We start from the raw sequence: 57,671 nt of genomic DNA, 5'->3' as shown, positions 1-57,671 counted from the left end.
TCGGTGCTGGTGCCGCTGAAGGCCGCGCTCGGCTTCCTCCTCACGGTGGGCACGACGTTCGGCATCACCGTCGCCATCTTCCAGCAGGGGCACCTCGCCGACCTGATCGGCGTCGACAGCCCCGGCCCGCTGGTGAGCTTCCTGCCGATCCTCCTGATCGGCATCCTCTTCGGACTCGCCATGGACTACGAGGTCTTCCTCGTCTCCCGGATGCGCGAGGACTTCGTGCACGGCGACACCGCGCAGCAGGCCACCGTCAACGGCCTCGGGCACAACGCGCGGGTGGTCACGGCCGCCGCGCTGATCATGACCGCGGTCTTCGGCGGCTTCGTGTTCATGCCCGACCCGATCATCAAGTCCATCGGGTTCGCACTCGCCGTCGGCGTGCTCGTCGACGCGTTCATCGTGCGCATGACGCTGGTCCCCGCCGTGATGTCGCTGCTCGGCCGGGCCGCCTGGTGGCTGCCCCGCCCCGTCGACAAGGCGCTGCCCGACCTCGACATCGAGGGCGAACGCCTCCGTCGGCTGCCCGAACAGCAGCAGGCACCCGAACGGGAAACCGTCGGCGTCTGATCCGCCGCACGCGAAGGCCCTCCCCGCTCCCGGGGAGGGCCTTCGCCATTTCCGGGGCGGGTCAGCTCTTCTTCGGCACCCGCAGACCCGCGTGGACGACGGCCACGGGCCGCTTCAGGACGCCGACGTCCTTCAGCGGGTCCCCGTCCAGCAGCACCGCGTCACCCGCGAAGCCCGGGGCGAGCCGGCCCGAGGTGCGGGCGCGGCCCAGGAGTTCGGCCGCGCCGGTGGTGACGGTACGGATCGCGTCCAGCGCGGGCAGGCCCGCCTCGCGCATCAACTCGGCCTCGCGGCCCACGGGTTCGACGTCGCCGCCCGAGGAGTCCGTGCCCGCGGCCAGCGGCACCCCGAGCTCGTGCGCCGTGCGCACGGCCTCCTTGAGCACCGGCAGGTAGGTGCGGCCGCGTTCGGCGAGCACCGGGTCGTCCGAGTCGACCATGCCCGCGATCGCGGTGAGCGTCGGGGTGAAGCAGGTGCCGCGGCGGCGCATCTCGCGCAGCGTCCGCTCGCCGACGAACACGCCGTGCTCCAGGCTGCGGATGCCCGCCATGACGGCGTCGTGGCAGCCCTTCTCGCTGTAGCTGTGGCACAGCACCCCGGCCCCGCCGCGCCGCGCCGCGTCCACGATGACGGACAGCTGCTCGCGGTCGTAGACCTGGGTCAGCGGGTCCTGGTCCGGCATGCCCGCGCGCTCGTTCACCCGGGTCTTGACGACGTCGACGCCGCGCCCGAGGTTGACGCGGACGACGCGGCGCAGCGCGTCGGCCTCGCGCACCCCGTCCTTCAGGCGGGCCAGCTCGGTGAGTTCGGGGTCGGCGAGCAGGGTGTCGGCCAGGTCCGGGGTCACGAACACACCGGCGGCGCGCAGCGCGGGCGCCTGCTCCGGGGCCTGCCGGGCGAGTTCGCGGACGGCGACGTCCTGGAAGAAGTCGGTCGAGCCGCTGCGGGCGCTGGTGGCGCCGAAGCGGAGCGCGTCGCCCGCCTCGGCGACGGTGTTGAGGTGGATGTGCGCGTCCGTCAGACCGGGCAGGACCCAGCGGCCGTGCGCGTCCAGCACCTCCGCGCCGGAGGACAGCCGGCCGCGGGCGCCGCGGGTGGCGTCGCGGGTGCCGGCCGCCGTCACGGAACCGCCCGCGATGACGACGACGGCGTCCTCCGTGACGTGCCCGGTGGCCGGGTCGAGCAGCGTGCCGCCCTCGATGACCAGGTCACCGCCGCGTACCCGGCCGCCCCCGGAGCCCGCGGCGCGGGCCGGCGCGGCGGCGGAGGCGGAAGCGGCCGGCGTGAGCGCGGCGGCCGTACCGGCCAGCGCGGCGGCGCCCGCGAGGACCCCGCGGCGGGTGAGGGCGGAGGGCGGCGGCGGGGCGGGGTCGACGCACATGGGCTGCTCCTGACTGGGGGAGTGGGGAGGGGCGTGGGGCGGCCCCGTGGGCGCGGACGCGCACGGGGCCACGGCGCGTTTGTATACCGGAGCAGCCGTACGGGCAAGGGGTCGGCGCCGTTATGCCGGATGTGCGGGGAGATCTTCCCAGGATTGGTATACAGAAAGCGCGGAGCCCGGTCAGCCGTGCGGGAGGCTGCGCAGCGCCGCGCGGCGGCTGTCGCGGACGTGCAGCAGCGTGCAGGCCGCCGCCGTCTCCTCCTCGCCCGAGGTGATGTCCGCGTACATGCGGTGATGCTGGTCGCGCATGTGCTGCGGCTCGGTGTTCAGCCCGAACAGCAGCCGCAGCTGCCACACCAGGGGCTCCATCGTGCGCTCCAGCAGGCGGTTGCCGCTGAGCGTCACGATCCGCTGGTGGAAGCTCACGTTCGCGGTGACCTCCGGCTTTCCGCCGCCGACGGCCGCCGCGTCGTCGGCCCGGCGGAGCGCGGTGCGCAGCGCGTCGAGCCCCGGCGGGTCCTGCGGGGCGTGCTCGGCCACGCGCCGCGCGGCGAGCCTGCTCGCCTGCACCGCGAGCGGCTCCCACACCTCGTACAGCTGCTCCACGTCGGAGCGCTCCAGCCGCCGCACGCGGACACCGCTGTGCGGCAGGAGCTCCAGCAGCCCCTCGGTGACCAGGGAGCGCAGCGCCTCGCGCACCGGCACGCGGGACATGGCCAGTTCCTCGGCGATCTCGCGCTCGACCAGGCGGGAACCCTGCGGGTACCGGCCGTCGATGACGCGTTCCCGTACCGCGTCCCGTGCCTGCTCGCCCAGCGGCGCACGCGCCACCGCCGGTCCTGTGCTGCCCACCGTCTCCCGCACCTTCCGTCGCGGCCGCGTCGCGCCCGGCCCTCTCCCGCCGTCACGGGGACGCCGTCCGCCGGGCCGCTGCCGGCCCGCCGCGGGCGACGCCGGCCCGACGGCCACGATACGTCCGCCGTCCGGTATACCGTCTCGGCGGCCCCCGGGCACCGGTCCGGGCCGCCGGGCCGACGGGGGCGGCACGGAGTCCGCTTCGTATACCACCCCCGTGCGGCGCCGGCCCGGGGAACCGTCAGGCGCGCTCGCAGACGCGCGGGGCCTTGTCCTTCAGGCCGACCAGGTCGAAGTAGCTCTGGCCCAGGGCGATCTGACGGAACGCCTTGTCGTCGAGATACCGGTTGATACGGCTGGTGACCTCCAACTCGTCCTTGTACACCTGGAAGTTCTTGTCCCGCGAGGCGACGAAGTCGGTGCCGGGGAGGACCCGGTCCGCGTACCGGTTCAGGAACGGCACGTAGTGCCTGCGCGCCTCACGCTTCGAGAAGTACTGGTCGTACAGCACCCGCCAGCTGATGTCGACGGCCAGGTTCGGGTGCCGGTCCATCAACTGCCCCAGGATCGCCGTGTGCTGGGCGGGGTCCATCGTGGACAGCTCCTTGGACAGGCCCATGTGCGCCCACACGATCTCGTTGTCCGGATAGCGCTCCAGCACCTCCCGCATCAGCGGCAGGAACTTGGTGCGGTCCCGGTCGTTGCCGAGGTCGGAGTGGATGGTGAGCGGGATGTCCCGGTCGCGCAGCTCCTTCATGAACGGCGCCCAGGCCGCGATGTCGGCCTTGTCCGCCGGTTCGTGCGCGTTCTTCAGCAGCGCCTGCTTGACGAGGTTGACCTCGCCCATCCACCGGAACCTGCCCGGGTACTCCTCCTCCAGCAGCTTCATCCTCTCCAGCACGCCCTCGGGGTTGGCCAGGTCGGGGAAGGTCATGGACAGGGTGAGCTGGATGTCCTCCGGGGTGTGGTCCAGCAGGTCGCGCGCGTTGGCGAAGTCGTTCTTCATGCTGGGCGTGACCTTCGTGCCCGGGCAGCTCAGGTAGTACGTGCAGTCGGACCCGGCCGGCAGCGTCTGCCCGATCCCGTACACGTTCGCGTAGCGCACCCCGGTGTCGCGCAGGTACCCCGTCATCTCCTCGAACGGGATCGCGGGCCCGCCGAAGGGACGGAAGTGCAGGTGGCTGTCGACCACCGAGGTGTACGGGCGCTTCTCGCGGTCGAAGCAGTCCGGGTCGGCCGGTGCCGCGGCCGAGGGGGACGCGGTGAGCGCGGCCAGGGCGATCAGGGTGCCGGACAGAGCTAAGCGGCGGTTCATCAAGTCTCCAGGGGAGCGCGGCGGTTCGGTCGCCCGTCACTCTGGCGCAGCCGGCCCCTCCGGTCGGTGCGCCTCGCCCCGAATCAGCCACCCGGGCGATCACTCGCACCTCCGTGGCACCGCACCCCGCGCCTTCCCGCACCCCACACGCGTGCCCGCCCCTCCCGCACAATGGCCCGATGACGGCGCACGGGAACGACGGCGGGAACGCGTACGGGCCTCGGATCGCCGCCGCCGTGGTGGCCGAGGCCGGGCGGGTGCTGCTGGTGCGGCGGCGCGTCCCCGAACCGGGGCTGCGGTGGCAGTTCCCGGCCGGGGCCGTCGAACCGGGGGAGAGCGCCGAACAGGCCGCCGTGCGCGAGACCTTGGAGGAGACCGGACTGACGCTCGCGCCCGTCGCCCCGCTCGGCCGCCGCATCCACCCGCACACCGGCCGCACCGTCGTCTACACCGCCTGCCGGGTACTGGCCGGCCGCGCGCACGTCGCGGCACCGGCCGAGATCGACGCCGTCGCCTGGCTCACCGCCGCCCGGCTCCCGCACGGCCTCTTCCCGCCGGTACGCGCCCACCTCGACCGGCTGCTCGGCCCCTGAGGCCCCAACTGCCGAACACCGCGACGTCGCCCCCGGATTCGGCCCGCAGCCGTGCCACCTCGTCCGGGCCCCGAAATCCCCGGCAGACCGCGGGCGTTGGATAGGGTGCGTCCCCCATACGGAATTCTCCGGACGAAAGTGGTGGGAGATGGTGGGGGAGTCCCTTGCCTCGCCGGTCGGTTCGCACAACGAATGGGACCCGCTGGAGGAAATCGTCGTCGGCCGCCTCGAAGGGGCGACGATTCCGTCCAGTCACCCGGTCGTCTCCTGCAATGTTCCCCGCTGGGCCACGCACGTCCAGCGGCCGGCCGCAGGGTTCAAGTACCCGCGCGTTCTGGTCGAACGCGCCCAGCGCGAACTCGACGGGTTCATCGCGCTCCTGGAATCCCTCGGCGTCACCGTGCGGCGCCCGGAAGCCGTCGACCACAAAAAGCGCTTCCGCACCCCCGAATGGTCCTCCCGCGGATTCTGCAACACCTGCCCGCGCGACAGCATGCTCGTCATCGGCGACGAGATCATCGAGACCCCGATGGCCTGGCCCTGCCGCTACTTCGAGACGCACTCCTACCGCGAGCTGCTCAAGGACTACTTCCGGCGCGGCGCCCGCTGGACCGCCGCACCCAGGCCGCAGCTCACCGACGAGCTCTTCGTGGACGGCTTCCGCCCGCCCGCCGAGGGGGAGCCCATGCGGTACGTCCTCACCGAGTTCGAGCCGGTTTTCGACGCCGCCGACTTCGTACGCGCCGGCCGCGACCTCTTCGTGACCCGCAGCAACGTCACCAACCGCACCGGCATCGAATGGCTCCGCCGGCACCTCGGCCCCGGATACCGCATTCACGAGATCGAGAGCAGCTGCCGCACCCCCATGCACATCGACACCACATTCCTGCCCCTCGCCCCCGGAAAAGTCCTCGTGAACCCCGAGTACGTCGACGTCGGCCGGCTGCCCGAGGCACTGAATTCCTGGGACGTGCTGATCGCCCCCGAACCCGACCCGATCGACGACCGGCTGCTGAAACTCACCTCGATGTGCGGGAAATGGCTCAGCATGAACGTCCTCGTGCTGGACGGGAAACGCGTCATCGCCGAACGCCACCACACCGGAATGCTGCGTGCCCTGGAGAAGTGGGGATTCGAGCCCGTTCCCTGCGACCTGCTGCACTACGCGCCGTTCGGCGGCTCCTTCCACTGCGCCACGCTCGACATCCGCCGCCGCGGCACCCTCGAGTCGTACTGCCCCTGAAGCGGACCGGGACCCCGCTCCCGCACCCACAGCCGGAGCAGCCGCACCGCGCTCGCCACACACAGCGCGCACGTGCCCGCCGCGGCCGCCGCGTAGCCGAGGGCCTCCGGCTCGGCCGTCACCGGCGAGTGGTCCCAGGCGTGGTCGGCCAGATCGGTCAGCACACAGGTGGCGAGGAACGCCCCGGTCAGCACCGCGCGCAGCACCCGCCGGCGCCGCCGCGTCTCCTCGGCCACGGTCCGGGCGAGGGGGAGTTGTACGTGTCGCATACCGCGATGCTGCGCCCGGCCCGCGCCCGGGGCACACGGCCAATGTCCAGCCGGTGGCACGGCAGCGCGCATTGTCGCCCCGCGTCCCGGATTCCGGGTCAACCGATCGGCCGACCCCGGGGTCCACCGACCCGCCCCGCACCGCCAGCCGGTACGCCGACCCGGCGCGCCCCGCACCGGGGCCAGCATGGAACCCGGAGCGGGCGGCGCCGACGGACGGCGACGCCCCGCCGGATTCCGGAGGTTGACCGTGCGGCACGTCGAGAACACCCCAGCGCCGCGCCCCGGCACCTCCCGCACCCCTCATCCCCCGCGCGACGGAGCCGGCGCCCCCGGCCGCGCGCCCACCCGGCCCCCGGCGGCGCACAAAGCCCCCCGTACCGTGTGCCGCCGGGTCCTCGACCCGGCCCGGATCCGTGCGGGCCTCAGGTCCGGCGTCGGCATCGTGGTGCGCACGAGGACCCGGACCACCCTGAACGCGCTGCGCGCCCTGATCCACCCGAGGAGCCTCCCCGTGTCCCCTGCCGACCGAGCCCTGCTGACCGCCGCCGAGGCGGGCGACGCCGACGCCGTACGCGCGGCGCTCGCCGACGGCGCCGGCACCGAGACCCGCGACGGCCACCGCCGCACCCCGCTGCTGCTCGCCGCCCTCGGCGACCACGTCGAGGCCGCCGCGCTGCTCGTCGCCGCCGGTGCCGACCCGGACGCGCAGGACGACCGCAACGACAGCCCCTGGCTGGTCACCGGCGTCACCGGCAGCGTCCGCATGATGCGCGTCCTGCTGCCCGCCGGGCCCGACCTCACCCTGCGCAACCGCTTCGGCGGCGTCTCCCTCATCCCCGCCGCCGAACGCGGCCACGTCGACTACGTCCGCGCCCTGCTGCGCGAGACCGACATCGACGTCGACCACGTCAACCGGCTCGGCTGGACCGCCCTGTTGGAGGCCGTCATCCTCGGCGACGGCGGCCGTGCCCACCAGGAGATCGTCGAACTGCTCGTCACGGCGGGCGCCACCCCCGGCCTGCCCGACGGCGAGGGCGTCACCGCGCTGGAACACGCCGAGCGCCTCGGCTTCCGCGAGATCGCCGCACTCCTGCGGGCCGTACGGTGACGCGCCGGCACCCCGGGGGCCGTCGCGGCGCCCTGGCCGCCGCCGCGCTCACCACCGCCCTCGCCGCCCTGGCCACGGGCTGCGGCTCCGCCGAGTCCCCCGACGGTCCGGAACGGCCCGCACAGGCAGGAAAGCCCGAGGCGACGGACTCCGGCGCGAAGACGTCCGACCGCGCCCGCACCCCCGAAGGCACCCTGCTCGTCACGGACTTCGGGGCCGACACCGTCACCTTCGTCGACCCGGACGAGGGCCCCGTCGACTCGGTGAAGGTCGGCACCGCGCCCTACGGTCTGGCCGTCGGCGAGGACGGCCGCGCCTGGGTCGCCACCGCCGAGGGCGTCGCCGTCGTCGACACCGAGCGCCGCAGGCTGCTCGACGTCGTCCGCTACGAGACCGGCAACCTCGGCCCCGCGACGTACGGCGAGTACCGGGGCGGCGGCATGGGCATCGCGCTCGCGCCGGACGGCGACCACGTCTACGTCGGCGTCAACGTGCCCGGGGACGACGGCACCGTCGAGGCCGTCGACACCCGCACCCTGAAGGTCACCGGGACCGCGGAGACCGGACGGCGCCCCTTCGACGTGGACGTCTCCCGCGACGGCTCCGAGGTGTACGCCACCGGCCACGACGGCTTCGACGTCACCGTCGTCCGCGCCGCCTCGATGGAGAAGAGCCGGCGCATCGAGGTCGCGCCCTACGGCACCGAGGGCGGACTCGGCTCCTGGCTCAAACCGCACTACGCGGCCGTACGCCCCTCCGACGGACGCCTGTTGCTGCCGTTCGAGGGCGAGCGGCTGGTCGTCGTCGACCCCCGGACCGGAAAGTCGCGGATCGAGCGGATGACCGCCAACACCCACCAGCACGGCGCGACCGTCACCGAGGACGGCACGCTGCTCGCCGTCGGCACCGGACCCATCGACCCGGCCACCGACGAGGGCCCCTCGCTGACCGTCCGCAGCCCGGACGGCAAGGAGAAGGTCATCCCGCTCGACGGCCCGCACGAGACGGCCGAGGTCTCCGAGGACGGCCGCACCGCGTACGTCACCGGCGGCTTCACCCGCGACGGCTACTGGGACGGCATCACCGTCGTCGACCTCGACAGCGGCGACACCCGCCGCCTCCCGGCCGGCCGGCGCCCGCTCGGCATCGCCGTGCTGTGACCCGCGACGGCCGCCGGCCCCCGACCGGGACGGCGGCCGCACTGCCCGCCCGTACCGGCGCCGCCCGGCGCCCGCGCACCCGAGGACGCACCCGTGAACACCGCCGAGCGCGACGAGATCTGCCGTCTGACCGCGACCGAGACCGCGGCCCGCGTCCGGGACCGCGAGCTGTCGCCCGTCGAGGTGACCGACGCCGTCCTGGCCCGGATCGAGGACGTCGACCCGCACCTGAACGCCTTCTGCACCCCGACGCCCGACCTCGCCCGCCACCGGGCCCGCCGGCTCGCCGAGGAGCTGGCCGCCGGACGCCCGGCCGGGCCGCTCACCGGGGTGCCGCTCGGCGTGAAGGACCTCATCAGCACCGCGGGCATCCGCACCACCTCCTGCTCCGTCGCCTACCGCGACTTCGTGCCGGACGAGGACGACATCGTCGTCGAACGGTCCGTCGCCGCGGGCGCCGTCGTCCTCGGCAAGACCAACGCCAGCGAGTTCGGCTACAGCGCCACCGGCCACAACCCGCTCTTCCCGCCCACCCGCAACCCCTGGGACCCGCGCCTCACCCCGGGCGGATCGAGCGCCGGGGCGGCCGCCGCCGTCGCCGCCGGGCTCGGGCCGCTGGCCCTGGGCAGCGACGGCGGCGGCTCGGTGCGGGTGCCCGCCGCACTGTGCGGGATCTTCGGCTTCAAGCCGTCGATGGGCCGCGTCCCGGTCTACCCCAGCTGCCGGGACGCGCGCTTCCCGGGCGTCTCCGGCTGGGAATCGGTGGAGCACATCGGCCCGTTGACCCGTACCGTCGCCGACGCCGCGCTGTTCCTCTCGGTACTGGCCGGGCCCGACCCGCGCGACCGGCACTCCATCCCCTGCGGCGACGTCGACTGGAGAGGGCGCAACCCCCTGCCGCGCCTCCGCGTCGCCTACAGCCCCGACCTCGGCCGCGTCGCCGTCGACCCCGGGGTACGCCGCGTCACCGAACGGGCCGTACGGGTGCTGGAGCGTGAACTCGGCGCCGACGTCGAGGAGTTGACGGGCGAGGAGCTGGGGCTGCCGGACTTCGGCGAGGCCTTCCGCGCGACCGTCGCCGCCGAGAGCGACCTGACCGGCATGCGCGCACTCGCCGACCGCCACGGCGCGGACCTCTCCCCGCACCTCACCGCGATGCTGCGCACCCCGTGGACCGCCGAGCAGTTCACCGACGCCAACATCGCCCGCAAGTCCGTCGTCCACCGCACCGCGCGGCTGATGGCCCGCTACGACCTGCTGGTCACCCCGACGACGGCCTCGGCCGCCTTCCCCGTGGGCGTCCAGGGGCCCGAGCTCCTCGACGGCCGGATGGTCGGCTCCGACCACTGGACGTCCTTCACCCCGCTCGCCAACCTCACCGGCCTGCCCGCCGCCTCCGTCCCGGCCGGACTCACCGACGAGGGCCTCCCCGTCGGCCTGCACCTGATGGGCCGCCACCTCGCGGACGGCGCACTGCTGGACGTGTGCGCCGCCTACGAACAGGCCGCCCCCTGGCCCCGGCTGGAGTTCACCCCGCCGGTGCCGTGAGCCACTGGACGCCGACCCGGGCTCCGTACCGCGTCACAGATGCAGCGCCGTCTGCCCGAGGGCGGCGGCCGCGATGAAGGAAGAGGTGTACGTCATCAGCGCCACCACGACGATCTTCCAGCTCAGCCGGCGCAGCGCCTGCACGTCCCGGCCGAGCGTCAGCCCGACCATCGCCAGCCCCGGCAGGCCGATCAGCATCGCGTCCAGGTTCCCGACCGTCGCGGTCAGCCACGCGCCCGTCGGCGCGAACGGGGCCGAGAGCAGGGTGGCGAGGGCGAGCACGAACACGCTGGCCGGAATGGCGGGCAGCTTCCGGGACAGGGCGAAGCACACCCGGGTGAGCGCGAGCAGGAACGCGGTCCCGACGACGTCGCCGAGGGTGAGCCGCTGGGTGCCGAGGGCGTTGACCAGCAGGCCGCCGAGTCCGACCACCGTGTAGGCGAGCAGCTGCACCCGCGGCGGCGTCGCCAGCTCCGGGTCCCGCACCACCTCGGGCGCCGGGCGCGACTCCTCGGCCTCGGCCTCCGCGCCGCCGGTGCGCGCCGGGGTGCGGACCCGGCGCCCCTCGTCGTCGCGGCCGAACACCCGGCTCCAGAAGGCGTACAGGCGGCGGCAGAGCGGCAGCGCCAGGAAGATCCCCGAGTAGAAGCCCACCAGGTTGGTGACCAGGTTGGACAGCGCCGCGAGCGCGGTGATCTCCGCGGCCCGGTCCGGGTAGATCAGCGACAGCGCGCCCACGCCGCCGAGCATCATCGAGCCGGAACCGAGGCCCAGTCCCAGCGCGAGCGCGAGCGGGTGGAAGAGGCCGATGCTGCCGAGCGTTCCGGCCAGCAGCGAGATGTACAGGGCGCCGAAGACCGAGCCGAGCACCCACACCGAGAACACGCCCCGGTACTCCGGGGAGCGCACGCCGAAGCGTTCGATCGCGAAGGCCAGGTACGACTCGCGGTCGATGGACCAGGTGGCGCCGATCGCCGCCCGTCCGATGCCGAGCCCGACCGCGACCGGCAGCGCCAGGATCACGGTGCCGAAGATGTGCCCGACCTCCTGGAGCACGATCGCCGGGCCGAGGTGGGTGAACTTCGCCAGCGAGGGCCCGATGTCGGTGCCCAGCCGGGCGAGGAAGAGCACGATGCTGATCTCCAGCAGCACCGTCGAGACGGCCCGGGTCGAGCCGGTCACCGGCCGCAGCCGCTGCACGCCGACGATCCCGCCGAGCAGCACCGCCCAGACGATCGGGAACAGCGCGACGGCCGCCGGGCCGATCTCGAAGGTGTGCTCGCCGATGAGCACGGCGACGACGGAGACGAGGGTGGAGAGCACCGTGGCGCTCACCCAGTGGGACCGGGTGATCCCGGCCGGGGGACCGGCTGTGCGTGTGCTGGGGGTCCGATCCATGACTGCCTCCGGTACGGGGAGTTCGCTGACGGCGCGCCCGGGCGGAGCCGCGGGGCCGCCGCGTTTGGTATACCGCCAAAGGTGTAACGGTGCGCCAACTCCCTGTCCATGCCTGGGACATCAGCGATTTCAGGTCGTCGCGGATCTTGCCTTTCGCATTTGGTATACCGCTGGATACGATCGCGGTCCGCCTCGCCGGCCCCGAGCGGACCGGCCCGCACCCACCCTGGAGGCCCCATGCGGACGCGCTGGCGCGCCGGACACGTGCTCGCCCACCAGCACGGCGGACACCGGCTGTTGCGCGACGGCGAGATCGTCTGGGAGGACGACACCCTCGTCCACGTCGGCGGCCACTACCCGGGCCACGTCGACGAGGACCGGGACCTCGGCGCGGACACCCTCGTCCTGCCGGGGCTGATCGACCTCGACGCCCTCACCGACATCGACCACCTCGTCCTCGACTCCTGGGCCGGCCCCGACCTCGCCCCCGGACACCAGTGGTCCCTCGACTACTTCACCCACCGGCGGCGCGACGTCTTCACCCCCGCCGAACGCCGCACCGTCCGCCACTACGCCCTCGTCCAGCTCGCCCTGCACGGCATCACCACCTACATGCCGATCGCCTCCGAGATCCACAGCTCCTGGGCCGAGCCCTACGAGGAACTGACCGCCATGGCCGAGGAGTCCCGCGGCATCGGACTGCGCGGCTACCTCGGCCCCGCCTACCGCTCCGGCGTCAACATCGCGCTGCCGGACGGCGGCCGGGACGTCGCCTTCGACGAGGAACGCGGCCGCGAGGGACTGCGCGACGCCGTCCGCTTCCTCGACCACGCCGCGTCCCTCGGCGACCCGCTCGTCAACGGGGTGCTGCTGCCCTGCCGCATCGAGACGCTCACCGAGGAACTCCTGCGCGAGACCGCGGACGTCGCCCGGCGCCGCGACGCCCTCGTCCGGCTGCACTGCCTGCAGGGGCTGCTGGAACGGGAGTTGACCGAGCGGCGGCACGGCGTGACGCCCCTGCGCCTGCTCGAGCGCACCGGGCTGCTCGGCACCCGCCTGCTCGTCCCGCACGGGCTCGTGACCGACCGGCACCCGCGGGTGCACGGCGAGGACCGCGGCGACCTGGACACCCTCGCCCGCCACGGGGTCTCCGTCGTCCACTGCCCGCAGACCTCCCTGCGCTACGGCGAGGTCCTGCGCTCCTTCGGCAGCTACCGGCGCGCCGGCGTCAACCTCTGCCTCGGCACCGACTCCTTCCCGCCCGACCTCGTGCGCGGCATGGACGCCGGAATCCACCTCGCCAAGATCGTCGACGGCCGGCACGACGCCGCACCCGCCGAGCACTACGTCGAGGCCGCCACTCTCGGCGGCGCCCGCGCCCTCGGCCGCCCCGACCTCGGCCGCCTCGAACCCGGCGCGCAGGCCGACCTCGTGGCCTTCCGCACGGACGACATCCGCGACGGCGTCCAGGACGACCCCGTCCGCACCTTCCTGCTCAACGGCACGGCCCGGCAGGCCACCCACTCCGTCGTCGCCGGACGCCCCGTCCTGGTCGACGGCGGCATCCCCGGCGTCGACCTGGCGGACCTGCGGCAGCGCGCCCAGCACCTGTTCGCGCGGATGCGCGCCGCCTACTCCGCACGCGACACGCTCCGCAGGGACGCCGACACCCTCTTCCCCCCGACGTTCCCGCCCTTCGACCACGACGCCCCGCACTGACGCCCCGCACCCACCCCGGACGAAGGAGCCGCGACATGCTGGTCACCGACGTACGCCCCTGGGGCGGCGCCCCCTCGGACATCGAGACCACCGACGGGGTGATCACCGCCGTCACCCCGCACGACCCCAACCGGGCCCGCGCCACCGGGAGTTCGTCACGGGACGGGGCCGTCGACGGCCGCGGCCGGCTCGCGCTCCCCGCGTTCGCCGACGTGCACTGCCACCTCGACTCCACCCGCCTCGGCCTGCCCTTCCGGCCGCACACCGGCGCCCCCGGCATCTGGCCGATGGTGATGAACGACCGCGCGCACTGGCGCGACGCCGAACGGAGCGTCGCCGAAGGGGCCACCCACACCCTCGGCCGCATGATCTCGTGCGGCACCACCCGGGTCCGCAGCTACGCGCAGATCGACGCCGACTGCGGACTCGAACGCTTCGAGGGCGTCCTCGCCGCCAAGGAGGCGCACGCCGACCGCGCCGACGTCGAGATCATCGCCTTCCCGCAGGCCGGACTGCTCCGCGAGAAGGGCGTGCCCCAACTCCTCGACGCGGCACTGTCCTCCGGCGCCGCCGTCGTCGGCGGCATCGACCCGTGCACCCTCGACCGCGACCCCGTGCGCCACCTGGACATCCTCTTCGACCTGGCCGAACGCCACCAGGCACCCGTCGACGTGCACCTCCACGAGCCGGGCACGCTCGGCGTGTTCAGCGCCGACCTGATCCTGGAGCGGGTGCGCGCCCTGGACATGGCGGGCCGGGTCACGCTCTCGCACGCCTACGACCTCGGCGGCGTCGACGAGGCCACCACCCGCCGCCTGACCGAGGAGTTCGCCGCACTCGACATCTCCATGGCCACCGTCGCCCCCGCCCAGCACCACTCCCTGCCCCTGACCGGGCTCACCGCCGCCGGGGTACGCGTCGGCCTCGGCCAGGACGGGCAGCGCGACTACTGGTCCCCGTACGGCAACGGCGACATGCTCGACCGCACCTGGCAACTCGCCTTCACCCAGCGCTTCCGCGCCGACGAACTGGTCGAACACTGCCTGGCCGTCGCCACCCGCGGCGGCGCCGCGATCCTCGACCCGGAGCTGCCCCGCCTCACCTCCGTCACCGACCGCCCCGGCCTCGCCCCGGGAGACCGCGCCGACCTCCTCCTCGTCGACGGCGAGACCCCCACCTCCGCCGTCATGGACCGCGGCACCGACCGCACCGTCCTGCACGACGGGCACGTGGTGGCCGAGGGGCTGACGCTCGCCGACTAGGGGCGTCAACGGGCAGGCGCCGACGGGCAGTTGGCGGCAGTCACCGCGCGATCCGCCACATGGTGGCGGCCGGCCCGCGGCCGCCGTCCACGCCCGCGCGGGCCGGGCCCTCGTCCGGGCCGATGCCGCGGGTGCGCAGGTGCCATGCGGTCTCCGAGTGCCAGGGGGCGTCCTGGCCGGCGGGCCTCGAAGAAGCGGGCCACCTGCCCACTCCTGGCCGGCGCGGTGCGGGAAGGTCTCCGGCGTCTCGCCGGGAGCGGGGGAGGGGCCCTCCCGGTCGTGGGCGAGACGGCCGTAGCAGCCGCCCAGCAGATGCGCGGCCGGATCGCGCACCTGCCACCCCGGTACCGCCTCCCGCGCCCGGTCGCCGGCCCGTGCAACATGGCCGTCAGGGCGGCGTGTTCGGGGGCGGACAGCGGACGCGCGTCGGCCGGCGCGCCCCGGACGCCGGTGACGGCCGGTGAACATCTCAGGAGCGCCACAGCGGGTCGCGCACGACGAGCTCCTCGGTCTTCTCGCAGCCCGTGCCGTTGGAGACCTGGTGCGACGCCAGGTTCCAGCCGACGACGCCGTTGCCCTTGCGGCCGAGTTCGATCAGCCGGTCGGTACGGGTGCCCGCGACGTCGGTGACTTCGCAGCGCACCACCGTCGTCCACGCCCGCCCGTCGACCGCCGCCGCGAACGCCAGCACCGGCAGCACCACCACCGTCAGCGCCAGCGCGGCCCACTGCTCGGCCGCCACCCACCGCCGCACCCACGGCCCGGGCCGCGCCGCCTCGGCGTGCCGGTGGTGGTGGCCGCGGCGGCCCGTCCGGTACTCGACGACGATGCCCTGCCGCAGCGCGACGGCCACCAGGAACGTGCCCAGCCCCCACCACGGCCCGAACAGGCAGGCGATGATCGCGCCGACGGCCAGCGGATTGACCAGGCTCAGCGCCAGCCGCCGCGCGGACGCGGCCGGCCCCGTACCGCCCGGCACCGCACCGCGCGCCGCGCACGCCGCGAACAGCACCCGCGAGAGCACCACCCCGAGCACCGCGCCGAACAGCGCGTTCGTGAGCACCATCCCGACCAGCACGTCCGGCCAGTTGGACAGCTCCATCCCGGAGAACACCTCACGCACCGCACCGCCCTCACCGGCCGTGTACGCGACCTTCACCACCGGCACCGCGAGCACCAGCGCGAGCAGCACCGTGTGCCCCGGGCCGCCCTTCCGGTCCATCGCGGCGACCCCTGAACCACCGCTTCCCCGCGGGCCGTTGACGGTCTCCGGAACACTGGTCATGTCCCGCACTGAAGCAGAAACCCACACCCCCGCAAAACCGGCGCACCGGGCATCACGGGCCCGGGCCGCCCCGCTCAGGCGTCACGTTCCTGGAGCGTCGCGGTGCCGACGCGGCAGCCCGCGCACCAGAAGCAGTACACGTTCCCGCGGAAGGGCATCGCGCCGAACGGGGTGACCCCGCCCGCCAGCGTGGCCAGATACGGCATCGAGGACGCGCACTCCGGGCAGCGCGGATGCGGCTCCGGACCGAGTGTCCAGCCGGGGAGACCGCCCACCTGGTGCTGCGCGAACCCCTGCACCGCCCGGCTCACCTCGTACGGCGCCCGGGCCGGCTCCAGCACCAGCGCGCGCTCCTCCGGCAGCGTGCGCGGCTCCGGTCCGGCGGCGCCGACCGGGCCCCACTCGTGCCCGTACGCGCGGAACCCGCCCTCGGTCCGGGCGGCGGTCAGCTCGTCCGTGTCCCGGCAGCCGCAGGTGAACCAGAGGAACACCGGGTCCTCCGGGCCCACTTCGGGGGCGAGGGCGGCAGAGGCCGGCGTCAGCAGGGGAGCGGCGGGCTCGGCGCAGACGCGGCACCGGGGGAGGACGCCGGGGGCCGGGCCGCCGAGCCGGTGCGGCCCCGCGCCCCGGGGTCCGACGTAGCCCGCGTGCGGGCCGGAACCCGGCCGGGCGCCCGGTGTCGGGCAGCACGCCCGACTGGTGCGCCGGCCGCTCCCACTCGGCCTCGGCATCGAGACAGTCGGCGTCGTCCAGATGCTCCGTCCCCTCCAGGTCCGCGCAGAACTCGCAGCTGTCCACGGCCGTGAACTCGGCGCGCAGCGCCAGCAGTTGACGCCGCGCGTACCCGGTGCGCGCCCGCGCGGCCGTCTCCAGGTGCGCCGCGTCCCCGCCGGCCCGCCGGCGCGCCACCAGCGCGTCGACCACGTCGTCCGGGGCGCCGAGATCGAGCCGGCCCAGGATGAACGGGTCCTCGATCCGGCCGGCGAACGGGCGGACGCGTCCGGGGTCTTCGGCCGCGATCACGAAGACCACCGAGGCCAGCCCGGCCCACGGGTCGCGCAGCCCGAGCGCGGACGGGTCCGGCAGGGCGAGATGGTCCCGCACGAAGGCGTCGAGCAGCTCCGGCCGCATCCACCGCACCAGGCGCTCCGCCGCGCCGCACGTCAGCGGCGAGGTACGGAGCGCCTCGGCGGCGCGGACCTTCGCCGCGCGCTCGCCCGGAAGACGGGACAGGTACTGCGACACGTACCCGGCCGGCCTGCGGTTCTCCGTACGGGAGAGGCACGCGGCGGCCGCCCCGGCACCGTGGTCCGGCTCCCGCCCGAGCAGCTCGAAGATCCGCGCGCGCCGCTCCGGCGGCCCCGGGCCAGGGCCGGACAGCACGGCTTCCAGACGTTCCAGGACGGTCACTCCCGACTCCGGAACGCCGCTCACGGCGCCAGGTCCAGGAACTCCCAGTGGGCGTTCGGCCGGGTGCCGCTGAGCCACTGGCCGCAGTTGGCCAGGACCGCCGGGCCGGAGGTGATGTGCTGGGCGCCGGTGCCGAGGTCGCGGAGGAAGCGGTCGAGGGGGCCGCGGCGGATCGCGGCCGTGCCCGCCCAGCGGTGCACCGTCCGGCCCACGTCCCGCACGGTGGACGTCGTGTGGTTCAGCGCCAGCCGGAGCAGCGTGTCCTGCTCGGTGCTCAGCAACTCGCCCGCGTCCAGGGTGACTTCGACGTCCCGCCAGACCTCCGTCACCCACGCCCGCGCCGCACGCAGCGCGGCCTCGGCCGAGGCGTACTCCGCGTGGAAGTGCCCGCTGCCCGCGGCGGCGTTCGGGCCGCCGGCCCGGGCCGCGACCGTCGTCCGCAGCTCGTCGAGCAGCCGCCGCCCGACGCCGAGCGCCCAGCCGGTGTGCCCGATCGCGGACAGATTGACCAGGCCCATGCGGTACACCGCGCCGCCGTGGGCCGGTTCCGTGGTGGTGGCGGGATAGGTGTGCGTCCGGGGGACGTACACCTCGGCGCAGTGGTAGTCGATGCTGTGCGTCGCCCGCAGGCCCAGCACGTCCCAGTTGTCGACGAGTTCCACCCGCGGCTTCGGCATCGCCAGCACCCGCAGTTCGCCGCTGCCCTCGACCTGGACGGCGCTGTGGATGTGCGTGGCGTGCGCCATGCCGGAGGCGAACTGCCAGCTGCCGCTGACCAGATAGCCGCCGTCCACCGGAACGGCCCGGCCGGGACGGGTGCCGTGCCCGGCCAGCAGCGCGTACGTCCCGCCCGCGACGTCGGAGAACAGGTCGGCCGCCGCGACCGGGCCGAGATAGGCGGCCGTCGAGCCCGTCATCAGCTGGAGCGCCATCACCGTCCAGCCCGCGGAGGCGTCGTACCGGGTGAGCCGCTCGACCGTCTCGATCAGCTGGCGCGGGGAGAACTCGTGGCCGCCGAGGTTCCGCGGCAGCACGGCCCGGACCGTGCCGGCGTCCAGCAGGGCCCGCGCGGTGGCCTCGTCCAGCCGGCCGCGCTCCTCGGCCGCGTCCGCGCCGGCGTCGAGTTCCGGGCCCAGGGCGTCGATCCGCTCCAGCAGCGCGGGGAATTCCGGGCTGACGTGTAATCCGCCGTGTATCGCCATGAACGCTCACTCCTCGCTGTCGGGTCCGGTCCGGCGTCACTGTAGCGAGGGGGTCTGTCAGCGGCCCCGGCGGAAAGACGACGACGCCGGTCCTCCGGGTCCCGGGAGGGGACCGGAGAACCGGCGTCGCGGAAGAAGCCGGGGGCCGGGGTCAGACCGTCTTGCCGGCCTTTGCGTCGGCGTCGGCCGGCTTCATGGTGCCGACGGCCGCCGCCTCGTCGTTGCGGACCCACAGGGTGCGCTGCGGGAAGGGGTGCTCGACACCGGCGGCGTCCAGCGCCTTCTTGGCGCGCAGCCGCAGCTCGCGGGTGACGCCCCACTGCTGCAGCGGCACGGTCTTGACCGCGAGCCGCACGACGACACCGTCGGCGTCGAGGGACTGCACGCCCCACACCGACGGGTCCTCCAGCAGCACGTCGCGGAACTCCGGGTCCTCGCGCATCTCGCGGCCGGTCTCGGTGAGGACCTGGCTGACCTTGTCCAGGTCGGCGTCGTACGAGACGGACATGTCGAGCACGGCGCGGGCCCAGTCCTGGCTGTCGTTCTTCACGCGCAGGATCTCGCCGTTCCGGATGCACCACAGGCCGCCGTACAGGTCGCGGATCTTGGTCAGCCGCAGGCCGACCTCCTCGACCTCACCGACCGCCTCGCCGAGGTCGACGCTGTCGCCCACGCCGTACTGGTCCTCGAACATGATGAGCAGGCCGGACAGGTAGTCCGCGACGAGGCTCTGCGCGCCGAAGCCGATGGCCAGACCGACGACACCGGCGCTGGCGAGCAGCGGGCCGAGCGCGATGCCGAGCTGGTCGAGCACCATGGCCACCGCCATCACGGCGATCACGATGGTGGCGATGCTGCTCAGCACGTTGCCGATGGTCTTGGCCCGCTGCTGGCGCCGCTCGTTCGTCCGGGCCGCGCGCTGCAGGACCGCGGGGCCGCGGCTGCGCTGGGTGCCGCCGTTCTCCTCGGCGTCCTTGATGACCCGCTGGACGACGCGGGTGATGGCGCGCTTCGCGAAGGCGCGCACGATCACCGCGACGACGACGATCAGCAGGATGCGCAGCGGGACACCGATCAGCAGATCGATGTTGTCCTCGACCCACCCCTGGGCGAGTTCCGCCTTGCCGGCGGCCTCGCTCACGTCGGGCGCGGCGGCTATGTGCGTTGGGGACACGGAATGAATTCCTCCGTTAGAAACCGATGACCGGGGAGGAACCGTACCGACCGATACCCCGCAGAGCTAACCCGGCCCGCTCACCAGCGATTTCGGCCCCCGCGCCGCCCCTCAGCGGGTCAGCAGGGCCCGGGCCGCCTGCGCGTACAGGCCCTTCGGATGGGCCCGGTACATCGGCTCGGTACCGAACAGGACCACCGGCGCCCCGGACGCCGAGGAACCGGAGACCACCGAGGGCCTCCCGGCCGCGTCCCCGGGACCGCCCGCGCCGTCCTTCCCGGCCCGCCAGTGCCCGGAGACCAGCGGCCCGTCACCGGCGTACGACTGCTCGACGCGCACACCGTCGCCCAGGCCCGTGAACCAGCCGGGCGCGTAGACGAAGGAGTGCGGCGGGGCACCCGCCGTGAGCGGGCCGCCCGCGTTGCGCACCCGCACCACCCCGTTCGCGTCCCCGTTGCCGCGCACACCCGTCACCGGGAGCAGCGAGGCCGCCTCGTTGAACGCGGCGCCCTCCGCGCCGACACCCACGACGCCCACCCCGCTCTCCGCGAACGCCTCGCGCGCCGCCCGCGTCAGCTTCCCGTGGTCGAGCCCCGAGGAGACGAGCAGCGCGTCGGTCCCGGACCAGTCGAAGCCCGCGTTCAGCCGCTCCGTCGAGACCGGCGTCACCGCGAAGCCCATCTCCCGCAGCGCGAACCGCTCACCCGGCGTGACGGCCGCCGCCACCCGGGTACGCCGCAGCTCCGCCGTCCCGCGCTCACCGGCCGCGCCGAAGGTCACCCCGAACCGGGCGGCCGCCTCGCGGGCGAGGCCGCGCGCCGAGCCCGGCAGCACCGCGGCGCCGTCGTCCGTGCGGCGGGCCCGCACACCCTGCGCCAGCAGCGAGTTGAGCGCCGCCACCTCGTACGGGTCGTCGAGCCGCAGCCGCAGGTCACCCCGCGCCGCGACACCCCCGTCCCGCGCGGCCGCCCGCACCGGATCCGCCGGCACCCGCGGCGCCCCGCGCTCCACCGCGTCCACCCGGGCGCCCCACAGCAGGCCGAGGCTCCAGCCGGAGATGTCGTACATCGCGGAGACGTCGTCGCTGATGTCCCGCCCGTCGGCGAGGATCACGTTCGCGAGCCCGCGCTTGGGCTGGTGCATGTCGACGAGGTACGAGCCCGCCCGGTACCCGCGCCCGCCGAGCCGGAAGTCCGCGCGGGCCCGCTCCACCCGGACGTCGTTGGCCACCAGATGGTCCACCAGCCGCGCCGCTGCCGCCGGGGACCGCCCTCCGCCGCCGGCCGGGATCACGTACGCGCGCGGGAAACGCGTGGTGTACACGTCCTCGGGCCCGATGCCCGGCACACCCGGCACCGTCTCCTCCGACACCGGCCGCTGCGCCTCGCCCGCCGCACCCCGTCGGAACGTCTCGATCTGGTCGGCGATCACCGACGTACGGTGCCGCCGCGCGTAGTCGAGGGTCGCGCGCATCGCCGCGCCCGCGATCCGGGTGTTCACCTCCGCGCGCCGCCGCAGCTCCCGCACCGGCAGCTTCTCGTAGGCCGCGTTGTTGACCCGCAGCGGGAACTCGACGGTGTGCGAGGCCACCGCGCCCTGGAACGGCATGTACTGGGGAGTGAACAGCGGCGGCCAGTCGTCCCAGCCCTCCTTCTGGTCCCGGAACGGGATCACCGGGGGCTTCACCCCGTCCCCGTCCTCGGTGTAACCGAGCGCGTTCACCGCCTGCTCCATGCCGAGCGCGTTCCGGTACGCGTTCTTCAGGAACAGGTCGTACTCGTAGTTCTCGCCGTGCGGCGGCGTCGTCGGCTCGATCAGGGTGCCGTTGACGTAGCCGTGCAGGTCCAGCATCAGCGCGGGCTGCCGCTCGGCCGCGATCCGCCGGACGGCGCGGGTCTCGGGCTGACTCGCGGTGATGAAGTCCCGGTTGAGGTCGAACCCCCGGGAGTTGGCCCGGGTGCCGGCTATCCGGCCGTCGGGGTTGGCCGTCACGTTGATGTGGACGCGGTTCTTCGCGAGCAGGGCCGACGTCCCGGCGTCCGCCGCCTTCGCCAGCCGCTCGATCAGCCGCAGCGCGGCGTCCGTGCCCTCCCACTCGTTGCCGTGGATGTTGTTGTTCAAGAACACCGGCGTCTTGTACGCGGACCTGATGCGCGGATCCTTCGCCGCCGACGCGGGCGCGTTCTCGATCCGCTCCCGCATCCGCTCCTGCTCCCGCGCCTCGGCGGCGCTCTCCGGCGCGGTGACCGTCACGAGGTACAGCTCGTGCCCGCCCGCGCTGCGCCCGGCCACCTCCACGCTCACCCGGTCGCCCAGCCGCTGCAGCGCGTTGAGCCGCGGCGCGAGCGAGTGGTACGGCGCCAGCCCCAGTTTCAGCGAGGCGTCCTTCCCGTTCACGGGCGGCGGGTCCAGCACCGTACGGCGCGGGAAGCCGCGGGTGTCCCGCGCGTCCGCCGGGGCGTCAACCGCCGTGACGGGAGCGGGAGCCGGGCCGGCGGCGGACGCCGGGGGAGGGGCGAGGAGGGTGCCCGCGAGCGTCGCCACGAGGGCGGCGCCGAGCACGGCGCTGACGGAGCCGGTGAGCGGTGATGGTCTGGACGGTCCCATGCGAACCCTTCGGGCGGCGGCAGAACCGTGCGAGGCGCGCAACTCCGGGCACGCGCACGCACGGACACGGTCGGTGACGCGATCAGTACGGAGGTCTACCCGCTCGGCCCCCGGACGACAAGAGCCGCCGCACCGCCGGCCGGCCCGTCAACTCGCCTTCGGGCCAGGGGAGTTCGGGGTGCCGGAGGTGTCGAAGCGCGCGCGGTTGGCGTGGATCTCGTCGTGGTGCGTGCCCGCCCAGTCGATCAGCGCGGTCACCGCGTCCAGCAGCGTGGCGCCCAGGCCGGTCAGCGCGTACTCGACCCGCGGCGGCACCTCGGGGAAGGCGGTGCGGGTGACGAGCCCGTCGCGCCGGAGCTGGCGCAGCGTGTGCGTCAGCATCCGCTGCGAGACGCCCGGCACGGAGCGCTGGAGATCGGTGTAGCGCAGCGGACCCTCCTGGAGGGCGCCGATCACCAGCACCGTCCACTTGTCCCCGGCCCGCTCGACGATCTGCCGGATCGTCTCGCCCTGCTCCGCCGGCCAGCGCCCGCAGGGGCCGGGCCGGCCCGCACCCTGCGCGCGTGAGCCTTCCGTGTCGCCCATGGCGCACCCGTCCTTCCCGTTCCGCACACGCGTGTGCCTTTTGCGGCGGCCTCCGCGCTCCCTCAGCATGAGGCTACGCACCAACGGTAAGAAACCACGTCACGGGCGTGCGGCCGGACCCACGCAGGACCGGCCCGAGCGCGCCCCGGGAGGATCCCCATGCTCATGCGTGCCGCGACCGTGTCCCGCTTCGGCGGACCCGAAGCCGTCGAGATCACCGAACTGCCCGTCCCCGGGCCCGGCCCGGGCCAGGTGCGGGTGCGGGTCGCCGCCGCCGCGCTGAACCCGGTCGACGCGGCCATGCGGGCCGGCGTCTTCGGCGCCGACGGCGACCGCCTCGGCCTCGGCTGGGACGTCGCCGGAACCGTCGACGCCGTCGGCGGAGCCGGGGCCGCCTGGTCCCCGGGCGACCGCGTCATCGGCCTGGCCACCGGCCACCGCACCCCGCTGGGCACGCACGCCGAGTACGCCGTGCTCGACGCGGACGCGCTCGCCCCGGCACCCGCCCGCCTCGACGACGTGCACGCGGCCGCGCTGCCGCTCAACGCCCTCTCCGCCGCCCAGGCCCTCGGCATCCTGCAACTCGCCCCGGGGCAGAGCCTGTTGGTCACCGGCGCGGCCGGTGGCGTCGGCGCCCACGCGGTGGAGCTCGCCCACGTCCGGGGCCTGGAGGTCACCGCCCTCGCCTCGGCCGGCGACGAGGAGTTCCTCGCCTCCCGGGGCGCACACCACTTCCTGCCCCGCACGGCCGCGCCCCCGCGCGCCGCCTTCGACGGGGTGCTCGACGCGGCCGTCCTCGGCGCCGAGGCGCTCGCGCCCGTCCGCGACGGCGGCGCCTACGCCGGTGTCTGGCCCGGCCAGGAACCGGAGGCCGAGCGCGGCATCCGCGTCGGCGCGCTGGACGTCACCGCCGACGGCGCGCAGCTCGCCGAACTCGCCCGCCTCGCCGACGACGGCCGCCTCGCGCCCCGCGTCGCCCGTACCTACCCGCTCGCCGAGGCCGCCGCGGCCCACGCCCGCCTGGCCGAGGGCGGCCTGCGCGGCCGCCTCGTCCTCGTCCCCTGAGGCAACTCACGCGCACACCCCGCCCGTTGACCCCGCCGTCACGGCGCCTGACAGAGCTGGATCCTGGAACGCGTGGACGAGCAGGACCGGGTGCCGGGCGTCGTCAGCCGGGCCGAGGCCGTCCGGAACGGCTGGCTCCACCGGATGGCGATGCTGCTCTGCCGGGACGCGGAGGGCCGGTACCTGGTCCACCGCCGCCCCGCCACCGGCTCCCGCTTCCCCGGACAGCACAGCCGGCCGGTGGCCGGCGCCGTCGGCGAGGCGTACGAGGACGCGGCCCGCAGGGAGCTGAGCGAGGAGACGGGCGCGGACGCGCCCGTACGGTTCCGCTTCAGGTTCCTCCGCGAGGGCGAGCTCGGCCCCTACCGGTTCGTCGTCCACGAGACCACCGTCGAGGACGCGCGGCTCACGCCCGACGCGGCCGAGGTCGCCCGGCACGGCCGCCTACCGGCGGTACCGGGCGCTGACGGCCGAGCGGCCCGGCACGGCCCCGCGCAGAATGGACTGACGTCCGCGCCGCCCGGCGCGGTCGTGGTCACGGTGCCCACGCGCACCGAGGACTGCGGCCAGGAGGAGGTCCATGCATCGCTTCGTCGGCCCCGGCAGCGGGCCGGACACGCGGGGTCGCCAGGAGGCCGCCGCCCACGTGGCGCTGGCGGTCAACGGCATGGGCACCTTCACCTGGGACGTCGTCGCCGGCGTGATGCACTACGACGAGGCCGGCCTCGCGGTGATGGGCTTCCGCCCCGGCGAGTTCGACGGCAGCCTCGCCGCCCTGGGCGAGCGGATGGTGCCCAGCGAGCTCCCCGACATCCAGGAGCTGGTGGAGCGCGCCATGCGGGAACGCTCCGACTTCAGCCTCTACTTCCGGGTCCGCCGGCCCACCGGACGCCTCCGCTGGACGCACACCCAGGGCCACATCGTCCGCGACCCCGAGGGCCGGCCGACGCGGGTCATCGGCATCATCCGGGACGCCAGCCAGGAACTGCGGGCCGTCGACCAGACCGAGCAGCTGCGCCAGGCCAGGGACGACCGGCGCCGGCAGGCCGACATCGTCGGCCACGTCAGCGACGCCCTCGTCCCGACCGTCACCGTCGGGGACGTCGCCGAGGCGCTCACCTCCTCCCGGCTCCTGGCCCGGCTCGGCGCGGCCAGCATCGTCCTCGGCATGACCGACAACGGCCGGATGGAGCTCGTCGGCTCGAACGGGGTGCACCAGGACCTCATCCGCGACTTCCACCTGTCCCGCCTGACCGAACCGCTGCCGCTCTCCGAGGCGGTCCGCACCCGCGAGGCCGTGTTCGTCACCAGCCGGACCGAATTCGTCCAGCGCTACCCCGCGCTGGAGCCCTACCTGACCCGGTTCGCCGAGGCCTCCGCCGCCGTCTACCTGCCGCTGATCGCGCAGGACACCCCGATCGGCGCCGTCGGACTGACCTACCACGGGGCCGCCCGCTTCACCCCGGAGGAGCGCACCGTCCTCACCGCGCTCGGCAAGGTCATCGCCCAGGCCCTGCAACGCGCGCTGCTCTACGACCAGGAGCACGAACTCGCCGCCGGCCTCCAGACGGCGATGCTCCCGGGCAGCCTCCCGGACGTCCCCGGCCTGCACCTCGCCACCCGCTACCGGCCCACCCGGGCCCGCGGCGGCATCGGCGGCGACTGGTACGACGCGCTCACCCTCCCCGACGGGCGGATCGCCGCCGTCGTCGGCGACGTGCAGGGCCACGACGTCACCGCCGCCGCCGTCATGGGCCAGCTCCGCATCGCGCTGCGCGCGTACGCCGCCGAGGGGCACCCGCCGACCACCGTGATGGCCCGCGCCTCCGCCTTCCTGGCCGAGCTGGACACCGACCGCTTCGCCACCTGCCTGCTCGCCCTGCTCGACCCGCACACCGGCATGACCTCGGTCGTCCGCGCCGGCCACCCCGACCCCGTGCTGCGCCGCGCGGACCGGGACACCGTCCGCCTCGACACCCCCGGCGGGCTCCCGCTCGGCCTCACCGCCCCCGGCGACCAGCCCGCCTACCCGGCGTACGAGACGGTGCTCGACCCCGGAGCGACGCTGGTGCTGTGCACCGACGGGCTCATCGAGGCCCGCTCGGCCGACCTCGACGAGGGCCGCGCCCGGCTCCTCGACGCCGTCCGCGGCGGCCCCGCGTCCCCGGACGACCTGGCCGACCACCTGCTGGACACCATGGCCGGGTACACCGGCGAGGAGGACGACGTCGCCCTGCTCGTCCTCAAGCGCTCCAGCCCGGAGGCGGCGCCCGCGCCCCGCATGGAGATCACCCTCACCCTCGCCGACGCCGAATCGCTGCGCACCGCCAGGACCGCGCTGCGGGAAGCGCTGCACGAATGGTCGCTGGAGGGCCTCGGCGACACCGCCGAGCTGCTCGCCTGCGAACTCGCCACCAACGCCCTGCTGCACACCGAGGACAACGCCACCCTCACGGCCCGGCCGGTGCAGCCCGGCGGCCGCTCGCTCCGGCTGGCCGTCAGCGACTCCTCGCCCGCCTCGCCCCGCCGCCGGGCCGCGACGGAACAGTCCACCTCGGGCCGCGGCCTGATGCTCGTCGAGGAGCTCGCCACCGGCTGGGGCGTCGAACCCCGGGGCAACGGCAAGACCGTCTGGTGCGAACTCACCCTGGAACAGGAGTAGTTCACCCCGGACCGGCTCAGGCGGCCGGCGCGCCGAACCAGCTCCGCAGCCGGCCGGTGAGCTCCGCCGGGTCCTCCCCGGCCCAGACGACGTGGCCGTCGGGGCGGAGCAGCACCGCGGGCACGTCCAGTTCCTCGCTGCCGTCCACGACGTGGTCGACGCGGTCCTCCCAGCCGGCCGCCGACAGCCGCCCGGTCGCGTCGAGGAGCAGGCCGCGTCCGGCGTGCAGCAGGGAGTAGAGGCGGCCGCGCTTCAGGGCGACGTCCCGCAGCCGTCTGCCGAGCAGCGGGTGCCCCTCGCCGAGGTCGTAGCGGACGCCGATCGCGGTGATCTTCTCGATCAGGTACCGGTTCACCTCCTCGAACTCCATCAGCTCCGCCAGCAGCCCGCGCACCGACCGGGTCCCCGGCTCGGCGGACAGCAGCAGCGTCTGGGCGCGGGTGTTCTCCAGCACCTCGGCGGCCACCGGGCGCCGTTCGGCGTGGTAGCTGTCCAGCAGGCCCTCCGGGGCCCAGCCGTCGACCTCGGCGGCCAGCTTCCAGCCCAGGTTGAACGCGTCCTGCACACCGAGGTTGAGCCCCTGCCCGCCGGTCGGCGGGTGGACGTGCGCCGCGTCCCCGGCCAGCAGCACCCGGCCCGTCCGGTAGCGCTCGGCGAGCCGCGTCGCGTCCCCGAAGCGGGACAGCCATCGCGGCGAGTGCACCCCGAAGTCCGTCCCGGCCACCGCCCGCAGCCGCGCCTTCAGCTCCTCCAGCCCCGGCGGCACGGAGCGGTCCCCGGCCACGCCCTCCGCCGGGACGATCACGCGGTACACCCCGTCGCCCAGCGGCATGGTGCCGAACCGCGCCTGCGTCCTGCGGACCCGGGCCACCACGGAGGCCAACTCCTCCTGGGACGCCGTCACTTCGACCTCGCCCAGCAGCGTCTCGGTCCGCGCGGGCTCGCCGGGGAAGCCGACGCCGAGCAGCTTGCGCACCGTGCTGCGCCCGCCGTCGCAGCCGACGAGATACCGCGCGCGGTCCCGGGTGCCGTCCGCCAGCTCGACGGTCACCCCGTCCGCGTCCTGGCTCAGCCCGACGAGCGTGCGGCCGCGCCGGAACTCGGCGCCGAGCCCGGCCGCGTGCTCCGTCAGCAGCCGCTCGGTGACGGCCTGCGGGATGGCGAGGACGTAGCTGTGCGCCGTGTCCAGGCCCTCGGGCCAGCTCGTGCCGAGGCCGGCGAAGAAGCCGCCGGCCCGTACCCGCTCGCCGTGCGCGAGGAACCGGCCGAGCAGCCCGCGCTGGTCCATCACCTCGACGCTGCGCGCGTGCAGCCCGAGCGCGCGGGACTGCCCGGTCGGCTCCGGCTCCCGCTCCAGCAGCAGGACGTCCACCCCGTGCAGCCGCAATTCGGCGGCCAGCATCAAACCGGTCGGCCCGCCGCCGACCACGATCACGTCACGCATCACATTCCCGTTCACCGGACCCGGACCGAGCGGGCCGGAATGTCTCGCACACTTCCGGTATTCCGGCTGTTTCCGCAGGTACCGGCTTCGGCCGATGATTCTGGGCATACCCGGGGCCTTGCCGCAAGGCCCCCCGTCGGCTATACGTTGAGAGTGGCAAGGAGCGGACGGCCCTCCTTTTCGGCCCCCTCCTCTCTCCCCTCCGGTTTTCTTTCCGCTTTCCGCGTGCGCGGGTTCTTGTGGTGCGCGAAAACGGTGGTTACCTTCGGTAAGCCTTTGGGGGTGCGCGCGGTGCGCCCCGCCCGCCCCACCGTCAACACGGCGCCGCGCGGGCCGAGTTGACGACCGAGGAGAGCTGCCCGTGCGCCCCAGCCCGAAGCGGAACGAAGCGGCAGCCCCGAGCCGACGGGGCCGCGCGGCCGTCACCCTCGCGGTCGCGCTGCTGCTCGCGGCCGCCGGCACGACGCTCGCGTCCGCGGCCGCGCCGGGGGAGGGGGACGCGGAGCTGCGCGAGGTGATGTTCGTCGGCAACAACTGGGACGGGACGGCCGACGTCGTCGAACCCGGCGGCGACCTGGCGCGCATCGGCCGGATCAACGTCATCCCCGACAAGGCGGAACGCCTGCGCGAGATCTACACCGACCCGCTCAAGCTCGCCTTCTTCCTCGGTATCCGGCAGGGCCCCGGCGAGGGACACGACCAGTTCGTCGACGACATGTACGCCACCCCGGACGGTTCGGCGATGGTCGTCTCGCGCCCGAGCTTCGCCGACGTCGTCTCCGTCGACCTGGCCACCGGGAAGCTCAACTGGCGCTTCCGCGTGTCGGGTTTCCGCTCCGACCACATGGCCGTCTCGCCGGACGGGAAGCGGGTGGCCGTCTCGGCCTCCACCTCCAACACCGTTCACGTCCTGGACATCACCACCGGCGAGCAGCGCGGCTCCTTCCGCGCGGGCGACAAGCCGCACGAGAACGTCTTCACCGACGGCGGCCGGTACCTGTGGAACATGTCGATCGGCGAGGTCAACACCGACCTGGACGCCCCGTTCATGGACTGGACGAAGGGCGACCGGAAGATCACCGTCGTCGACGCCGGGACCTTCGAGGAGGTCAGGGTGATCGACATGCGGGAGCGGCTGGACGCCTTCGGCCGGGAGGACCTCTCCGACGCCGTCCGCCCCGTCGCCTTCACCCCCGACGAGTCGAAGCTGTACTTCCAGGTGTCGTTCTTCAACGGCTTCGTCGAGTACGACGTCGCCGCCGACGAGGTCACCCGCGTCAAGGAACTGCCGAAGAACCCGGACACCAGCGAGAAGCGCACCGACTGGGTCAACGACTCCCGCCACCACGGGATGTCCATGAGCCCGGACGGCGAGAAGCTGTGCGTGGCCGGGACGATGGACGACTACGCCACCGTCGTCGACCGCCGCACCCTCCGGGAGGGCCCGCTGGTCACCGCCGACAAGCCGTACTGGGCCACGGTCAGCGGCGACGGCCGCTCCTGCGTCATCTCCGAGAGCGGCGCCGATGCCGTCACCGCCATCGACTTCGCCACCGGCCGCAAGGTCGCCACCGTCGAGGTCGGCGACCACCCGCAGCGCGTCCGCCTCGCCCGCATCCCCGCCGGATGGACGGGCCCGTCCGCCGCGAACTGACGGGCCGGGCGGGGGAGTCCGGGGCCTACGGGGCGGTGCCGGGCCCGGCGCCCGCGTCGAGGGCGGCCGCCGCCGCGTCGAGGGCGAGGTGCCACGGGTAGCGGCCCCGGTCGCCCTGGCCCGGCGGGCGGGGCTCGAAGCCGCCGGGGCCGAGCAGGACGCGCACGCCCGCGCCGCGCAGCGTCGCGACGCTGGTGCCGAACTGCGGATGGGTGGCGTACTCGCTGTTCACGCACGGCATGACGACCAGCGGCCACCGCTTCCCGATCGCCTCCGCGACCCAGCCGCCCACGAAGTGCGGAGTCAGCCCGAGCGCGCAGACGTTGACGGTGTTCAGCGTCGCGGGGGCCACGACGGCCACGTCCGCCGGGGGCCACACCTCCTCGTCCCAGGGCATCCGCGGGGCGCTGCGCACCGGCCGCCCGGTGATCCGCTCCAGCGCGGGCACCTCGTCCCGCAGCCAGGCGGCCGCCGTCGGCGTCAGGCCGACGCAGACCGACCAGCCCGCGGACCGCGCCCGCTCGACGGCGCCGACGAGGTCGAGGACGGGCGGGGCGGCGGAGCCGAAGAGGTACATCACGGGAGAGGCCATGCCGGAATCCCATCACGGGGCGGCCCGGCGCGGCGGCAGCCCGTCCCGTACCGGCCAACTGCCCTTGGAGGACGGGTACTTGGGCGTACGGCACCCGGGAGGCGGGCCACCCCACGAGATTTGGTATACAAAATGGGTGTCCACAGAGCCGAGCACGTCCACCGGGCCCACCCCGTCCACCACGGCCCCGGAGCCCGCCGCGCCCCCGCCCCGGCGCTGGTGGGCGCTGTGCGTGCTCGGCCTCGCGCAGCTGATGATCATGCTCGACGGCACCGTCGTGAACGTCGCGCTGCCCTCCCTCCAGCAGCAGCTGCACCTCTCCGACGGCGACCGCCCCTGGGTCCTCACCTCCTACACCCTCGCCTTCGGCGGACTCCTGCTGCTCGCCGGGCGGATCGCCGACCACGCGGGCAGGCGGCGGGTCTTCGTCACCGGGCTGGCCGGCTTCGCGCTCGCCTCCGCCGCGGGCGGCGCCGCACCCACCGCCGGCGTGCTCTTCGCGGCCCGCGCGGCGCAGGGCGCCTGCGCCGCACTGCTCGCCGCCTCGGCCCTGGCCCTGGTCACCACCACCTTCCCCGACCTGCGCGAACGCCGCCGCGCCCTCGCCGTGTTCGGCGCCCTCGGCGGCGCGGGCGCCTCGCTCGGCGTCGTCCTGGGCGGGCTGCTCACCCAGTGGCTCGGCTGGCGCTGGTGCCTGCTCGTCAACGTGCCCATCGCGCTCCTCGCCCTGGCCCGCGCGGGCTGCGTCGACGCCGGCCGGGAGGAACGCCCCGCCGGCCGGCTCGACGTCGCCGGAGCGGTGCTCGGCTGCGGCGGCCTCACCGCTTTGGTATACAGCGCCAGTCAGGCCGAGTCCGACGGCTGGACCTCGCCCCTCGTCCTGGGCACGCTCGCCGCCGGGGCCGTGCTGCTCACCGCCTTCGGCGTCCGGCAGACCCGGAGCGCCGCACCGCTGCTGCCGCCACGGCTGCTGCGCGACCGGCGCCGGGTCGCGGCACTCGTCGCGGGCGCGGTGATGATGTCGGCGCAGCTGTGCGTCGCCCTGTTCCTCACCTACCACCTGCAGTCCGTGATGGGCTGGTCGGCGGTGGCCAGCGGGCTCGGCTTCCTGCCGATCAGCGTCGTCACCACGGCCACCGCCACCCAGCTCAGCACCCGGCTGCTACCCCGGCTCGGCCCCCGCACGATGATGACCGCAGGACTCACCCTCGCCGCCACCGGCCTGTTCCTGCTCTCCCGCCTCACCCCGGACGACGACTACGCGACGGGCGTGCTGCCGGCGCTCGTCGTCTTCGGCCTCGGCATGGGCACCGGCTTCCTCGCGATGATGACCGCCGCCACCGCCGACGTCCCCGCGCACGACTCCGGCATCGCCTCGGCGGCGCTCAACACGGCCCAGCAGACGGGCGGTTCACTCGGCTCCGCCGTCTTCAACACCGTCGCCGCCGGCGCCGCCTCCGGCTTCCACGGCAGCGCCCAGGCCGCCACCCTGCACGGCTTCACCGCCGCCGTCCGCTGGCCCCTCGGCGCCCTCCTCCTCGGCGCAGCCCTCGCCCTCGCCTTCGGCGGCCGCCGCCAGGAACGGGCATGACCCCGAGGACCGCCCTCACCCGGCGGAGTCCAGCACCACCACGGCCTCGTCCGTGTACGTGAGGAAGGTGAACGTCTGGCGGAAGTACAGCTCGATGTCCTTCTCGTCGTGCGAGGCGTAGCCGATCGCCAGGTCCTGGCCGAACCGCAGCTCGAAGTCCCCGCCCCGCACCGAGAGCAGGAACGCGCCGTCCAGCGCCGGGGCCCACACCAGCTGCCCGTCCAGCATCCGGCCGATGTGCGCGGCGACCGGATACCCGTGGTCGGAGGTCTCGTTCACCGCCGTGTACGCGTCGGCACCCAGCAGCAGCGTGTACGGGCCGCCGACCCCCGCGAGACGCAGCGCCGTCAGGGCACGGCTCACCGCGTCCGGGAACTCCCGCGGCTCGGCCGGGAGCGCCAGCACCGGATTCGAGGTGCGGCGGCGCAGCCCGTCGATCCCCGCGGCCGCGAAACCGTCGAACACGGCCCGGTCCTCGGCGAACGCCATCGTGCGCGCCGCGTCCTTCACCGGCTGCCAGTCGGAGTCCTGCGCGCCGCGCTCGACGTCGTCGACCGCCGTACGGCTCACCGTGAACGGCACCCGCAGCTCCACCAGGGGCTGCGCGACGCGCAGTTGGGCGTTCACGCCGGAGGCCGGCGGGTCCACGGGGGAGAGGTGGCCGGTGCCGACCGCGGCCAGCCCGGGGCCGTCCGGCCCGGTGACGTCCACGGCCCGGCGGCCCGCCACGTTCCGCCGGAACGTCCGGTCGGCCTCCTCCTCGATCTCGCCCCAGGCCGCGGGGGTGATGGGGGCCAGCTCGCGGTGCAGATTGGTCATGCCGTCGGGCGAGGTCATGGCCGTTCTCCTTTCAGGCTGCCGATGTGCAGACCGCCGCGCCGCCGCCCGGGCGCGGGAGGGAGGTCGTCGAGGAAGGACGCGGTGGGGACGTGGAAGAGACCCCCGGTCAGCGCCGTCGAGAAATCCAGAATCCGGTCGTGCGATCCCGGCGGATCGCCCAGGAACATGTTGCGCAGCATCTGTTCGGTGACCTCGGGCGTGCGCGCGTACCCGATGAAATAGGTGCCGAACGCGCCGTCCGCGACACTGCCGAACGGCATGTTCTCCCGCACGATCTTCCGCTCGTTGCCCTCGTCGTCGGTGACCGTGTTCAGCGCGACGTGCGAATCGGCCGGCTTCACCTCGTCGTCCAGCTCGACGTTCGCCGTCTTCGTCCGGCCGATCACCTTCTCCTGCTCGTCGGACGGCAGCGCGTTCCAGGACGCCAGATCGTGCAGGTACTTCTGCACGACCACATAGCTCCCGCCCCGGAACTCCGGGTCCTCCTCGCCGACGAACACGGCGTCCTCAGCGAGCGGCCCCTCCGGGTTCTCGCTCCCGTCCACAAAGCCCAGCAGGTCGCGCTCGTCGAAGTACTTGAACCCGTGCACCTCGTCCACGACCACCGCCGCCCCGCCCAGCCGGTCGCCGATCAGCCTGGCCAGCTCGAAACACAGGTCCATGCGCTGGGCCCGCACGTGGAACAGCAGGTCGCCGGGGGTGGAAGGGGCCCGGTGGCGCGGCCCGTCCAGCTCCGGGAACGGGTGCAGCTCCCGGGGCCGGGGCCCCGCGAACAGCCGGTCCCACGCGTCCGACCCGACGCCCACCACACAGCCGAGCTGCGCCTCGGGCACCCGGAACCCCACCGAACGCCGCAGCCCCGCCACGTCCCCCAGCAGCCCCCGCACCGTCTCCTCCCCGCCCGGAAGGACCGAGACCACGAGGAAGACGGCGGCCCGCGACGGCGGAACGGTCACCGACTGGGACACGGGCACGGGCGGGGACTCGGCCACGGGCTCTCCCTCCGGACGGGCGGCGACGGGACGGCGCCGCTCCCCATGCTGATACCTCCGCGCCCGCCCGGCACGACGGCCCGCACCCGGCGGCCCCGCATGGCGACCCCCGCACCGCCGCCCTAGCCTGACCGGAAGTGCCGGGCCCCGGCCGAAGTCCCGAACGGCGGAAGGGTGACCAGCCGTGAGCGTCTCCGACGACCAGAGCGCCTCCGACGACACACGGGAACAGCGCGAGCCGCCCGCCGGCCCGCCCCCCGACCGGGCACCCGCCTCCCGTCCGTACCACCACCCCGCCGCCGGCTGGGGCGCCGCCAAGAGCGTGGCCCGGTTCCTCACCCGCGAGAAGGCGTTCGTGGACGGGCCGCGGGCCATCATGCGGATGAACCACGAGAACGGCGGGTTCGACTGCCCGGGCTGTGCCTGGCCCGACGACACCAAGGGCCTGCACCTCGACATCTGCGAGAACGGCATCAAGCACGTCACCTGGGAGATGACCGGGAAACGCGTGGGCCGCGACTTCTTCGCCGCCCACTCCGTCACCGAACTCTCCGGGTGGAGCGACTTCGCCCTGGAGGACCAGGGCCGGCTGACCGAACCCATGGCGTACGACCCGGAGTCGGACCACTACGTCCCGGTCAGCTGGAAGGAGGCGTTCGACCTCGTCGGACGCACCCTGCGCGGACTCGACGACCCGGACCGGGCCTCCTTCTACACCTCGGGACGGCTCGGCAACGAGGCCACCTTCCTGTACCAGCTGATGGCCCGCGAGCTGGGCACCAACAACCTCCCCGACTGCTCGAACATGTGCCACGAGGCCAGCGGCCGCGCCCTGACCGCGTCCCTCGGCACCGGAAAGGGCACCGTCGACCTCAAGGACTGGGAGACCGCCGACGCGCTGTTCGTCCTCGGCGTCAACGCCGCCTCCAACGCGCCCCGCATGCTCACCGCGCTGGCCGAGGCGTACCGCCGCGGCGCGCAGATCGTGCACGTCAACCCGCTCGTCGAGGCCGCCGCCAGGCGCACCATCGTCCCGCACGACTTCCTCGACATGGCGCTCTACAAGCCCACCCGCACCAGCACCCTCAACCTCCAGCCCCGCGTCGGCGGCGACATGGCCCTGCTGCGCGGCATGGCCAAGGCGGTCCTGGAACAGTCGGTGACCGATCCCAAGGCGCTGGACCGGGAGTTCATCGACCGGTACACCACCGGCTTCGACGCGTACCGGGCACAGTGCGAGGCCACCCCCTGGGAGGAGCTGGAGCACCAGTCCGGGGTGAGCCGGGAACAGATCCTCCGGGCCGCCCGCGTGTACCGGGACGCCGACCGGTCCGTCGTCAGCTGGTGCCTCGGCGTCAGCCAGCACGAGCACGGCGTCGACACCGTCCGCGAGATCGTCAACCTGCTGCTCCTGCGCGGCAATCTGGGACGCGAGGGCGCCGGGCCCTCGCCCGTGCGCGGGCACAGCAACGTCCAGGGCAACCGCACCTGCGGCATCGACCACCGGCCCGAACCGGAGTTCCTGGACCGGCTCGCCGAGGTCTGCTCGATCCGGCCGCCGCGCGAGCACGGACTGGACACCGTCGGCACCATCCGGGCCATGGAACGCGGCGAGGTGAGCGTCTTCGTCGGCATGGGCGGCAACTTCTCGCTCGCCGCCCCCGACACCCCGCGCACCTGGGCGGCGCTGCGCCGCTGCGAGCTCACCGTCCAGGTGAGCACCAAACTCAACCGCAGCCACCTCGTGCACGGCCGGCGGGCGCTGATCCTGCCCTGCCTCGGCCGCACCGAGAAGGACCACCAGCGCGGCGGCGTGCAGAGCACCTCCGTCGAGGACTCGATGAGCATGGTGCACCTGTCCGTCGGCATGAAACGCCCGGCCTCACCGCACCTGCTGTCCGAACCGGCGATCATCGCGGGCATGGCCCGCGCGGCACTCCCCGACAGCCCCACCCCGTGGGAGTGGTACATCGAGGACTACGACCGCATCCGCGACACCATGGCCAAGGCCCTCGACGGATTCGAGGACTTCAACCGCCGCGTACGCCTGCCGCTCGGCTTCCGCATCCGGCAGCCCGCACGCGAACTGGTCTTCCACACCCCCTCCGGACGCGCCGAGTTCTCCACCGCCGCACTGCCCGACGTCGTCCCCGAGCCCGGCACCCTCGCCCTGGGCACCATGCGCTCCCACGACCAGTGGAACACCACCGTCTACTCGGACAACGACCGCTACCGCGGCATCCGGAACCTGCGCACGCTCGTCTTCATGAACCGCGACGACATGCGCGAGCGCGGCCTCGCCGAGTTCGACCCGGTGCACATCACCAGCACCGCCAGGGACGGCAGCACCCGCTCCCTCGACGGCTTCCTCGCCGTGCCCTACGAACTCCCGCGCGGCTGCGCCGCCGGGTACATGCCCGAGATGAACGTCCTGTGCGCGCTGTCCGACCACAGCACCCAGAGCGACCAGCCGATCATGAAGCACGTCAAGGTCACGGTGGAACCGGCGGGTTGACCCGCGCCGCCTACGGCCCGGCGAGGCGGTGCAGCAGGTCGTAGGCGCGCCGCTCCACGGCCGCCAGCTCGGCCGGGTCGATGCCCGCCGACCACAGCTCCCCGGCTGCCGCGTCGTCCGCCTCGCGCAGGTCCACCAGCGCGGCGGCCAGCCGGCCCTGATGCGTACGGCGCCGCTCCGGCGGCCCGTCCAGCGCCTCCGCCGCGCGCTCCACCACGCCCCGGCAGACGGCCAGTTCGTGACGCACCCGCGCGGCGGCCCGGTCGTGCACCACCAGCAGCGCGCAGCCCAGACCGACGAGGACGCCGAGCGCGCTGCCCGTCACCCGGTCGTGCAGCAGCGTCCCCGGCGAGGCGGACGTCTGGAGTTCGCTCAGCAGCAGCGCCAGCGGCGTCAGAAAGACCACGCCCAGCCCGTAGTTGCGGGCCACCACGTACTCCAGCAGGAACTCCAGGACGAGCACCACCAGCACGATCACCAGCGGCTCCGGACGCGTGGCCAGCACAGCCCAGGCCAGCACCAGCCCCAACGCCGTGCCCAGGGTGCGCTGCACCGCGCGGTGCACGGTGCTGTAGACGTTGATCGAGTGCAGCACGGCGGCCGCCGTGATCGCGGCCCAGTACCCGTGCCCGAGACCGAGGACCAGCGCCAGCCCGCCCGCCAGCCCCGTACCGACGGTGGTCCGCAGCGCCGGGGCGACGAGCGAGGCCAGCCGGTGCCGGGCACTCCGCGCCCGCAGCGGCTCCCCGTCCGCCCCCGGCACGTGCGGCGACGTCCCCGCCGGCGACGGCACCACGTCCAGCGGCAGCCCGTCCACCACAGGAGGCAGCCGGCGGCGCCGGTCGGCCAGCAGCCGCGCCTGCCGCCGCAACGAGGGCGCCACCCCCGGCACCGGCTCGCGTACGGAGGTGACCAGCAGCGTCCACGTCATCCCGGTCAGACGCACCAGCGTCCGGCCCTGCTCCCGGCCCTGCGGGGACGCGGCGGGCTCGATGCCGAGCGAGCGGTGCGCGCGGAGCACCGCCGTCGTCGCCCGCCGACGCGCGAGCAGCGCCGCGTCCGGGCCCGCGGCCTCCAGCAGGGCCGCGACGGAACCGAGCGCCTCCGAGACCGCCAGCCGTTGCAGCCGGTCCGGCCGCCACAGCGAACCGGCCCACGCCAGCAGCCAGGCCATCCCGGCGCCGAACGCGGCCAGCGCGGTGGGCAGCAACTCCTCGCCGGGGCGCGGCGCGTGGTCGGCGGCGACGGCGAAGCCGAGGAGCACGAGCACCGCGCCCAGCCCGCGCAGCCTCGTCACGTCGCACAGGTACTTCGCGGCTCCGGCGACCAGCGCCGTCGCGGCGATCACCGTCAGGTCGCCGGGCCGGCCCGCGTCCGGTCCCGTCACCGACGCCAGCGCCGAACCCGCGCCGACGGCCACCGTCATCGCCGCGGCCACGACGGCCAGGACGGTCAGCCGCCGCCGGTGCGGCAGCCCCCGTTCGAACGTGGCGGTGAACGCGCCCAGCGCCGGATACACCGCGAGATCGGGGCGCCCGGCCAGCACCGGCGGCAGCATCGCGAGGGCCATCCCCAGCGCCGCGTGCAGCGCGAACTGCGCCGCCCCCTCGACCCGCGCCAGCCGCAGCGCGCCCCGCGGCGAGAGCACCGGCAGCAGCGTGGTCACCGCCCACCGCCGGAACGACCGGACGAGAGGACGGACCACACCGCGAACTCTGATCATGACCGTTCGATCGTAGCCGCGCGCCGGGCACGGCACGGACCCGGCGCCTCGCCCCGGCTCAGCAGAAGACGGTCTTCTTCCACACGCCCAGACCGCCCGTCTCGCGGTACCGCGTCTGCCCCTTGTTGAGACCGAAGCAGCGGCTGTCCTTCGCGTAACTCATGATGATCTTGACCTTGACCTTCTTGCCGCACTTGTTCCGCACGGTGACTTTGTAACCGTGCGCCTTGTTCTCGGCCGTGGTCTTCACACACATCGCCGCCGACGCCCCGGCCCGCGCGTCCGACGCGGGAGCCGCGGCCTGCGCCGGGCCGGCGGCGGCGAGCGTGCCGAGCGTCAGCGCGGCGGTCGTGGCGAGCGAGGCGAGCGCCGGGACGTGCTTCCTCCGGCGCGTGACGTTCGTGGGGTTCGCGGACATGTGCCCTCCTCGGCTGCGATGCGCTCCCGGCCCACAGTTCCGCCGCCGTCCTCACGGCGACCGCCGGGCGCCCACCCAGTACGGCACACCCCGTCCCCCACCGTCCCCCTCCCCGCCCCCACTGGGACGTCCCCCTCCTGACCTGCACCGCAGCCCCACCTGGGACGTACGCGGTGGGACACGGGATGCGGGTGGGACGGGGCGGGCGGACCAGCCGTCGACCGGCACGGGGTCAGCCCGCGGTGACGTCCGCACGCGCCGGTGCCGCGAGGTCCAGGAGCCGCTGCACCAGGACGGGGTACGTCCACCCGGCGCCGCCCGCCGCGCACGGCAGCAGGCTTCCCGCCGTCAGACCCGGCAGCGCGTTGACCTCCAGACACCAGGGCTCGCCACCGGAGTCGCACCGGAAGTCGGTACGCGAGTACGCCCCGGCCCCGAACCCCAGCGCGCGGTGCGCCAGCAGGGCCGACTCCCGCAGCCGGTCGGCGAAGCGGTCGTCCACCCGGGCCGGGCACACCTCGCCGACCGCCCCGGGCCGGTACTTGGCCGCGTAGTCGAACATCGGCGTCGTCAGCTCGATCTCGACCACGGGAAGCGCCTCGCCGCCCACCACGGCCACGGTGAACTCCCGCCCCGCCAGGAACGGTTCGACCAGCAGCTCCACGTCACCGGCGGACTCCTCGGCCACCACCCGGGTCAGCTCCGGCAGCGAGCCGACGCGGTGCACTGCCACGCTCGACCCGTCCGCGGCCGGCTTCACCACCACGGGTCCCGCCGCCAGCAGCCGCCGCACGTCCGACGGCACCGCCCCGGGACCGGGCCGCCACGGGACCCGCTCGGGGACCGGCAGGCCCGCCGCGCCCAGAACCGCCTGCGCGCGCCCCTTGTGCCAGGCCGCCGCGCACGCCGCACTGTCCGCACCCGTGAACCGCACCCCGGCCATCTCCAGCAGTGCCTGAACGTGCCCGTCCTCACCCCAGCCGCCGTGCAGCGCCAGGAACACCGTGTCCGCGCCGCGGAGCAGCTCCAGGACCGGGCCGCCGGTCAGTGCCGTGTGCATGCGCCGCCGCAGCTCGTCCCGCTCCGCGAGCGACGGCGGCTCCCGCCCCACAGTGAACTCACCGGCCGCGTCCCCGGGTTGCAGCGGCCCGGCAAGCACCGGGACCGCGGCGGCCGGATCGACCACCACGACCTCGTGCCCCCGCTCGAGCAGGGCCCGCGTCACCGCCCATCCCGAGGCCAGCGACACGTCGCGTTCGGAACTCTCGCCACCGCACAGCACCACCACACGCATGGCGAGGGAGCCTAGCGAGACGAGTTGGATTTTCCAAGCAGTGACTTTGTGAACCCAAGCGGGAGTGGTGCCGAGGGAGAGCGATGCGCAGGCGCGGGTCCTATGTGCACAGCGGGCAAGGCAGTTGACGCACCATCCGCCCGCCACGTCCCGAAGATCCCCGTTTCCCGGAAGGGGTGGCGGCGCGGGAGTATAGCGATACCGGTGCTCTCGTCCGTTTCCACCCCTCTTCATCCGGGCTGGTGGGGAGAGTGTCACGATGGAGCGTATGCCCTTGGGAATCCTGTCACGCCGACGCAGCAGCCGTACCAGTCCGCCACCGCACCTCCGCGCGCCCATCCCGCAAGGGGCCGGTGCGCTCGACCTGACCGTTCACGACCCGGTCGGGCTGCCGCTGTCCGCGGCCAAGGTGACGCTCACGGAGTCCGGCGGCCACCAGCTGATGACCGGGCAGACCGACCCCCACGGCCGGTTCACGGCCACGCTGCCGCCCGCCTCGTACGAGGTGCTGGTCACGGCCGACGGGTACCAGCCGGTCCGCAGCCGGACGTCGGTGGGCGACGGGAGCAGGACGCCGCTGCCGACGATCACCATGGAGGTCGCGCCCGCGCCGCCGCTGCCCACCGCGGGCGAGTGGCAGATCGACCCCTCGCACAGCTCGGTGCGCTTCATCTCCCGGCACATCGGACTGGCCCATGTGCACGGCCGCTTCAACGACTTCCAGGGCCGGGTCACCGTCGCGCCGAACGCCCAGGACTCCGAGGTCGAGGTGCTCATCCACGCGGCGAGCATCGACACGGGCATGCGGCTGCGCGACGACCACCTGCGCTCCGCCGACTTCCTCGACGTCGAGCGCTACCCGTACCTGCACTTCCACAGCAGCCGCTTCGTGCACCGGGGCGGCACCCGCTGGGCCGTGCAGGGCGCGCTGGAACTGCGCGGCGTCAGCCGCAGCGTCACCCTCGACACCCGCTACCTGGGCGTCGGCACGGGCATCCAGGGCGAGACGCGCACGGCCTGCTCCGCCGGGGTCGAGCTGCACCGCGAGGACTTCACCCTCAACTGGCGCAAGATGCTGGACGCCGGCATCGCCGCGATCGGCTCCTCCATCCGCGTCGAACTCGACATCCAGGCCGTCCCGGCCCCGCCCGGCCAGGCGTGAGCCCCACCCGCTAGGGGCGACGGCGCGCGGCCCACTCGGTGCGCCGCAGCGCGTACTCGACCTCGCCGTGCTCGCTGCCCGGGAGCGGGTCGTCGAACTCCGGGTGGAAGGTGCGCACATGGCGGAGACCGGACTTCTCCATCACGCGGCGGGAGGCCGTGTTGACCGCCATCGTCTGGGCCCACACCCGCCGCATGCCGAGTTCGGTGAAGCCCTTGCGGATCAGGGCGCGGGCTCCCTCGGTGGCGTAACCCCGGCCCCAGACCGCTGACATGAGCCGGTAGCCGAGTTCCACCTCCTCGGTGCCGCCGTCCTCGGGCGGCTGGAGGCTGAGCCAGCCGACGAAGCCGCCGGTGGCGCGCTCGACGGCCGCCCAGCGTCCCGCCCGTCCCGCGCGGTAGTCCCGCAGGATTCCCGGCAGCACCTCGTTCTCGATCTCCGCACGCGGTGTGGGCTCGCCGGTGAGGAAACGCATCACCTCGGGGTCGGCGTCCAGCGCCACCAGGCTGTCGGCGTCCGCCTCGGTGAAGCGGCGCAGGATCAGCCGCTCGGTCTCCAGGAACACGTCCACCGTGAGCACTCCCTCCCGTCCCGCGTCATCCTGCGCCGGTCGAGGGCAGGCCGTCCACGGCTTTTCGCCGCGGCCGGATCAGGCCCGGACGTCCAGCAGCCCGCGGAACGCCTCGTCCCCGGCCGGGGTCAGGAGCACCGCGCGTCCCGAGCCGACGCGGCGCACCCAGCGCCGGTCGAAGGCCGTGGCGCACAGGGCCGCGCCCAGGACGCCCGCCAGATGACGCCGGCGCTCCGTCCGGTCCAGACAGCCGCGCACCAACGGCCGCCGGGAGCCCGGGCGTTGGCGGTGACCCAGCACGTCCGCCAGCCAGGCGCGGCCCTCCGGGGTGACGGCCAGGCCGGAGTCCTCGGCCACCAGGCCCCGGGCCACCATCCCGTCCGCCAGGCGCACGCCCAGCTCGCCCGCGAAGTGGTCGTAGCAGGTCCGGGCCCTGGCCTCGGCTCCCTGCCGCGCGGACCGCCCCAGGGTGCGCGGGCGCGCGTCCTCCGGCGCGTACGCCGCGACGGCCTCGACCAGCCCGGCCGCCTCCGGACCTGCCAGCCGGACGTACCGGTGCCGACCCTGGCGCTCCTCCGCCAGCAGCCCGCCCGCGACCAGCCGCGACAGCTGCTCGCTCGCGGTGGACGCCCGCACCCCGGCATGCCGGGCCAGCTCACCCGCCGTCCAGGCCCGCCCGTCCAGCAGGGCCAGGCAGAACGCGGCCCGGGTGCGGTCGGCGAGCAGACCGGCGGTCTCGGCGAGCGGTGACATGCGGCCATCATGGCGCACCCGCACTTCGGCCGGCGCCGAACCGTCCGGGCCCTAACGTCAGGGCATGAGCCACCCGGAGCAGACGCACGAGAACCAGGCCGACGGGACGTACGCGGCGGACGCCTTCGCCCGGCTGCACCGGCAGCCCGACGGGCCGCTGCTGCTGCCCAACGCGTGGGACGCCGCCTCCGCAACCGCCCTGGCGGAGCAGGGATTTCCGGCCGTCGGCACCACCAGCCTCGGCGTGGCCGCGGCCGCCGGCCTGCCGGACGGCGCGGGCGCCACCGCGTCGAGGACCGTGGCACTCGCCCGCGCGCTCGGGCGGGGCCCGTTCCTCCTCACCGTCGACGCCGAGGGCGGCTTCAGCGACGACGTGCACGAGGTCGCCGCACTGGCCCGCACGCTGCAGGAGGCAGGCGCCTCCGGCATCAACCTGGAGGACGGCCGCCCCGACGGCACCCTCGCCCCCGCGCGCCTGCACGCCGCCAAGATCGCCGCCGTCAAGGCCGCCGCCCCCGGCCTGTTCGTCAACGCCCGTACCGACACCCACTGGCACGGCCACCACCCCGACCGGACCCTCGCCCGCCTCGCGCACTACGAACAGGCCGGCGCCGACGGGGTGTTCGTGCCGGGCCTCACGGACCCGGACACCATCGCGGCGCTGACCGGGGCACTCACCGCACCGCTGAACATCCTGTACTCCGCGGCCGGACCCTCCCTCGCCGAGCTGACCGCGCTCGGCGTACGCCGGGTCAGCCTCGGCTCGCTGCTCTACCGCACCGCCCTGGCCGCGGCCGTCACCACGGCGACCGCCGTCCGCGCCGGACAGCGGCCGCCCGGCGACGCGCCCCCGACTTACGACGAGGTCGACCGCCTGGCCGCCCGGCCTACGCCTCCCGCCGGTTCAGCACCGTGAAGGCCCCGCAGGTCAGCGCCGCCAGCACCGCCGCCGCGCCCAGGACCGCCGGGACGGGGAAGGCGCCCGCGAGCAGCGTCACCGCGTACGGGGCGAACATGCCGAGATAGGCCAGGCTCCACAACAGCGCGGTCAGCCGGGCCAGTTGGTGCGCCGGGGCCAGCACGGCCACCTCGGTCAGCCCGAAGGTCAGCGCCAGCCCGTACCCCGCGCCCAGCACCGCCGCCGCGGCCAGCGCCGCCACCGGCTGCGACCGGACCACCGCCGGCACCGCCAGTGCCAGGCCCAGCGCGATCACGGCCAGCCCCGCGAAGCCGGTGGCGATGCGGTGCCGCGCCGCCAGCCGCCGCGCCACCGGCTGGACGAGCATCCCCGCGCCGGGCACCACCGCGGTGGCGACCCCGGCGTACACCGTCCGCCAGCCGTCCAGCCCGCCGTCGACCAGGCCGGGCAGCGTGCCGAAACCGATCGTCGGGGCCGCGAAGATCCACGGGGCGAGGGGCAGCACCGCGCGGCGGAACCGCCGCCAGTCCACCGGCGACGGGTCCGCCGCACGCGCGGGCGCCGACGGCTCCGGCCGCGTCTCCGGCGCCCCACGGGCGACGAGCGCCGCCGCAACGGCCAGCACCAGATGCGGCAGATACGCGCTGACCAGCGGGAACGGCGCCCACTGCGCGATCAGCGAGGCGACCAGACCGCCCGAGGCGAAGCCCGCCGACACGAACAGGCCGGAGCGCCTGGCGGCGGAACCGTCGTCCACCGCGTACGGCGGGCCGGACAGCTCCTTCACCCACGCGCTCCCGGCCGCCAGCAGCGCCCCGGCCCCGACCCCCGTCAGCAGCCGCCCGGGCAGCAGCAGGCCCGGCACGGCGGAACCGGCCATCAGCACCAGACTGGAGAGCAGATTGACCGCGAGCGCGGCGAAGGCCACCGGCCGCCGCCCGAACCGGTCGGCCAGCGGACCACCGGCCAGCAGCCCCGGTATCAGCCCGAGCACGTACAGCGCGAACAGCCCCGTCACCGTCGGCCCGGCCAGCCCCAGCCCCTTCTGGTACGAGCCGAGCAGCGCGGAGAACTGGTTCGCGCTCCAGCCCGAGGCCATCATCATCCAGGCCGCCCGCACCCCGGGCCGGGGTAGCCCGGCCCCCGGAGCCGGGGGAGCGGAGCGCGGGCGGACATCGGTGGCATCTGTGCAGGTCATGAGACCTGTGTACGGCCCGGCCCGGCCCCCGCGCCGCACGCGTTCACGATTCCTGAACGCCGCTGCCTACCGCCCCGCCACCCGTCGTACGCTGAAAGGTATGGATCTTCGCCTGCTCCGGTCGTTCCTCGCGGTGGTGGACGAGGGCCACTTCGGGAAGGCGGCCGGACGGCTCTTCCTTTCCCCCGCGGCCGTCACCCAGCACGTGGCGAAGCTGGAGAGCGAGACGGGCGCACGGCTGCTGCACCGCGGCCCGCCCGCCGTGCCCACCCCCGCCGGACAGCGGCTGGCCGGGCACGCGCGCGGGCTGCTCGCCGCGGCCGAGGCCGCCCGCGAGGACATGGCCGAGTTCGCCGCCGAAGGACCGCGCACCGCCCGCCCGCTCCGGGTCGGCATCATGGGCCACGGCTCCGCCGAACTCACCCCGGCCGCCATCAGCGCCTTTCACCGGGCCCGCCCCGACGTTCCCGTCGAGATCAGCCAGCTCGACTTCACCGAACACTCCTCGGCCCTCGTCGAGGACCGCGTCGACGTCGCCTTCGTCCGCCCCGCCCCGGACGACGAGCGCGTCACCGCCGACGTGCTCACCACCGAACAGCGCATCGTCGTCGTCCACCGCTCCTCGCCCTACGCCGACGCCCGCGGCGAGGGGCTCCGCATCGCCGACATGGCGCACCTGCCCTTCTTCCGCGTCCCGGCGCACACCCCGCGCCCCTTCACCGAGTACCTCTACTTCGGCGACGAGGCGCCCCGCCGCAGCACCGAGACCGCGCTCACCCCGCAGGAGGTCCTCACCGGAGTCGTCACGGGCCGCGCCGCCGGCTCGGGCCTCGCCTCCTTCGCGCGCTACTACGCCTGGCCCGGCGCCGTCTTCGTCCCCGTCCTCGACGCCCCTTGGGAGAGCAGCTACCTCGCCGTACGCGCCGACCACACCCCCCGCACCCACCCCGAGATCCCCGTCTTCCGCGCCCTCACCCTCGCCCTGGCCCGCGAACTGGGGCCGCGTATCGGGCGCGGTGGGGGAGGGTGAGGGAACAGGAGCTGTGCACGGCGGAAGGAGCGCCGCGCGAATCCAGTGGAGCCCGGGCCGGCGCCCGGTTCTCCGGGAGCGATGGGGCGTAGGCCGCCCGCGGCCGTGCGGGCCGCTCTCCCTCTCCCTCCGCGCAGGCGTCAGAGGTACTCCGTGATCGACGGGGTGTCCGCGGCGACGCTGGCGGAGATCCATCGCCTGGAACGTGCCTGGGGACTGCCGGGCGAAGCCGCCCGCGATCTCGCCTGCTGGAAACTCCAGGCGGCTGCGATGTGCTCCCGTCGCCGGCACCACACAGGGCCCGTCGAACAGGACGAGGGCGGCGGGCACTCCGCATGCCCCCACTGCTTCTACGGCCCGCCCGAGGGCAGATGGGGACTGGAGCACGTGCTCCGCTCCCTCTCCCGCCGCGCCCGCCGCGAGTTCGCCGCCGTGGTCGGGGCGGTGGACCTGCGTGTGCTGAACGCGACGTACGGCGCGGACCCGGAGATTCCCGGCTGGTGGGAGCGCCGCTTCTGAGGCGGAGGTGCGGACGTCCGCCCGCCCAGGACACCTCAAATGGGTGGTTTGCGGCCGATAGCTCCGCTTCTCCCGCATTGCTTCACCGATCCTGACGGAAGAGCGCACGGCCGTGAAGGAATCGGTCAGAGCAAGGAGTTGGACGCATGCTGCCTGCCATGTCCCGCGAGGACCGCGAACGGTTCCTCGCCGCCCCCCGTGTCGGCCTCCTCGGCGTCTCCGATTCCCGGGGCACCGGCCGCGCACCCCTGGTGGTGCCCGTCTGGTACGGGTACGAGCCGGGGGGCGAGGTCGTCGTCGAGACGGGCAGGGAGTCGGTCAAGGGCAGGCTGCTGCGGGCCGCCGGACGCTTCAGCCTCTGCGTGCAGGACGAGAACCCGCCGTACCGGTACGTCAGCGTCGAGGGCCCCGTCACCGGGACCGCGGACCCGCTGGACCCGGCCGTCCGCGAGGGCCTGGCCCTCCGCTACCTGGCGCCCGACGAGGCCCGCGCTTATCTCGCCGCCACCACGGACCAGTTGACCGACGACGTCGTCTTCCGCATGCGCCCCGAACGCTGGCGCACCGCCGACTTCGCGGCCTTCGCGGCCGGCTTCGCCGACTGACCGCAGTTCCCGACCCCAGGACCCCGACGCGCACGACGAGAAGTGAAGCGAACGAAGAGAAGGACCAGGGACCACAGATGCCCGACGTCGACGCCCCGAGAGGCCCCCGGCACCGTCCCCCCAGCACCGCTCCGAGCCCCGACGCGCGCGGCTACCCACGGGACCGCACGCTGCACGCACTGTTCGCGGACCGGGCCGCGGCCCGCCCGCAGGCACCGGCCGCCCGCCAGGGCGAGCGGACCCTGACCTACGGCGAACTGGACGCACGCTCCGGGGCGCTCGCCGCACGCCTCCGCGCCGCCGGAGCCGAACCGGGTGAACCGGTCGGCATCTGCGGCGGCCGCTCGCCCGAGGCCCTCGTCGCCATGCTGGGCATCCTCAAGGCCGGCTGCGCGTACGTCCCGCTCGACGACGGACTGCCGCCGGCCCGGCTGCGCGCCATGGCCGAGGACGCCGGGCTGCGGGTCGCCGTCACCCTGCCGGGCAGCGCGCGCCGGGTGCGCGGTCTGCGGGTGCACCTCTCCCTCGACGGGGAGCAACAGGCCGCTCCCGCAGGCGAGTTGGAGCCCGCGGGCACCGACTGCGCGTACGTGGCGTTCACCTCCGGCACCTCGGGCCGGCCGAAGCCGGTGGCGTTGCCGCACCGGGGCGTGGTCCGCCTCGTGCTGTCCGACACGGAGATCCCGCCGCCGGGACCCGACGACCGGGTGCTGCACGCCTACGGGCTGTCCTCCGACGCCTCGACCATCGAGATCTGGGGAGCACTGCTCACCGGCGCCTGCCTCGTCCTCGCCGAACGCGAGGAACTCCTCGCCCCCGCAGCGCTGGAGCAACTCCTGCGCCACCACGGCGTCACCGTGGCCTACCTGACGACCAGCGTCTTCCACCTCGTCGCCCGCAGCCGCCCCGAGGCGCTGGCCGGTTTACGGTTCGTCTCGGCCGGCGGGGAGGCCATGGACCCGCACCTCGCGAACGCCGTCCTCGCGGCCTGCCCCCGGACGACGGTCGTCAACTTCTACGGGCCGACGGAGAATTCGGTCGTCTCCAGCGCGCACATCCTCAGCCCGCTGCCCGCGGACGCCGGCCAGGTCCCCCTCGGCCGCCCCTTCGGCGCCTCCACCTGCCACGTCCTGCGCCCGGACGGCACTCCCGCCGCGCCGGGCGAGGAGGGCGAACTGTACGTCGGCGGGGACGGGCTGGCCCTCGGCTACCTCGGGGACCCGCAGCTGACCGCCGCGCGCTTCGTCTCCCTGCCCGCCGTCGAACCGGACGGACTGCTGTACCGGACCGGGGACCGCGCCGTGTGCACGGACGAGGGGCTGCTGGAGTACCGGGGGCGGCTGGACCGCCAGATGAAGCTGCGCGGGGTACGGGTCGAACTGGACGAGGTGGAGGCCAGATTGCGGGCCCACCCGGCGGTGGGGGAGGCCGCGGTCGAGGCCGGGCCGGACGCGCTCACCGCCTACGTCACGCCCGTCGACCCGGACCGTCCCGTGTCCCTGTCCGCGCTGCGCGCGTACTGCGCCCAGTGGCTGCCCGCACAGGCCGTGCCGGCCCTCGTGCCGCTGGAGCACTTCCCCGTCACCAGCGGCGGCAAGATCGACCGGGCCCGGCTGGCGGCCGCCGCCGACCTCGCCCGCCACGAGCCCGCCGCACCGGAGGGGCCGGCACCGGAGGGGACGCTCGGTGTGGTGGCCGAGGTGTGGCACCGGGTCCTGGGCATCCGCCCCGCGCCGGGGGACGACTTCTTCCTCCTCGGCGGCGACTCCCTGCTCGCCTCGGAAGTCGTCACCCGCACCCTCACCGTCTTCGGCATCGACGCCGCGTACGGGTCGACGCTGGTCAGAACCCTCCTCGCGGCGCCGAGCCTGGAGGGGTTCACCGAGGCCGTGCGCACCGCGCGCGGCGGCGCCGGACGGAGCGCCGGGGCCGGCCCGGCGGTCGACTTCGCCGCCGAGACCGCCCTCGGCTTCGCCCTCCCGCCCGCCGAGGGCCCGGCCCCCAGCCCGGGCGACCCCCGGCACGTCCTGCTCACCGGCGCCTCCGGCTTCGTCGGCGCGTACCTGCTGGACCGGCTGCTGCGCACCACCCGCGCACGGGTGCACTGCCCGGTGCGGGCCTCGGGCCGGGCGCACGCGGCCCAGCGGGTGCGCACCGCGCTGGCCCGGTACGGGCTGCGGCCGGACGAGGCCGCCCGGGAGCGCATCGAATGCTTCCCCGCCGACCTGGCGGAACCCGGCCTCGGCCTGCCGCCCGAACACCGCGCCGAACTGGCCGCCCGGCTGGACCTGGTGGTGCACAACGGCGCACAGGTCAACTTCCTCTACCCGTACGAGGCGTTACGCGCCGCGAACGTCGACGGCACCCGCGAGGTCATCCGCATCGCCGCACCGCGCCGCGTGCCGGTGCACTTCGTCTCCACCGTCGCCGTCCTCGCCGGCTTCGGCGCCGCCGGCGTCCGCGAGGTCGGCGAGGACCTGCCGCTCGCCCACCCCGAGGCGCTGACCATGGGGTACGCCGAGAGCAAATGGGTCGCCGAGCAAGTCCTCAAACGCGCGGCCGAGCAGGGGCTGCCCGTCGCGGTGTACCGGCCGTACGAGGTCACCGGGGACCGCGCGTCGGGGGTGTGCAACACCGAGACGGCCATCTGCTCCCTGTTCAAGATGATCGCGGACACCGGTCTCGCCCCCGACATCGAGCTGCCGATGGACTTCGTCCCCGTCGACCATCTCGCCGAGTCCCTGGTGCACATCGCCACCCGCCGCCCGGCCGAGGGCCGCGTCCACCACCTCACCAACCCCCGCCCGGGCATGCTCCGCGACGTCCTCGACCGGATGCGCGCCGCGGGCTTCGCCCTGCGGACGCTGCCGTACGGGGAGTGGGTGGGGGAACTGGTGCGGCACGTCGCCCAGAACCCGACGAGCGCGACGGCACCGTTCGTCTCGCTGTGCGTCGACCGCAGCCGCGGCGCCGACATGTCGGTGAAGGAGATGTACCTCAAGGACACCTTCCCGGCCCTCGGCCGCCACAACACCGAACGGGCGCTCTCCGGCAGCGGACTGACCTGCCCGCCCGTCGACGCCGCCCTCCTCGACCGCTACCTGGAGCACTTCTTCACCACCGGTTACCTCACCCGCCCCGCCACCGCCCCCGCCGGAACAGAGGAGTCCCCCGCATGAGCGTCAGCGAACAGGACACGGACGTACGGCTCGGTGCGGGGCCGCTCGTCCCCGTGCCCGCCGCTGAGCCCGGGACGGCCGGGCCGCCGTGCGGGTACGCGCGGCTGCGGTCCGAACAGCCCGTCGTCCGGGCCCAGTTGCCCAACGGGGAGACGGGCTGGCTGCTCAGCCGGTACGCGGACGCCCGCGCCGCCTTCGCCGACCCCCGGCTGATCCGCCCGCTGCTCTCCTCCTGGCCGCCCCGCGAGGGCGCCGACGCGCCCCCACCGTGCCTGCCCACCTTCCTGGAGATGACCGGCGCGCACCACGAACGCGTACGCCGCGCGGTGCTCCCCCTCTTCGGCCGCCGGCGGCTGGCCTTCATGGCCCCCCGGATACGCGCCATCGCCGAGGAACTCCTCGACACGATGACCGCGCACGCCGGAGCCGCCCGGACCGCCGACCTCGTCCCCGCGTACGTCGAACCGCTGCCGCTGCGCGCCCTCTGCGAGACCGTCGGCCTGCCCCACGAGGACCGCGACCGCTACCTCCCGCACACCCTCACCCTGCTCGGCGCCGCCGGACTGCCCATGGAGAAGGTCCTCCAGGCGCTGTACGCCCTGCAGGACTACGCCTCCGACCTCGTCGCCCGCAAGGAGGACGAGGAGAAGAGCGAGGACTACATCCGGCTGCTCCTGACCGAGTCCCGCCGCCCCGGGAGCGGACTGACCAGGGACGACGTCGTCAGCTTCGTCGTCACCATGCTCATGGCCGGCTACAAGACGAACATGCAGCACACCGGCAACGCCCTGCTGGCCCTGCTCACCCACCCCGAACAGCTGCGCGGCCTGCGGGACGCACCGGAGCGGATCGGCCCCGCGGTGGAGGAACTGCTGCGCTACGTCCCGCTGATGAACGCGATCAACATCCTCGTCGCCCGCGAGGACCTCACCCTGCACGGCCGGCACATCCGGGCCGGCGACGCCGTCATCCCCGTACCGGCATCGGCCAACCGCGACGCGCGCGCGTTCACCGACCCGGACCGGCTCGATCTGGCCCGCACCCCGAACCCGCACCTCGCCTTCGGCCACGGGCCGCACGCCTGCACCGGCGGGCACCTCTCCCGTCTGCAACTGGCCACCGTCATCCAGGTCCTGCTGGAACGCCTGCCGGACATCGAACTCACCGAACCGGCCGCCTCCCTGCCCTGGGACGAGTCCACACCGCTGCGCGCCCCGGCCCGCCTGCCGGTCCGCTGGTGACCGTCCCCCCGTCCGTCTCTCCGGAAGCCGAGGTCCACACTCCCGTGACCGCACCGCACACGTCCCTGCCGCACTATCCGTTCAGCACCAAAGGCGACCGACTCGCCCCGGAACTGGGGGAGTTGCGCGGCCGGTGCCCCGTCGCCCGGGTACGCACCAACGCCGGGGGCGAGGCGTGGCTGGTGACGGGGTACGAGACGGCGCAGGGCATTCTGCGCGACCGCTCCTTCGCCCGTTCCGCGCTGGCGGACGAGGACAGCCCGCAGCAGGACGCGCCCATCCTGGCCCCCGAACTGCTCGACGCGATGAACCACCTTCAGCGGGCGGGCCTGCGCGACGAGGTGCTCAGGACGCTCGGCCGTCACCAGCCGGAGCTGCCGCCGGAGTGGGTGGAGCAGATCACCCGCGAGGGGCTGGCCGACATGACGGACCGGGGCGCCCCGGGAGACCTGCAACTGCACTTCGCCGAGTGGGTCGCGGCCCAGTGCCTGTGCCGCACCCTGGGCCTGCCGTTCGAGGACCACGCGTGGCTGGCGCAGCGTGCCGACACCGACCTGACGATGGTGACGTACTCGAACGAGGAACTCGCCCGCAACTGGGAGGAGATCCGCGCCTACATGGCGGCCCACACGGCCGCCCGCACCCCCGGCAGCCCCCGCGGCCTCGCGGACCGCCTCGCCGACCTCAACACCGGCCAACAGCGCCTCACCGAGAGCCAGTTGTCCAACATCCTCGCCGTTCTCTTCGTCAGCGGCTACGAGGACTTCGCCGGCTTCCTCGGCGTCGCCGCACTCAACCTGCTCCGCCACCCGGACGCCGTACGGACGGTACGCGCCCGCCCGGAGACGATGCCGCAGTGCGTCGAGGAACTGCTGCGCTACAGCGTCGTACTGGGCAACGCCATCCCCCGCTTCGTCACCGAGGACGTACAGCTGGAGACGGCCTCGGCGACGCCGGGCGAGCTGATCCTGCTCTCCCTCGACGCGGCCAACTTCGACCCCGCCGCCTTCCCCGAGCCCGACACCTTCGACCCGGCCCGCAGCCCCAACCCCCACCTGCGCTTCGGCTACGGACGCCACCACTGCCCGGGCGCCCACCTGGTGCGCAAGCAGTCCGCCGTCGCCTTCCGCGTCCTCTTCGACGCGCTGCCGGACCTCCGCCTCGACGTCCCCGTGGAGGAGGTGCCCTGGTACCCGGACCGGATGGCGATCATGCCGGCCCGCCTTCCCGTCACCTGGTGAGCCCGGTCCGGGCGGCTGCGTCCGGGGCACAGGTGTGTGTCCCTCGGCGGCTGCGGCGCGGCGCGGGTGTGTAGTGGTCGCGGGCCCGGCACCCGCCGCCGGGCCGCCCGCCACCGCCGAGCCAGGAGGCCCCATGTCCGGCGAGACCCCGCCCCGGAGCGACGACCACCTGCTGACCCCGGACAACGCCGCACTCGTCCTCATCGACTACCAGCCCGAACAGGTCGGCACCGTCGCCTCCATCGGCCACGAGGAGCTGATGCTGAACGTGACGGCCGTCGCCCGCGCGGCCGCGGCCTACGGGCTGCCGGTGGTCCTCACCACGGTCGGCGTCGAACTCGGAGCCAACAGCGGCACCATCGAGGAGCTGCGCGGAGCCCTGCCGGAGACCGAGGAGATCGACCGCACGACCCTCAACTCTTGGGAAGACCCGGACTTCCGTGCCGCGGTGGAGGCCACGGGCCGCAGAAAAATCCTCATGACCGGCCTGTGGACCGAGGTCTGCGTCGCCTTCCCCACCCTGGACATGCTGCGCGAGGGCTACGAGATCTACCCCGTGGCGGACGCCATCGGCGGCATCAGCCCCGCCGCCCACGACAGCGCCATGCAGCGGATGGTGCACGCGGGAGCCCGACCCGTCACCGCGATCTCCCTGACCGCGGAACTGCAGCGGGACTGGGGACGCCCGGACGCCGACCGTCTGCGCACCATCATGCGCTGGTACTTCCCCCGCCTGAACGACCTCCCCGCCCGCGCGTGATGCCCACCGCTCCCGCAGGGGACGATACTTGCGTCGACAACTGCCCGTCGCGCGCGGCAGGGTGACGGCTTGTGACAAGCAGCGAGCTGTGGACCCGCGCAATGGCCGACCGCTACGACACCGAGGAACATGCGATCTCCTCACCCGCCGCCCTGGCCCCGGCGCTCGGCTTCCTGACCGAACTGGCCGGGGAGGGCCGGGCGTTGGAATTCGCCATCGGTACCGGACGGGTGGGCGTTCCGCTCCGCCGGCGGGGCGTGCCGGTGACGGGCATCGAACTGTCCGAGCACATGGCGGCGGTACTGCGCCGCAAGGTGGACGAGGAGACACTGCCGGTCGTCATCGGGGACATGGCCACGACGGTGGTGCCCGGCGAGTTCTCCCTGGTGTATCTGGTCTACAACACGATCTCGAACCTGCTGACCCAGGACGAGCAGGTCGAATGCTTCCGCAATGCGGCACGGCACCTCGGTCCGGGTGGCCGGTTCGTCATCGAGCTGGGGGTGCCGCCGTTGCGGTTCCTTCCGCCGGGTCAGGTGGCGGTGCCTTTTGACGTGTCGGAGGATCACCTGGGTTTCGACACCGTCGACGTGGTGGAACAGACCCTGGTTTCGCATCACTTCACTCGTGACGGCGGGGAGGGGCCTTACCGTCGCGGTCACTCCCGGCACCGGTATGTGTGGCCGGCGGAGCTGGACCTGATGGCTCGTATTGCTGGGCTGGATCTGGAGCGTCGTGTCGGGGACTGGGACGGGTCGTCGTTCACGGGGGATTCGGTGAAGCACGTCTCGGTGTGGCGGAAGCCGGTCTGACCCCAGCCCCCCCCATGTGATGCAGGTCACATCGCTTGGTGTCGTACGGATTGCCCGCCCCGGCCGTGTGTGGAGCGGAAAGTGTTTCACCACCACACGGGGAGAGAGCGAGATGCGTACTACCGGCAAGAAGCTGGCCGCCGCGCTGAGTGTGATCGCCACTGTCGGCGCCTTGGGGGCCGTTGCCGCACCGGCCACCGCCTCGGCCCAGACCACCAAGCCCACCGTCCGGTCCGCTGCTGCCCAGGCGGAGGCGAAGGCTCGCGCCGAGGCGTCGTGCCCGGCCGAGCAGGTGTGCTTCTACCCGGACCGGGATTACCGGGGTACTCCGGTGAATGTCGATCCGTGGAACATGCCCACCTGCGGGGACACGCCGATCCCGGCCGCCTCGGTCTACAACCACAGCCGGGACGTCTACACCTTCTTCCCGAAGGTGGGCTGCGAGGGCAAGGGCGGCACCCTCAATCCGGACACGGGGGTCCCGAACTTCGACGCCATCGGCGCTCCGCGGGTCGCGAGCTGGCGCTGACCAGCATCGGGCGGGGCGTCGTGCGGGCGAAGCCGGTTGGGTTCGAGTCCGCCGACCGTGGCCGCTCCCGCCTCGTCCGGCTCTGGCGCCGAGGGGTCGCTGCGTGTGATGCGGGTCACCCGGAGTTGGTGTCATACGGGTGGGCTTGCTCGTGCGTGTAGCTGATGTACGGCCGTCCGGTTCGCATCGTCCGGGGTCGTGGACCGCAAGAGAATGAACTACAGGGGGAAATGACATGCGTAAGATCGCCAAGGCCGCCGCGCTCACCTTCGCCGTGGGTGCTCTGGCATCCATCGGCGTCACCGGCGCCAACGCCGCCCAGACTCAGGCCAGTTCGCACGGTTGCCCTTCGGGTGCAGTGTGTCTGTACCCGGAGAACGCGGGCTGGAACAACGACCGTCCGTCGCACACCTTCCACAGCTACGGGGCGCACAACATCCAGGGCCAGACGGGCAAGCACTTCCTGTTCAACAACCAGACCGGTGGTGCGACGGCCCGTACCTGCACCGGCGCGAACGGTACGGGGGACTGCCAGGGTCATCTCCCGGCCAACGCCTACCTGGAGAAGGACATGACCCCGATCAACTCGATCATGCTGGTGAAGCCGTAACCGCTGATCCGGCCAGGGTGTTCTGACTTGGGCCGGTCCGAGCTCCTTCCCACCGGGAGCTCGGGCCGGCCCAACTGCGTTTGGGCAGCTCGCCGGGTCCGGGGTGTCTGCCTGCCCTGGGGTCGGGTGGCGGGTCCGGCTTTGGTCGGCTGAGTCCTTCCAGTGGGGGTTCTGCCGGTGCCGGTCCGGGGTTCGTCGCGCTGTCCGAACGGGCCGCCTGTGCCGTCTTGTTGACGTGACGGGTGGTGGCCCGGGTGTTCGCGGGCCGGCTGGTGAGCCGTGCGTGGTCGTGGGGCCCTGGGGTGCGGTGGCCGGTGTGGTCTTGACGGGGTCATGTCTGTCGCTATGGTCTAGGCCAACGAAGTCCGGGGTGTTCGCTGCGTCCGTGGTTCTTGCGGGCTGTCGTCCGGCTCCGGTGTGCCCTCTTTCTGGGAGTGGATAGATGCGTGTGCGCATGCTCGGAATCGTGACCGCCCTTGCCTCGGCTGTGGCGTTGCTGGCTTTTGCGTGGCCGGCGTCGGCTGGTTACGCCGGTGGTACGTCGGGGGCGAAGGGGGAAGGGGGCTCGGCCGCGGAGGAGTTCGTGGTGAGTGAGGCTCAGTTCGAGGAGATGTTCCCGAGCCGGAATGCGTTCTACACCTACAGCGGTCTGACGTCGGCGCTGAAGGCGTATCCGGAATTCACCCGGACCGGGAGTGAAACCGTACGCAAGCAGGAGGCCGCGGCGTTCCTGGCGAATGTCAGTCATGAGACCGGTGGGCTGGTGCACATCGTCGAGCAGGACACCTCGAACTACCCGCACTACTGCGACGATTCCCAGCCCTATGGCTGTCCGGCGGGGCGGGACAAGTACTACGGTCGTGGCCCGATCCAGTTGAGCTGGAACTTCAACTACAAGGCGGCCGGTGACGCGCTGGGCATCGACCTCCTCAACAACCCGGACCTGGTGCAGAACGACGCGGCGGTCTCGTGGCAGACGGGCCTGTGGTACTGGAACACCCAGAGCGGTCCGGGCACGATGACGCCCCACGAGGCGATGGTCAACGGGGCCGGGTTCGGCGAGACGATCCGTGCCATCAACGGCACCCTCGAATGCGACGGCGGCAACCCCGGTCAGGTGCAGAGCCGCGTCGACACCTACAAGCGGTTCGCGCAGCTCCTCGGCGTGGAGCCCGGTGGGAATCTGAGCTGCTGATTCGGGGACGGCCGGCGCGCTGGCGTCCCTGATCCTCCAACGTCCCGGTGGCGGAGCCCTTTTGGCGGCTCCGCCACCGCGTCTCTTCCCCGGTCTCCCCTGCCGCGTAGGTGTGCGGGTGGGGGCGGGCGTTGTCTCTGCCGGGCGTGGGCCGGGGGCCGCTACGTTGTCTGGTGAGGTGGCGTGGTCGGGTCCGCTCTGTGCCCGTTTTCAGGGTGACGGGTGCAGGGTCGCGATGTCCACGTCGAACTGCTTCTTCCTGGCCACCACACGCACCTCGTTCCCGGCCCGGCCGCCGGGCCAGGGGCATGTTGCTTGTGCGGAGGTGCTGTTGAGGGGGCTGGGCTTCGCCTCGGGCGGGTCGATGGGGGCCCGGTGTGGTTTCCGGGCCGGAATGGGCCCCGGCCTTCTCGCTGTGGTGACGTCGGCTGGAGGGGGCGACCCCAGGTCGCCTGGCCTGGTGCGGAGTTGGATGCGGCCGCGTGGCTCAGCCTTCCGTCCGTCCCTGGCTCACCTCGTACACCAGGCGCAAGATGCGCCGTTGGCCTCCCTTTTCGGTGGGGGTGACGGCGTGGGTGCCGGGGTGTGGTGGGTTGTTCAGCTGGCTGGTGGCCGCTTCGTGTCTGGTCTGAACGGTCTCTAGCGCGTGTGGTGCCGTGTGGGGGTCATGTCTGTTGGGTTGTGGTGTGGTCGTGGCGGATGACGGTGAGGGGGCAGTGGGCGTGTTGGAGGAGGGCTTGGCTGACGGAGCCGAGGAGGAGTCCGGCGAAGCCGCCTCTGCCGCGGGCGCCGAGGACGAGGAGTTGTGCGTGGTTGCTGGCGTCGATGAGTTCGGGTCTGACGCGTCCTCGCTGGGTGCGGACGGTGACGTCGAGGTGGGGGTGTCTTTCGCGGTGTGCGGCTAGGGCCTGTTCGGTCGCGTGTTGGGCGTCGGTGTCGTCGGGGTCCGGAGGGTCTTCGAAGAGGAGGGTGTCCATGGCGTTCATGCCGGCGGGAGCGGGGCCGGGGCGGGGGGCTGCGATGTGCAGGGCGAGGAGGGGGGCGTTGCGCAGGGCGGCTTCGGTGAAGGCGAAGTCGGTTGCGGCGTGGCTGTCGGGGGAGCCGTCGGTGGCCAGGAGAACGGGTCCGTCGGGTTGGTGGCGGCCGCGCTGGACGAGGATGGGGCAGGTGGTGTTCGCGCTCAGGTAGACGGCGACGGATTCCACGGCTGAGCCGAGGGCGCCTCGTCCGCTGCTGCCGAGGACGGTCAGGTCCGCCTGGTGGGCCTGTGCGGTGAGGTCGGTGAAGGGCTGGCCCACGATGACTTCCCGGGAGAGGGGAACCTCGGGCTGGGCGGTGGTGGCGTGGTGTGCCGCGTCGGTCACGATCTGTTCTGCGTGCTGGTGGAGGGCACTGCTGGGCGGGGGCAGTGTGGTGCGGATGCTCGCGGCGATGGGCCAGGGCAGGACATGCACCACATGCAGCGCCCAGCTGCGCAGGCGTGCTTCGTGTGCGGCGAGCGCAGCGGTCGCGGCGTCGGCCTCGGAGCCGTCGGCCGCCATCAGTACCCGGCCGCCGTTGGGTGTCTCGGCTGTTGTCATGGTGCCCACCTCCGCTCCCGGGTGCGGCCGGTCCTGGCCGCTCTCAGGTCAGGGTGCCGGGGGGTGGTGGGGGGGTGCATGTCGGGGCGGGGGACGCTCAGGCGGGGGAGGGGCGCGCGCGGCCTGCGGTGTCGTGTGCTGAGGTGGGGCGGGCCCCGGCCTCCTGGGCCTTTGCTTCCCGGGTCTCATCTCCTGGGCCCTGGTTCCTGGGCCTGCCGTTCTGTCTGGGCTGCCGGTGGCCCTGCTGTGTGTCCGGCCTTCCGCGTTCCGGCCTGCCTGGGTTTCCG

47 protein-coding genes and 3 pseudogenes (1 of these 50 running past the window's edge) are annotated in these 57,671 nt (G+C 73.9%); 27 read left to right on the top strand and 23 right to left on the bottom strand.

All coding sequences use genetic code 11. The features are described from left to right. Positions 1-573, top strand: a pseudogene (locus HCC30_RS24505) (MMPL family transporter); it begins 1,595 nt to the left of the window's first position. Positions 574-634: 61 nt separating this feature from the next. Here the strand turns inward: HCC30_RS24505 and HCC30_RS24500 are convergent. From HCC30_RS24500 to HCC30_RS24490, 3 genes are all read right to left on the bottom strand, one after another. After that, the gene (locus HCC30_RS24500) at positions 635-1,954 is read right to left on the bottom strand and encodes an amidohydrolase family protein (protein WP_169444944.1); all 1,320 of its coding nucleotides are present in this window, start codon (positions 1,952-1,954) and stop codon (positions 635-637) included. Positions 1,955-2,134: 180 nt separating this feature from the next. Next, positions 2,135-2,806 (bottom strand): GntR family transcriptional regulator, encoded by a 672-nt coding sequence (locus tag HCC30_RS24495; RefSeq protein WP_346776787.1) that lies wholly within the window; start codon positions 2,804-2,806, stop codon positions 2,135-2,137. A gap of 244 nt (positions 2,807-3,050) precedes the next feature. Further along, complete coding sequence (locus HCC30_RS24490; RefSeq protein ID WP_169444942.1) at positions 3,051-4,124, bottom strand: amidohydrolase family protein; 1,074 nt, start codon at positions 4,122-4,124, stop codon at positions 3,051-3,053. A 179-nt stretch (positions 4,125-4,303) separates the two neighbouring features. Here HCC30_RS24490 and HCC30_RS24485 point away from each other — a divergent pair, with 179 nt between their 5' ends. Next, entirely contained in the window at positions 4,304-4,717 is a 414-nt protein-coding gene (locus tag HCC30_RS24485) for an NUDIX hydrolase (protein WP_169444941.1), read from the top strand. Between the two features lie 148 nt (positions 4,718-4,865). Beyond that, the gene (locus HCC30_RS24480; RefSeq protein ID WP_169444940.1) at positions 4,866-5,960 is read left to right on the top strand and encodes an amidinotransferase; all 1,095 of its coding nucleotides are present in this window, start codon (positions 4,866-4,868) and stop codon (positions 5,958-5,960) included. On the opposite strand, the gene HCC30_RS24475 is transcribed toward HCC30_RS24480, so the two are convergent. Next, positions 5,879-6,229: a hypothetical protein gene (locus tag HCC30_RS24475; protein ID WP_169444939.1), complete on the bottom strand. Its 351-nt coding sequence runs from the start codon at positions 6,227-6,229 to the stop codon at positions 5,879-5,881. The two genes, HCC30_RS24480 and HCC30_RS24475, sit on opposite strands and share 82 nt — an antisense overlap. Positions 6,230-6,743: 514 nt before the next feature. On the opposite strand from HCC30_RS24475, the gene HCC30_RS29070 reads away from it, so the two are divergent. The 3 genes from HCC30_RS29070 (at position 6,744) to HCC30_RS24460 (ending at position 10,048) form a co-directional block, all read left to right on the top strand. Continuing rightward, complete coding sequence (locus HCC30_RS29070) at positions 6,744-7,340, top strand: ankyrin repeat domain-containing protein (protein WP_169444938.1); 597 nt, start codon at positions 6,744-6,746, stop codon at positions 7,338-7,340. Next, a complete protein-coding gene (locus HCC30_RS24465) occupies positions 7,337-8,500 on the top strand; it encodes a hypothetical protein (RefSeq protein ID WP_169444937.1) in 1,164 nt (387 codons plus the stop codon). Before HCC30_RS29070 ends, HCC30_RS24465 begins: the two co-directional genes overlap by 4 nt. Positions 8,501-8,593: 93 nt before the next feature. After that, positions 8,594-10,048, top strand: coding sequence for an amidase (locus HCC30_RS24460; RefSeq protein WP_346776786.1), 1,455 nt, complete (start codon positions 8,594-8,596; stop codon positions 10,046-10,048). Positions 10,049-10,081: 33 nt separating this feature from the next. On the opposite strand, the gene HCC30_RS24455 is transcribed toward HCC30_RS24460, so the two are convergent. Beyond that, entirely contained in the window at positions 10,082-11,383 is a 1,302-nt protein-coding gene (locus HCC30_RS24455; RefSeq protein ID WP_206324280.1) for a DUF3100 domain-containing protein, read from the bottom strand. A 300-nt stretch (positions 11,384-11,683) separates the two neighbouring features. Here HCC30_RS24455 and HCC30_RS24450 point away from each other — a divergent pair, with 300 nt between their 5' ends. After that, positions 11,684-13,165 (top strand): chlorohydrolase family protein, encoded by a 1,482-nt coding sequence (locus HCC30_RS24450; RefSeq protein ID WP_169444935.1) that lies wholly within the window; start codon positions 11,684-11,686, stop codon positions 13,163-13,165. Positions 13,166-13,200: 35 nt separating this feature from the next. After that, positions 13,201-14,427 carry an amidohydrolase family protein gene (locus tag HCC30_RS24445; RefSeq protein ID WP_169444934.1) on the top strand — a complete coding sequence of 409 codons (1,227 nt, stop codon included), beginning with the start codon at positions 13,201-13,203 and terminating at the stop codon, positions 14,425-14,427. Positions 14,428-14,634: 207 nt separating this feature from the next. Here HCC30_RS24445 and HCC30_RS28805 read toward each other — a convergent pair. The 7 genes and pseudogenes from HCC30_RS28805 to HCC30_RS24415 all read right to left on the bottom strand — a co-directional run. Continuing rightward, positions 14,635-14,909, bottom strand: a pseudogene (locus HCC30_RS28805) (hypothetical protein); the annotation flags it as partial. Beyond that, on the bottom strand, positions 14,897-15,649 hold the full coding sequence (locus HCC30_RS24440) for a hypothetical protein (protein WP_169445000.1): 753 nt from the start codon (positions 15,647-15,649) through the stop codon (positions 14,897-14,899). The gene HCC30_RS24440 and the pseudogene HCC30_RS28805, both read right to left, overlap by 13 nt. 137 nt (positions 15,650-15,786) lie before the next feature. After that, positions 15,787-16,203 carry a hypothetical protein gene (locus tag HCC30_RS24435; protein WP_169444933.1) on the bottom strand — a complete coding sequence of 139 codons (417 nt, stop codon included), beginning with the start codon at positions 16,201-16,203 and terminating at the stop codon, positions 15,787-15,789. Between the two features lie 939 nt (positions 16,204-17,142). Next, complete coding sequence (locus HCC30_RS24430; RefSeq protein ID WP_169444932.1) at positions 17,143-18,324, bottom strand: acyl-CoA dehydrogenase; 1,182 nt, start codon at positions 18,322-18,324, stop codon at positions 17,143-17,145. Between the two features lie 151 nt (positions 18,325-18,475). Continuing rightward, positions 18,476-19,498 carry a mechanosensitive ion channel family protein gene (locus HCC30_RS24425; protein ID WP_346776785.1) on the bottom strand — a complete coding sequence of 341 codons (1,023 nt, stop codon included), beginning with the start codon at positions 19,496-19,498 and terminating at the stop codon, positions 18,476-18,478. Between the two features lie 111 nt (positions 19,499-19,609). Next, positions 19,610-22,105, bottom strand: a complete 2,496-nt coding sequence (locus tag HCC30_RS24420) for a M14 family zinc carboxypeptidase (protein WP_169444931.1) — start codon at positions 22,103-22,105, stop codon at positions 19,610-19,612. 147 nt (positions 22,106-22,252) lie between these two features. Then, positions 22,253-22,690 carry a helix-turn-helix domain-containing protein gene (locus HCC30_RS24415; RefSeq protein ID WP_206324279.1) on the bottom strand — a complete coding sequence of 146 codons (438 nt, stop codon included), beginning with the start codon at positions 22,688-22,690 and terminating at the stop codon, positions 22,253-22,255. Positions 22,691-22,855: 165 nt separating this feature from the next. Here HCC30_RS24415 and HCC30_RS24410 point away from each other — a divergent pair, with 165 nt between their 5' ends. The 3 genes and pseudogenes from HCC30_RS24410 to HCC30_RS24400 all read left to right on the top strand — a co-directional run bounded on the left by HCC30_RS24410 (position 22,856) and on the right by HCC30_RS24400 (position 26,417). Further along, complete coding sequence (locus HCC30_RS24410) at positions 22,856-23,755, top strand: NADP-dependent oxidoreductase (protein WP_169444929.1); 900 nt, start codon at positions 22,856-22,858, stop codon at positions 23,753-23,755. A gap of 144 nt (positions 23,756-23,899) precedes the next feature. Beyond that, positions 23,900-24,061 (top strand): annotated as a pseudogene (locus HCC30_RS28800) (NUDIX domain-containing protein); the annotation flags it as partial. Positions 24,062-24,335: 274 nt separating this feature from the next. Next, on the top strand, positions 24,336-26,417 hold the full coding sequence (locus tag HCC30_RS24400; protein ID WP_169444928.1) for a SpoIIE family protein phosphatase: 2,082 nt from the start codon (positions 24,336-24,338) through the stop codon (positions 26,415-26,417). A 16-nt stretch (positions 26,418-26,433) separates the two neighbouring features. Here the strand turns inward: HCC30_RS24400 and rox are convergent, their stop codons facing one another. After that, a complete protein-coding gene (gene rox / locus HCC30_RS24395; protein ID WP_169444927.1) occupies positions 26,434-27,861 on the bottom strand; it encodes a rifampin monooxygenase in 1,428 nt (475 codons plus the stop codon). A 439-nt stretch (positions 27,862-28,300) separates the two neighbouring features. Here rox and HCC30_RS24390 point away from each other — a divergent pair, with 439 nt between their 5' ends. Continuing rightward, on the top strand, positions 28,301-29,515 hold the full coding sequence (locus HCC30_RS24390) for a YncE family protein (RefSeq protein ID WP_206324285.1): 1,215 nt from the start codon (positions 28,301-28,303) through the stop codon (positions 29,513-29,515). Between the two features lie 25 nt (positions 29,516-29,540). On the opposite strand, the gene HCC30_RS24385 is transcribed toward HCC30_RS24390, so the two are convergent. Next, entirely contained in the window at positions 29,541-30,107 is a 567-nt protein-coding gene (locus HCC30_RS24385) for a flavoprotein (protein WP_169444926.1), read from the bottom strand. Between the two features lie 136 nt (positions 30,108-30,243). On the opposite strand from HCC30_RS24385, the gene HCC30_RS24380 reads away from it, so the two are divergent. Further along, on the top strand, positions 30,244-31,698 hold the full coding sequence (locus tag HCC30_RS24380) for an MFS transporter (RefSeq protein WP_346776784.1): 1,455 nt from the start codon (positions 30,244-30,246) through the stop codon (positions 31,696-31,698). Between the two features lie 15 nt (positions 31,699-31,713). On the opposite strand, the gene HCC30_RS24375 is transcribed toward HCC30_RS24380, so the two are convergent. Together HCC30_RS24375 and HCC30_RS24370 are read right to left on the bottom strand one after the other, a co-directional pair. Beyond that, positions 31,714-32,517, bottom strand: a complete 804-nt coding sequence (locus HCC30_RS24375) for a family 1 encapsulin nanocompartment shell protein (RefSeq protein ID WP_169444997.1) — start codon at positions 32,515-32,517, stop codon at positions 31,714-31,716. Between the two features lie 14 nt (positions 32,518-32,531). Next, positions 32,532-33,512 carry a Dyp-type peroxidase gene (locus HCC30_RS24370; protein WP_169444996.1) on the bottom strand — a complete coding sequence of 327 codons (981 nt, stop codon included), beginning with the start codon at positions 33,510-33,512 and terminating at the stop codon, positions 32,532-32,534. 202 nt (positions 33,513-33,714) lie between these two features. On the opposite strand from HCC30_RS24370, the gene HCC30_RS24365 reads away from it, so the two are divergent. Beyond that, positions 33,715-36,045 carry an FdhF/YdeP family oxidoreductase gene (locus HCC30_RS24365; protein WP_169444924.1) on the top strand — a complete coding sequence of 777 codons (2,331 nt, stop codon included), beginning with the start codon at positions 33,715-33,717 and terminating at the stop codon, positions 36,043-36,045. A 10-nt stretch (positions 36,046-36,055) separates the two neighbouring features. On the opposite strand, the gene HCC30_RS24360 is transcribed toward HCC30_RS24365, so the two are convergent. From HCC30_RS24360 to HCC30_RS24350, 3 genes are all read right to left on the bottom strand, one after another. Beyond that, positions 36,056-37,768 carry an FUSC family protein gene (locus HCC30_RS24360; RefSeq protein WP_169444923.1) on the bottom strand — a complete coding sequence of 571 codons (1,713 nt, stop codon included), beginning with the start codon at positions 37,766-37,768 and terminating at the stop codon, positions 36,056-36,058. Positions 37,769-37,826: 58 nt separating this feature from the next. Beyond that, complete coding sequence (locus HCC30_RS24355) at positions 37,827-38,186, bottom strand: hypothetical protein (RefSeq protein WP_169444922.1); 360 nt, start codon at positions 38,184-38,186, stop codon at positions 37,827-37,829. Between the two features lie 232 nt (positions 38,187-38,418). After that, positions 38,419-39,480 (bottom strand): D-alanine--D-alanine ligase, encoded by a 1,062-nt coding sequence (locus HCC30_RS24350; protein ID WP_169444921.1) that lies wholly within the window; start codon positions 39,478-39,480, stop codon positions 38,419-38,421. Positions 39,481-39,748: 268 nt separating this feature from the next. On the opposite strand from HCC30_RS24350, the gene HCC30_RS24345 reads away from it, so the two are divergent. After that, a complete protein-coding gene (locus HCC30_RS24345) occupies positions 39,749-40,642 on the top strand; it encodes a YceI family protein (RefSeq protein WP_169444920.1) in 894 nt (297 codons plus the stop codon). A gap of 10 nt (positions 40,643-40,652) precedes the next feature. Here HCC30_RS24345 and HCC30_RS24340 read toward each other — a convergent pair whose 3' ends face one another. After that, positions 40,653-41,213: a GNAT family N-acetyltransferase gene (locus HCC30_RS24340; protein WP_169444919.1), complete on the bottom strand. Its 561-nt coding sequence runs from the start codon at positions 41,211-41,213 to the stop codon at positions 40,653-40,655. Between the two features lie 78 nt (positions 41,214-41,291). Further along, on the bottom strand, positions 41,292-41,966 hold the full coding sequence (locus tag HCC30_RS24335; protein ID WP_169444918.1) for a winged helix-turn-helix domain-containing protein: 675 nt from the start codon (positions 41,964-41,966) through the stop codon (positions 41,292-41,294). Between the two features lie 64 nt (positions 41,967-42,030). Between HCC30_RS24335 and HCC30_RS24330 the strand changes: the two genes are divergently transcribed. Next, positions 42,031-42,882 (top strand): isocitrate lyase/phosphoenolpyruvate mutase family protein, encoded by an 852-nt coding sequence (locus HCC30_RS24330; protein ID WP_169444917.1) that lies wholly within the window; start codon positions 42,031-42,033, stop codon positions 42,880-42,882. Here the strand turns inward: HCC30_RS24330 and HCC30_RS24325 are convergent. Continuing rightward, the gene (locus HCC30_RS24325) at positions 42,854-44,083 is read right to left on the bottom strand and encodes an MFS transporter (protein ID WP_240979856.1); all 1,230 of its coding nucleotides are present in this window, start codon (positions 44,081-44,083) and stop codon (positions 42,854-42,856) included. The genes HCC30_RS24330 and HCC30_RS24325 overlap by 29 nt on opposite strands. A gap of 100 nt (positions 44,084-44,183) precedes the next feature. Between HCC30_RS24325 and HCC30_RS24320 the strand changes: the two genes are divergently transcribed. The 11 genes from HCC30_RS24320 (at position 44,184) to HCC30_RS24270 (ending at position 55,804) form a co-directional block, all read left to right on the top strand. Beyond that, complete coding sequence (locus HCC30_RS24320; RefSeq protein WP_169444916.1) at positions 44,184-45,113, top strand: LysR family transcriptional regulator; 930 nt, start codon at positions 44,184-44,186, stop codon at positions 45,111-45,113. 153 nt (positions 45,114-45,266) lie between these two features. Next, complete coding sequence (locus tag HCC30_RS24315; RefSeq protein ID WP_169444915.1) at positions 45,267-45,632, top strand: hypothetical protein; 366 nt, start codon at positions 45,267-45,269, stop codon at positions 45,630-45,632. Between the two features lie 146 nt (positions 45,633-45,778). After that, positions 45,779-46,237: a pyridoxamine 5'-phosphate oxidase family protein gene (locus HCC30_RS24310; RefSeq protein WP_169444914.1), complete on the top strand. Its 459-nt coding sequence runs from the start codon at positions 45,779-45,781 to the stop codon at positions 46,235-46,237. A 77-nt stretch (positions 46,238-46,314) separates the two neighbouring features. Continuing rightward, positions 46,315-49,416 (top strand): amino acid adenylation domain-containing protein, encoded by a 3,102-nt coding sequence (locus HCC30_RS24305; protein ID WP_169444913.1) that lies wholly within the window; start codon positions 46,315-46,317, stop codon positions 49,414-49,416. Then, positions 49,413-50,657: a cytochrome P450 gene (locus HCC30_RS24300; RefSeq protein WP_169444912.1), complete on the top strand. Its 1,245-nt coding sequence runs from the start codon at positions 49,413-49,415 to the stop codon at positions 50,655-50,657. Before HCC30_RS24305 ends, HCC30_RS24300 begins: the two co-directional genes overlap by 4 nt. 44 nt (positions 50,658-50,701) lie before the next feature. Beyond that, complete coding sequence (locus HCC30_RS24295) at positions 50,702-51,898, top strand: cytochrome P450 (protein ID WP_169444911.1); 1,197 nt, start codon at positions 50,702-50,704, stop codon at positions 51,896-51,898. Positions 51,899-52,031: 133 nt separating this feature from the next. Further along, positions 52,032-52,658 (top strand): isochorismatase family protein, encoded by a 627-nt coding sequence (locus HCC30_RS24290; RefSeq protein ID WP_169444910.1) that lies wholly within the window; start codon positions 52,032-52,034, stop codon positions 52,656-52,658. A gap of 71 nt (positions 52,659-52,729) precedes the next feature. Further along, entirely contained in the window at positions 52,730-53,470 is a 741-nt protein-coding gene (locus HCC30_RS24285; RefSeq protein WP_169444909.1) for a class I SAM-dependent methyltransferase, read from the top strand. Between the two features lie 112 nt (positions 53,471-53,582). Continuing rightward, positions 53,583-53,999, top strand: coding sequence for a peptidase inhibitor family I36 protein (locus HCC30_RS24280; protein WP_169444908.1), 417 nt, complete (start codon positions 53,583-53,585; stop codon positions 53,997-53,999). Positions 54,000-54,234: 235 nt separating this feature from the next. Next, the gene (locus HCC30_RS24275; RefSeq protein ID WP_169444907.1) at positions 54,235-54,609 is read left to right on the top strand and encodes a hypothetical protein; all 375 of its coding nucleotides are present in this window, start codon (positions 54,235-54,237) and stop codon (positions 54,607-54,609) included. A gap of 442 nt (positions 54,610-55,051) precedes the next feature. Beyond that, positions 55,052-55,804: a chitinase gene (locus HCC30_RS24270; protein ID WP_169444906.1), complete on the top strand. Its 753-nt coding sequence runs from the start codon at positions 55,052-55,054 to the stop codon at positions 55,802-55,804. A gap of 665 nt (positions 55,805-56,469) precedes the next feature. Here HCC30_RS24270 and HCC30_RS24265 read toward each other — a convergent pair. Next, positions 56,470-57,384 carry a universal stress protein gene (locus HCC30_RS24265; RefSeq protein WP_169444905.1) on the bottom strand — a complete coding sequence of 305 codons (915 nt, stop codon included), beginning with the start codon at positions 57,382-57,384 and terminating at the stop codon, positions 56,470-56,472. Between the last annotated feature and the right edge of the window lie 287 nt (positions 57,385-57,671).

It is taken from the genome of Streptomyces sp. HNM0574, from assembly GCF_012726235.1.
Classification (GTDB): domain Bacteria; phylum Actinomycetota; class Actinomycetes; order Streptomycetales; family Streptomycetaceae; genus Streptomyces.
Note: the sequence above shows the minus strand (reverse complement) of the source record. Positions and strands in the feature narration are given on the sequence as shown.

Coding starts and splice junctions, on each gene's coding strand:
- HCC30_RS24500 (WP_169444944.1), bottom strand. CDS start 1,954: ATGTGCGTCGACCCCGCCCCGCCGCCGCCCTCCGCCCTCACCCGCCGC.
- HCC30_RS24490 (WP_169444942.1), bottom strand. CDS start 4,124: ATGAACCGCCGCTTAGCTCTGTCCGGCACCCTGATCGCCCTGGCCGCG.
- HCC30_RS24485 (WP_169444941.1), top strand. CDS start 4,304: ATGACGGCGCACGGGAACGACGGCGGGAACGCGTACGGGCCTCGGATC.
- HCC30_RS24480 (WP_169444940.1), top strand. CDS start 4,866: ATGGTGGGGGAGTCCCTTGCCTCGCCGGTCGGTTCGCACAACGAATGG.
- HCC30_RS24475 (WP_169444939.1), bottom strand. CDS start 6,229: ATGCGACACGTACAACTCCCCCTCGCCCGGACCGTGGCCGAGGAGACG.
- HCC30_RS24450 (WP_169444935.1), top strand. CDS start 11,684: ATGCGGACGCGCTGGCGCGCCGGACACGTGCTCGCCCACCAGCACGGC.
- HCC30_RS24445 (WP_169444934.1), top strand. CDS start 13,201: ATGCTGGTCACCGACGTACGCCCCTGGGGCGGCGCCCCCTCGGACATC.
- HCC30_RS24440 (WP_169445000.1), bottom strand. CDS start 15,649: ATGGACCGGAAGGGCGGCCCGGGGCACACGGTGCTGCTCGCGCTGGTG.
- HCC30_RS24430 (WP_169444932.1), bottom strand. CDS start 18,324: ATGGCGATACACGGCGGATTACACGTCAGCCCGGAATTCCCCGCGCTG.
- HCC30_RS24420 (WP_169444931.1), bottom strand. CDS start 22,105: ATGGGACCGTCCAGACCATCACCGCTCACCGGCTCCGTCAGCGCCGTG.
- HCC30_RS24415 (WP_206324279.1), bottom strand. CDS start 22,690: ATGGGCGACACGGAAGGCTCACGCGCGCAGGGTGCGGGCCGGCCCGGC.
- HCC30_RS24410 (WP_169444929.1), top strand. CDS start 22,856: ATGCGTGCCGCGACCGTGTCCCGCTTCGGCGGACCCGAAGCCGTCGAG.
- HCC30_RS24400 (WP_169444928.1), top strand. CDS start 24,336: ATGCATCGCTTCGTCGGCCCCGGCAGCGGGCCGGACACGCGGGGTCGC.
- rox (WP_169444927.1), bottom strand. CDS start 27,861: ATGCGTGACGTGATCGTGGTCGGCGGCGGGCCGACCGGTTTGATGCTG.
- HCC30_RS24385 (WP_169444926.1), bottom strand. CDS start 30,107: ATGGCCTCTCCCGTGATGTACCTCTTCGGCTCCGCCGCCCCGCCCGTC.
- HCC30_RS24375 (WP_169444997.1), bottom strand. CDS start 32,517: ATGACCAATCTGCACCGCGAGCTGGCCCCCATCACCCCCGCGGCCTGG.
- HCC30_RS24360 (WP_169444923.1), bottom strand. CDS start 37,768: ATGATCAGAGTTCGCGGTGTGGTCCGTCCTCTCGTCCGGTCGTTCCGG.
- HCC30_RS24355 (WP_169444922.1), bottom strand. CDS start 38,186: ATGTCCGCGAACCCCACGAACGTCACGCGCCGGAGGAAGCACGTCCCG.
- HCC30_RS24350 (WP_169444921.1), bottom strand. CDS start 39,480: ATGCGTGTGGTGGTGCTGTGCGGTGGCGAGAGTTCCGAACGCGACGTG.
- HCC30_RS24345 (WP_169444920.1), top strand. CDS start 39,749: ATGCCCTTGGGAATCCTGTCACGCCGACGCAGCAGCCGTACCAGTCCG.
- HCC30_RS24335 (WP_169444918.1), bottom strand. CDS start 41,966: ATGTCACCGCTCGCCGAGACCGCCGGTCTGCTCGCCGACCGCACCCGG.
- HCC30_RS24330 (WP_169444917.1), top strand. CDS start 42,031: ATGAGCCACCCGGAGCAGACGCACGAGAACCAGGCCGACGGGACGTAC.
- HCC30_RS24325 (WP_240979856.1), bottom strand. CDS start 44,083: ATGACCTGCACAGATGCCACCGATGTCCGCCCGCGCTCCGCTCCCCCG.
- HCC30_RS24320 (WP_169444916.1), top strand. CDS start 44,184: ATGGATCTTCGCCTGCTCCGGTCGTTCCTCGCGGTGGTGGACGAGGGC.
- HCC30_RS24310 (WP_169444914.1), top strand. CDS start 45,779: ATGCTGCCTGCCATGTCCCGCGAGGACCGCGAACGGTTCCTCGCCGCC.
- HCC30_RS24305 (WP_169444913.1), top strand. CDS start 46,315: ATGCCCGACGTCGACGCCCCGAGAGGCCCCCGGCACCGTCCCCCCAGC.
- HCC30_RS24300 (WP_169444912.1), top strand. CDS start 49,413: ATGAGCGTCAGCGAACAGGACACGGACGTACGGCTCGGTGCGGGGCCG.
- HCC30_RS24290 (WP_169444910.1), top strand. CDS start 52,032: ATGTCCGGCGAGACCCCGCCCCGGAGCGACGACCACCTGCTGACCCCG.
- HCC30_RS24280 (WP_169444908.1), top strand. CDS start 53,583: ATGCGTACTACCGGCAAGAAGCTGGCCGCCGCGCTGAGTGTGATCGCC.
- HCC30_RS24275 (WP_169444907.1), top strand. CDS start 54,235: ATGCGTAAGATCGCCAAGGCCGCCGCGCTCACCTTCGCCGTGGGTGCT.
- HCC30_RS24270 (WP_169444906.1), top strand. CDS start 55,052: ATGCGTGTGCGCATGCTCGGAATCGTGACCGCCCTTGCCTCGGCTGTG.
- HCC30_RS24265 (WP_169444905.1), bottom strand. CDS start 57,384: ATGACAACAGCCGAGACACCCAACGGCGGCCGGGTACTGATGGCGGCC.